Source organism: Flavobacterium ammoniigenes (assembly GCF_020886055.1).
GTDB lineage: Bacteria > Bacteroidota > Bacteroidia > Flavobacteriales > Flavobacteriaceae > Flavobacterium > Flavobacterium ammoniigenes.
Map to the genome: position 1 here is coordinate 1384113 of NZ_AP025184.1, position 57671 is coordinate 1441783.

Here is a 57671-nt window from a genome sequence, read left to right on the forward strand (position 1 = left end):
AACCAATAATCATCTGCCGGTAAAGGTTCTCCATTTATTGTTCCATTCCAACCTTGGCTAGACGGCAATACTTGTTTTAGTAGTTTTCCATAACGATCAAAAATGTAAATTATTGACTTTGAACTGAAAAGATTGTTTACTCCTTTTATATTCCAATAGTCATTGTAACCATCTCCATTTGGCGTGAAAAACTTGGGTACCCCAATAACGGCAATTGATTTGGTTGTTGTACCACATCCATTTTTATCAAATACATAAATGTCGTGTACCCCGGCGGCCACGTTATCGAACAAATTTGAAGTTTGGAAAGGTCCTAAAGGTGCATCCATACTAAATTCATAATCTCCTTGTCCGGATACATTTATAGTAACTGAATTTATTTCTGATAGATCCACTATATCAATACTGTTTATTTTTGCTATATCTGAAGCAGTTACGTTGATACTTCTAGTTCTGAAACATCCAGCTGCAGTAGAAACTTTTACTAAATAATCTCCCTCTTTATTTACATTTAATGTATAATTATTCTCGTTAGAAATTACACTTCCATCTTTACTCCAGGTATAAATATAGCTTGTAGTAGGACTAGAATCAATAATAGCTGCATTAAGTTCGACAAAAAAAGAGGGTAAATTAGAACAAACTAATTGATTATCATGACCGTCTTCGTTTGTGTCGATAGCTGGTTTTGGATTTACTTTTAATTTTACATGTGGCCCTAATCCAAAGCAAGAATTATCAGCAATACTTTCTACCCTTACCCAAATATCTTGTTCATTAGGATAACCAATATTACGGTAGTTAGTTGTGTTTGTTATGGCATTTGTTTCTGATAATGCATCTGCCTCATTTCGGTAATATTGTATTGAATATTGATTGAATGGAGGTAGTAAAATAGTTTGAAGTGCCAATGTAGTACTGCTAAAATCAAATTGGGCTACTCCATCAATATCGGTACTTAAAGAACTTATATCATCGTCACAGGTTTCAAATTCTTTTTTAAAGCTAGCAGGGATTTGGGTGGAAGAAACTATAAGATTCATTTCGGAAACACTGAAGCAATTATTTGCATTTTCAACTCTCACCCAAATCACTCTTGAATTGGTTGAGTAAGTTGTTGGATTAGGAATTAAGGTAGTAGTATCTTTTGTGGCTGCCCCAGAAGGAGAGGTATAATAAGTAAATGTTTCTGTAGCAGAGTTCGTTGAAATGAAACTATTTTTTTCGGTTAAGTTAAAATCGGAAAATCCATCTGAATCTTCATCACATTGTTTTAATTCGATGACAGGGGTCAAAGTAGGTAAGGCGTATACTATTAAAGTAGCATAATTAGAAGTTAATCCACAACTATTTCCGATTTTAGACAATACCACTCTGTACTGGTAACCATTCATTGCATTGCTAACCCGTGAGATTTGCAAATTAGGAGTTGTGACTGCGGAATAGGTGGTGTTATTGGTCAGATTTGCCCAGTTGGCTCCATCTATAGAGTATTGCCATTGATAGGTATTTCCTCCATTATCAATGATGCTGATTGAGGTGTTCTGTAATTCACAAACAGGGACTGCATTTGGTTGAGTTATAATTGTTATAAGTGCAGCTGTGGCATAATTTGAGTTGGGAGTAGAATATGGGGCTCCATTTACTAATCCGTTTTGATTTACCGTAATTGGAGCAATTCCAAATTTTCCATCAGAATCGGCATCGCTAAATCCTGCTTCAATAACATCATTGCAATTGTCATTTTCGCGATCAATATCACGGTAATTTCGAATACCGTCAATATCTTGATCAGCTTCCGTTTCAATAATATCTTTTATTCCATCATTATCAGAGTCTAAATCTATATAGTCTGAAATTGTATCGCTATCAGTATCTTGAGGAATTGTACCTGTTCCAAAAACATCATAGAGTCCATCTTTGTTAACATCAGCAGTAGAATTAGCAACTAGTGTGTTTGGTTGTGATTCAATTAAGTCTGAAATACCATCATTATCAGAATCTTGATCTAAAAAATCAGGAATTGAATCTGCATCTGAATCTCTTGGGATACATAGTGCTTTTATAGAAAAACTGGCTTTGTTGTTAGTAGCATCAGATAAATTCTTATGTACAAAAGTAAGTGAATTAGTTAGATGAGATTGAAAACTAAAGGTTCCTGTTCCAGTGGCAAGCGGAGTAGTGCTATTTAATCGAAAACGGATTTCAAAAGACGAATATTCCGTTACACCGCTTTCATAAATTCCGTCATAATTAGTGTCGATTACTAATTGATTGGTTGGATTTAAAACCGTTATTGTTTTATCGCTATCCGACTTTACTACAAATTCTCCATCAGAATTTAGTAAATCAGTTGGATTAGCAAAGCTTGCATATTGTAATGATAACGAAATCGGATTGGCAAAAGTAATTTTATATTCTATCGAATTCCCTACCCCAATTGGGACTTCACTTATAAAATCGCCATTATTTTTTGGGACAATTGTTGCTGAATTTGTTAAAGGATAATTAGTTATACTACTAGAAAAGGAATTAGTATAGGTATTTTTTAGTATACTTGTTCCAGTTAGGTCTAGATCTAAATTCCCAAAAGACTCCTCGCAATTAGTTATTCCGTCATTATCAAAATCCAAATCAACATTATCAGGAACGGTATCCATATCCACATCAAATGAACAATTACTAACCGGAATTTTATCGGATAAATTACTTGTATTACAACTAGGAATACTTCTTTTAACTTGATAGTAACCAGGTGTTAGAGGTGTATATGTATTTCCTGTTTCACCATTTATATCTACTCCATTATTAAGCCATTGATAGGTGTAATCTACATCGGGTTCTGTTTTGAGTGTGATATTAGGAATACAACTGCCAGAAACAGATGTTGCATTAGCGATAGAAAGTTCGGGTTTGATATCAAATCCTGAATAATAACTTCCATACGTTGCAGCTGAATTGGTTCCGTAGTAGGAAACATAGACCTGTTTCGTCGATTTCACAGCTATATTGCCAGTAAGTCCAGAAACAGAATAATAAACAAAATCGGGTTTTCCATTAATTGGAATTGGAGTTGCAGTTGTTGGTATGTCATTAATTAGTACAGTTGCACCAGTTTCAGTTACAATGTTAACTACACCAACATAATTTCGGCTCCCAATTAAGTTTATTTCTGGAATATTATCTACAATTTTTGGAGTTGAGCAGTTTAAAGGTGGTACAAAAAATAAATTTTGGTTAGCATTGGATGTGGTCCCACCAATACTTTGGTATGCAAATACATTTTTTGAAGTTTTAATATACAGGTTGTTGTTTGTAAATTGACTGCCATCTAAAACATATTTTTCGCCAGCTTGAATTGTTGCTATTGCAGTAGTATTACCATTGACATAAATTTCGGTATTGTCTATATCAGCAATTAAGAGCACCCTTTCCAATACATCAGTACCTTTCCCTTTTATAAAGATGTAATCCGAACCAATTTTATCTGAGCCTACAATTTGATCAAAACCAATATCTCTACCCGGACTACTGCCTCCTGGAGAAGCATCAGCAGGGTCGTTAGTTCCTCCAAATGAGCCACTATTAACTACAATACTTTTGTTTGCTTCAATTAATGCCCCAATAAGATTACCTCCTATATTCCCATTAATTGCTAGAATATAACTTTCATTTTTATTAAGTAGTATTGGAGGGTCCGAAGCGTTGAATATTGTTCCGTTTGCTAGTAATGTTCCATTAGGGATATTGGATATTTTGACCTCTGTATTGTTTTCTATTGCTAGAATTGAAAAAAAGTTTAATAGACCAACAATATTGGAACTATTCAACATGGCTCCTACCCTAAATCGTTTACCCAAGCCACTAATTCCTTTTGCCACTAAACCACCTGCTTGATTAAATCCCCCAGAGTTAGTTCTAATATTAGCATAAATCAACCCTTCACTTTCTATAATAAAGCCTTTATTAATCACTTTTCCGGTGTTGGAACTTGATTCAAATAATTGGGAATTATCACCATTACCAATTGAATATCTGTAAGGGGTCGCTTTATTTACCGTTGCAGAAATAGTCGTGCCCCCAATAGGTATTATTTTAAATTTCACATCTTGTATACTTGGTGTTGAAATATATATATAATGATCTTGAGGCGCTACAGTGGGGTTGCTAGTTAAAGGCGGTATGTAATGAGTTTTACTAAACTGCCCCAAACAGCTTAATGAAAATAAGAGTATGAATACTAATGGAATTTTTTTCATTTGCTAAAAATAATAAAAATACCTTATCTTTTTAAACTAAAATGACCATTAACTATTTGATTTTCATTTAGGATTAAACGAAACCAGTAATCATCGGCAGGTAGGAGATACCCATTCAAAGTACCATTCCAGCCATTTGATAGCGAATTCAATTGTTTGAGCAATTTACCATAGCGGTCGTAAATGTATATAACTGCAGTTGGATAATTATCTAAGTCAGTGATTTTCCAAACATCATTAACACCATCTCCATTGGGTGTAAAAAAACTTGGGTAATCTAAAATGGTAAAGGGGTAGGTGGCATACGCACAAGTAGCTGCATTTCGGATGTAAGCAATATAATTTCCTTTAGGAACTCTTGTAAATAGTGCGCTATTTTGGTAGTGAATCCCATCAATAGAATATTCATAGTTGGCCGAAGTTGTAGGTGTAATTAATTCTATGGAATTATCACTTCCAGTAAACTCTTTAATGATAGGGGTAGGTAAACTATTTAAGTTTTGTGTACTTGCTATTGTTTTTAAAGTGATTGAAGCAGTTTCTGAACAATTTATTTTCGGATTGTATCCTTTAACATAAACAATTTGATCTCCCGAATTTGTTTTTTCAAAGGCTTTAGGATTAGTAATTTCAATAGTTAGAACACTATCTTCATAATATTTTGAAATAGTAGTGTCTGGGTTATTATTGGCTATTATTGTATTCAAAGATGTCAAATCAAAAAATGCAGATCCTGAACCATTATCGTCACATTTGGCAAGTTGTACATCTTTAAGGTTCATACCAATTGAATATTCAATTTTGATTTGTCCAACAAAATTACAGCCATTTGAATCGGTTACCTCTACTTTGTATGTTCCTGCTTGGTTTACAATTAGGGAAGAATTTGTTTCTCCAGGTATTTGGTTGGTAGCGCCATCTTTATACCATTTAAATGTGTTTCCCGAATTTGATATTTTCGTTTGAATCTCAAAAGTTTCTCCATTACATATGGAGGATTTATCAGCGACTAATCGGTCTTTGCCTAAATCAATTGTCGAAGTAAAACTTCCTGCTTCTATAAAAAGAGCAGAGAATTGTGCCCGACTTCTATCTTCTGCTATTACAAATTTGATTTGGTATCGATGTCCTATTTCTAATTTACTTTGGGCATTCAGCACTTTAGTTTGGCCAGCATAATTGATGGGGCTGGAATTCGTTAAATCAGTATTATATTGCCCAAAATAATTTTCATTTTTCGCATCACATTTTGATAAGGTTGGATCTGATGACGAAATTGCAGGATGAATGTTTTTGGAAGAAACTGCTGTGCCATCAGCCAAAGTAGCAATATTCACGTAATTGCTATTGGCAGTAATATCTTTAATTAAAATAGCCAATCCATCGGAGTAATTGCATGGGTAATCACGAATGTATTCATTGGAAGCAAAAAGGTAATTAAAACTCAAAAAGTTTGTGAGTGATTCAAACTCAAAAGTTAGAGTTGTTGCATTTAAGGAATTGATTCCAAGAATTGTATCCATATTAGCATCACCATTCCAACTAGCTACACTACCACTGAAACTAGGATTGTAAGGGCCTTTTGAATTGTCACTTTCCCAGGTGCTTAATACGATTCCGGCAGTAAAAGGGAAAGTACTTCCGTTTTTGCTAAATGTTGCGAAGCTCTTATTTATTGTAGCGCCGGTAGCCGTTGCAGGAAATACTTTTAAACATGAATTGTTGTTGGTTAGTATTTGAACCAATTCATCGGCTGTTTTTGTAGCATCGATGCTAATTGATTGTGCTGTAATCGCAAAAGGGAAACAACAAATGAATAGCGCAAAAAGTATGTTTTTTATCCAACTCATAACTAAACAAATATACTATAAAACTCTTTTTGAAGTTAGTAACGGAAAAGGAAACCTAAAATTATTTTCCTCTATATTTTTAATTAAATTTGTTGGAAATACTATCCCAATGAGTGAAGAAACCTTAATGATTTTCAAAAAGCCGTCGTATCCAATAAATGCTGCCTTGTTGGATTACTTAGAACGATTTGATCGAATTTCTAAATTCCCAATTGCTTACGATGATTTACTGCGTTTTTCTGGGTCTATCAATGTCTACGACAAGGAAGATAAAGATACTTTATGGGTTCGAGTGTATTATAATGAATTCGAACGCGAAGAAATTGATTTGACCTTAAAAAAAATCTATTCATTACTGCATTCTGATGGTAATTTGGAGATTATTAAATTTTTGAATGTCGACTCGATTGACTACTGTACTTTTGGCAATTCAAAACCGTTCCGAATTAAAGTTAGAAACGTACTTAATGACAACTATACTCATTTTTATGTAAAGAAAGCCGACGCTTCTAGGGTGTATGGTCTAGAATTAGAGCATATTTTATCGCCTGATAAAATCAACTTTCTAGTGCATCAAGATACTTTGATTGAGGAGCATATTATGGGTATTGCAGGGGATGTTTTTATCAATAATCATCTTAAGAATTGTACTGAAACAGAAAAATCTCAGATCGCCAAAGAGTTTGTGAAGTTTAATGAACGTTCAATGATTCGGTTATTAGGTGATATGCGAGCATATAATTATGTGGTGATTCCAATTCACGATTTTGATCAAGTAGTGTATCGTATTCGCGCTATTGACTTTGATCAACAATGTTATGAAGGTAATTTTAAAGTATACCGACCTCAGTTTTTTAAAGAAAACTATCCGATGGTGAAATTGGTAAAAGACAAATTACAAGAAAGTTCAATTAATCAATATAAAAATGAAGAACGTTCTGTTTTGGCTAAACGAATTCACTCGGCAGAAAATAGAATTAAACGTTTACTAAAAATTATGGGTGAAGATACATTGTCAACACCGGATCATTTGGAACAGTTAAAATTAGAATTGTACCGGTATACCAACGATTTGAATTTCAAGAAAGCCAAAACAATGGGAAATATTATGAATGCTTCGTTTCAGTATATTACCCGAAATTTCAAAAATGTAAATCCATTTAAATCATAAAGCATAAAAAAATCCCCGATGAATATTCACCGGGGATTTTTTTAGTTTTTCTCTTCTTTATTGAAGTAGACTAAGTAATAATACATTTGCTTTTCTTCGTCCCAACCTTTTTCTACAAATTTCTCAGCACTTTCAGGGTTGATGAAATCCATTTTAATTTGGATATGTGTATCTAAATTGATTACATTTTTAATGGACTTTCTGGCGTCTGAAACGGCACCGTTGGCAATAGGAAAAGTGGTAATATCTTCAATGCTGTATTTGTCTCCCTTGTCTACTTTGTAGTTTTTAAATTCCGGAATCAAATCGGGATTATCCAATACTTCGTTCAAGAAATTAGTTTCCTCAAACTGGTCGTTTTTGGCAAAATAATTCACTGAACGATTCATGAACATGACTTCTTCTTTTTTGTCTTCGGCAGGAAAAACCACATCTTTGGCAAAGCCTTGACAAAATTTCAAATACTTTTTAGTAATGTAATTTTCATCTTCAAAAGCATCTACCGCTAAGAAATGTTCTAACCAATAACGCGCATCGTAACGGTTGCTATCTACAGTTAGGATTTTGTATCCTTCTTCTTTTTTATAATTGAAAATCAAACAACCTTTGTCCAATTTATTCAAACTTACTCCATGTTGCAATATCATTTCAAGATGAGTGTCTTTCTCTTCAAATTGCAAAAAATCAGCTTGAATTTCGCTTTTGAAAATTCCAATCGCATCTACTACATTATTGTCAATCGCCAGATTGGTTAAATAGGTAACATATACTTCGCCATTTTTGATATGCGGGTGATTGGATTGTTCATATAAATGTTTGGTGATTTGCTTTGAAACCTCGTGAACAGTTGACGGATTGTCAAATATCTGGGAAGCGAATTTGTACATTTCATTGTAATCCAAATCTACTTCGTGCGCAAACTGAAAATAGTTTTCTTCTTTTTCTCGGAAAGGTTTGAAGAAAAATTCTTTGATCAAAGGAACAATTTCATCGTTTAAATTGAAAGGTTGCTCAGATAAAAAGATAGCTTCGTTACGGCTTTTATTTCCCACACGGTGAATAGAAAGTGAATCTATGTGGGTATTGAATAAGTTGATCATTGTATTTTAATGTTTTAGAGTGTATCAGTGTAATAGTCTATAAGGTTGTGGGTTTTAAACGTATAAACCATTTGCCATTTCCCCCTTTTTTTAATTCCAATTTTCTTCGTAGCCAAAATCTTCAAAGCTGTCGTCACCTTCAAACATGTCTAGATCGTCTTCGTCTAAATCATCTTCAAATTCGCCATAAATATCATCATGCATATCGGCTTCAAAGTTTTTTTCAATCGCTTCGTCTGGCATTTCACCATGAGAGAAAAGAGTTTCAGGATACAAAGCGCCAGCTTGTGGTTCTTCAACCGCAGCCAATTCCACCAAGAAAGTCCACATATTGATAAAATCATATACGTATATAATTTTAGTGTTTTCTTTATCCAATAAATCAGACAATTTATAATCGCTCATGATGGTTTGTTCACCAGGAACATCGCCTGCGTCAAACATTGGAATTTCATCTTCCTGATTCCAAGTATCATCGCATGTATAAAATGAAGCTACTTCCATTCCGTCAAAACCAAATGAATTGAAGATAGCGTTGTGTAAATCTTCTAAAGTGTCCTCTGCAAGGATAGCAATATCTCTGAAAATATCTTCTTCTGCATCTAGAATTACTCTGAATTTATAAACCATAATCGTTATTTTTATAGAAAGTTCAAAGGTAAATTATTAATTAGGACACGAGCAAAATAAATCTAATTTATTTTGAGAATTGCCAAATTTCTATTGAGTAAGTTTGTTCTTTCTACAATTCATCCTGATTTTTTGACAATTCGGTTTTTCTTATTTTTATACTCGGATTCTTTAAAGCACTTTTGTCTTGTTAAAAAATTAAAGAAACCATATGATCCGAATAGTCATTTTTATAACCTTAAGTTTGATTGCTGTTTTTAAACAACTTATTACATTAATCTAAAAAGTATGATTGATAAATTAATTAAAGAATTTCCAAGGGCACTCGTAATTTCAACTTTTGTTTTTATCATCCTGCTTTTATTAAAAATAGTTACTGGTGTAGCAATTCAAATCAATAGTAGTTTGGTTGTGTTTTATTTGTATACTACTTTGTATAGCTTTAGTTTGTATTATGCCAATGCTTTCTTATTTATAATCTTAGATGAGCAATTTGTCCACAATCGTTTTTCTGCTCAACGTATTGGTTTTGGATTGCTGTTTTCGTTTCTAATGTCATCTGTAATCATATTTTTACTTCGAATCTTTGAAGATGTATTAATTGAAGGTGAAAGTTGGAGCAGTTTTATACGTCATGAAAATGGATTTGATTATTTGATTTCAATTGCGATGACGTTTTTTGTTACATTGGTCTTTCATGTATTTTATTTCTACAAATCATTTCAAGAGAATAAAGTCCAAGAGCAAAAAATAATTGCGACTACAGCCAATGCACAATTTGAAAGTTTAAAAAATCAAATTGATCCGCATTTCCTGTTTAATAGTTTAAACGTCTTAAGTTCTTTGATTGAAGAAAATCCTGAAAATGCACAAAAATTCACAACGTCATTATCCAAAATATACCGTTATGTTTTGGAACAAAAAGACAAAGAATTAATTGCAGTTTCTGAAGAATTGGCTTTTGCCAAAATCTACATGCAATTATTAGAAATGCGATTTGAGAATAGCATTTCGTATGAATTGCCCGAAAATTATAGCGAAGATGCAAAAGTGATTCCTTTGTCATTGCAACTGGTTTTGGAAAACTGCATTAAGCACAATATAGTCAGTAGTTCAAAACCTCTTCATATAACTATAAGTATCGAAGAAAATCAATTGGTGGTGGCCAATAATTGGCAAAAGAAAGAAGTTTTGTCAAATGGAAAGGGAGTTGGCTTGCAAAACATTGTGAATCGTTATGCTTTGTTAACCGAGCGAAAAGTCAAAATCACCAATGATGAAAATTCATTTAAAGTTTATTTACCTATATTAACCAAACAACTCACTAAGATGAAAACAACTAATTTTACTCAAGAAGATATGGCGTATGCACGCGCCAAAAAAAGAGTCGAACAATTAAAAGGATTTTACGGAAATCTTACTTCGTATTGTATCGTTATTCCAACTTTAGCAATAATAAATTATTTCACTTTTTGGGGATTTCAATGGTTTTGGTTCCCAATGTTGGGTTGGGGATTGGGCTTGTCTTTTCATGCCTTTGGTATTTTTGGTTATGGAAAATCCTGGGAAGAAAGAAAGATTCAAGAGATTTTAAACAAGGATAAAAACAATAATTGGGAATAATTTTTAAATAAGTCAACAACATGGAAAATTTAAATTCAGATCAAATCCGTTACGAGGAAGCGGTTAAAAAAGTAAAAAAATTAAAAGGGTTTTACACCCATGCGATTGTATATCTCGTGATCAATATTATGTTTGTTATTGTAAACGTTCAAAATTTGGAACCGGGAGAAAGTTATTTTCAATTCAAGAACTTTATAACTACCTTTTTCTGGGGAATAGGTTTGTTGGCTCATGCCATGGGTACATTCATTCCCTATTTTATCCTAGGAAAAGATTGGGAAGAACGCAAAATCAACCAATTAATGGAACAAGAACGCAAGGAAAATAAGTGGGAATAATCTAGTATTGAATTTTTTTAAAATGAAGATAATCATCATCGAAGACGAAAAACCGGCGGCTCGTTTGCTACAACGCAAAATCGAAAAGTTGGGTTATGGTATCACCACTTTATTGCATTCGGTGGAGGAATCGTTGGAATGGTTTCAAAACAACGATCATCCCGATTTGATTTTTTTGGATATCCAATTGTCGGATGGATTGTCGTTTGAAATATTCGAAAAAATCGATATCAAAAGTGCGGTAATTTTTACGACTGCCTATGATGAATATGCATTGCGTGCTTTTAAATTGAACAGTATTGATTATTTACTAAAGCCCATAGATGAAGAGGAATTGGCCACAGCAATTTCAAAATTTGCGAATCAATTCCAAGTGAATAGTGTTTCAAATTTAGATTTTGATGCCATTAAACGAATGTTGGTCAATCCCATTTCAAAAGAATACAGAAAACGATTTTCAGTTAAAATTGGCCAACAAATAAAAGTAATTGATGTAGCGGAAATTGAATGTTTGTACAGTGAAAACAAAGGCACTTATATTCATACCTTAGACAATCGCGATTATTTGATAGACAGTAGTCTGGAAGTAGTAGAAGCTGAAATGGATCCTAAAGATTTTTTCCGAATCAGTAGAAAATACATTGTCCCTTTGCAAGCTGTAAAAGAGATTCATGTACATTCTAATTCCAGATTAAAAATTAGTTTACCAACTTATAAAGCAGATGAGGTAATTGTTGCTAGAGAACGTGTTTCGGACTTTAAAGAATGGTTGGGTTAATTATTTGAAATAGGTTTTACGAATACCAATCAAAATCAAAATTAAAGCCGAATAGATTATAAAAAACGGAACAATCCACTCAATTTGTCCTAAAGGCAAAAGTACTGCAATTATTAATAACTGAAAACCTAAACCATACAAAGATACCAACGTCATGAACCAGTTGGGTAAGGTTTTTACTCGGTAGGCATCGCTGTCCATAGCGTGAATAATTTTGTCAAAACCTCCGTAAACCACCGTATAAATTTTAAATAAAATATCAACTGATTTTTGGGATTCTCCAGGTAATGCTCTTGGTGTTTTGTATTCGAAAACTTTGCTAGTAGTATCTCCTCCAACCGATTTATTTCTCAATATGACATAATAGTAATTGTATAAAGTACCTTGCAATTGAATACAAAAAAACGCTATTAAAGTAAGCCAGAAAGGGGTTTGAGAGATATAGCAGATCGTCATTAAGAACAGAAAATTCAAAATGATATCAAACACACTATCTAAATACCGTCCCGAATAAGAAGGCGTATTTTTTAAACGAGCCAACTCACCATCTGCAGCATCAATTCCTGATTTAAGTACAATAAAAAAACCAGCCCAATTGTAATGGTTATAGCCGATACAATACATAGCTAGTAATCCTGCAATTCCAAATAAAAGGGTGACATGAATAGGAGTAAAGCGCGTATTTTTTAAGCTACTGGCAAGTAATTTTCCAAAAGGTCTTCCATAATCGGATAAATCTAAAAATTTATCTTGAGCGGCTAGTTTGGACATGTATTAGGGTTAAAATGATAGTGTGACACTATAGTCGAGTAATTAATGGGTTATTTTTTTTGAGTTTTCCAATACTAAATAGAATTGCAATCCGAAAATCAGCGTCGCCATTACGATATGAATAGTTTGTGAACCTAAGGGAAAATTAAAATAGTACATTGCTATGCCCGACAGAATTTCTACACCAAGTAAAGCGACAACCCAATTTATTTTTGTGAATCCGAGATTCAATTTTCGGTTTCTCCAAAACAAAAAGATATTGGCACAAACCACTAAAATGGAAAAACTTCGATGGGTATAAAAACCTCCTTTGGGGTTTTGCAACCAAATTTCTTTAGGCAATCCTGCTTCTACAATGCTATCTACTGATTCTCGAACTTGAGTACCAAATAAGATTTGCACTAGGGTAAAACCTAATGCAGCAAACAAAATCCATTTGAATTCATTATCAAGTATCCTAGCTTTTTTCTTTTCCTGAACAGCATAAATCACATATAATTGTACCGCGACAATAAGTAAAGCGGCTAGCATATGAGTTGTGATTTTATATGGATTCAAAACCGAATCTACCACGGTTTTGCCTAACCACGCTTGGAATCCCATTAAGAAACAAATGAATAGATTCAAGAAAACGAATTGCTTCTTTTCTTTCCAAAAACTAAAAGAGAACACTAAGGCAATTAGACAGGCAATCCCGGCTAAGGCACCCACTAATCGATTGAGGTATTCTACCCAAGTGTGGAATGGATTGAAAATAGCGTAATCGTGTTTGGTGTATTTTTCCCAATGTGTCCTTTCAAAATTCGCGGGAGCTACAAAATGGTCTTTGGCTACTAAAAGCGTTTCGTCTTTAATAATTACTTGCCCTTTGGAATATTCTTTTCCAGTGGTGTATAACAATTCTTTTTCTTCTGTTGGCGGAATGTAGTAGCCAAAACATTTTGGCCAATCAGGACAACCCATGCCAGAGCCCGTCATTCTAACTAATGCACCAGCTACGATCACCAAATAAACTAAAATTAAGGCTGTTTTTGCGGAAGGAAGAAACCATTTTTTCATAATTAATGTACTTTTTGTAATCCTAATTTCTCAGCTCTTTTCAATACAAAGTCATAGGCGGCTTGGTATTCGTTAGGAATTTCTCCTTCTAAAATAGCTTCTTTAACAGCTTCTTTCAGCACTCCAATTTCACGAGACGGTTGTAAATTGAAAATCGCCATAATTTCTTCACCAGAAATGGGCGGTTGAAAATTACGAACATGATCACGCGCTTCAACTTCAATTATTTTTTTCCTAACAATGTCAAAGTTATTATGGTATTTTTTGAATTTTGTTGGGTTTTTAGTGGTAATATCAGCTTCGCAAAGCGTCATTAAATTATCGACATCTTCGCCTGCATCAAAAACTAATCTTCGCACTGCCGAATCAGTTACTATATCCTCAGCTAACACAATGGGTCTCGAACTCATCATGACCATCTTTTGAACAAATTTCATTTTTTGGTTCAATGGCATGTGCAAACGCTCAAAGATTTTCTTAACCATTTTTCCTCCTAAAAATTCATGACCATGGAAAGTCCATCCTTGTTTTTTATTGAAACGTTTGGTTGGTGCTTTCCCAATGTCATGCAATAATGCTGACCATCGTAACCATACATCATCGGTATTGGGACAAATATTATCGACTACCTCTAAGGTATGGTAAAAGTTGTTTTTGTGTGTATGACCTTCAATTTCTTCTACTTGATTCAAAGCGGTTAATTCAGGTAAAATAATATCCAAAAGTCCTGTTTTGTATAACAATAAAAAACCAATAGACGGTTTTTCGGTAGCAAGGATTTTGTTTAATTCATCTACAATTCGTTCGCCAGATATGATGGTGATACGCTCTGCATTTTTAGTAATTGAAGCTATAGAATTGGCTTCGATTTCAAAACCCAATTGAGTAGCAAAACGAATAGCACGCATCATTCGTAATGGATCATCTGAATAGGTGATATCTGGATCTAAAGGTGTTTTGATGGTTTTGGTTTCCAAATCCAAAACCCCATTAAATGGATCGACTAAATCGCCAAAATGGTTTGGATTTAGAGATAATGCCAAGGCATTTATCGTAAAATCACGGCGGTTTTGATCGTCTTCTAAAGTGCCGTTTTCAACTACTGGATTCCTACTTTCGAAATGATAGGATTCTTTTCGTGCCCCAACAAATTCAATTTCGGTATCTTCGAAACGAAGCATGGCTGTGCCGTAGTTTTTAAATACTTGTACTTTTGGTTTTTTTGGAAGTAATTCAGATACTTTCAAAGCCAATTCAATGCCGCTTCCAACGGCAACAATATCGATATCTTTTTTAGATTTTCTTCCCAAAAGTAAATCCCTAACAAATCCACCAATAACGTAGCTTTCTACATTAAGTTCAACTGAAGCTTTGGATATCACTTCAAAAATGGTATTCTGTAAGGCTGATTTGTAGTTCATGTATTAATTTGAAAATATTCAAATCGCACTAATTACTTTCTAATCACTTTTACTTGAGCGTCACTCGTAAGCTTTATGATTGTTGATGGCTTTCCTGCAATTTTTTCGTGATGCAAATTTACAACATAGTCTACACCTTTTATAATTTCGGGACTAATTTCTTTAAATGATTTGGGAGTGGGTTGCCCCGATAGATTGGCTGAAGTAGAAACCAAGGGTTTTTTCATGCGCTCCATTAATTTAAAACAAAAGGGTTCTTTTACTAATCGTATCCCTAAAGTTTTATCAGGTGCAATTAAATTAGGCGCCACATTTCTTGGGTTATCAAGCACTAAAGTGGTTGGGTTTTCAGATAAATCTAAAATTTGCCAAGCCACTTCAGGAATATCTTTGAACACATTGTACATCATTTTTTCGCCATTCATAAGGCAAATCATACTTTGTGTTTCGGCTCTTTTTTTGAGTTGGTAAATTTTTGCTACCGCTTCAGGATTAGTAGCATCACAACCAATTCCCCAAACGGTATCAGTTGGGTATAAGATAATCCCTCCATCTTTGATTATTTCAAAGGCTTTAATAACTTCTTGATTGATATCCATTTTTAGTTTATTTTAGTTGATAAGATATCATGATACCTCCTCTGTATGGGAGCCACTCGCCACTTTTATTATATTTTACAGCTCCTTCATAACGCTGGTTGGTGCCAATGATGTATCCTTTGTAAAAACCTTGATGTGAACCTCCACCTAAAAAGCAATCCAAGTGAATTTTGTCATTAATTTTTGCTTTGTACCCAATGGTTGCTCCCATTACATAACCCAATCCTTCCTCGTATTTGTTGGTATTTATATAATTCCATTTTTGAAAATTAAAAAGTGTAGCTCCAATATGTGCACCCACATAAAAGCCATTATTTTTTTCTTTAAAATGATAGCGGTATTCTGGAATGAACAAATAAAATTGTCTTGGATTACCTTTAATTGATTTCCAAAAAGAAGCCGTTACATCAAACTGGAATGTCGATTTTTTGCCGATACTGGTTTCAATACCCACATTTGGAATAGTCAATAGAGTCGTAAATGCATTTACCTTAATAAATGTTTGACTTTGAGACAAGGTGCAGAAAAATAAGAATAATAGAATCTGAATTTTTTTCATTAATTAGTGATTGAGTTGGTATTGGTGATTTTTTTTCTGCTTAACCTCTTGCGAAACCAAAATATGACGTTGTTATTACAATTCAGTACCTTTTGTATTAGCAAAGATTTCGATTTGATTTTGTTGTTTATAAAATGGACCGGAAGGTACTTTACCTTCAACTGATTATGTTCTACATAAACATTTAATAAACGTTCTGACATAAATCCTAAAACTCTTTCTTGGTATGGATTAGTTGAAATTTTTATTTGCTTTTCAACATTTTCTAAAATTGAAAATAACCAAGTACAATAGTCATCGGTTACCTCTTTACTAGCTACAAACATGTTGAAGGGAGAAAAGGAATTGCTTTCAAATAGTATTTTTTGAAATGAAGCTTCATATTCAGGATAAAGGGCTACTACGGTTTTTTCTAATACATCAAAATCTTCCGGTAAATGTGATAACGAATAGTGACTGTATAATGATCGTGTTTTGACTATTTTTTTTGGTAAAATGATATCAAAGCCATTTAAACTATTTTCTTGGTAACAATAATTTTGAAAATATTTAGAAAAGTACGCTTCATTTATATCACTTATTTCATTGGCAATTTTTGTCTCTGAAAAATCAAAAAATCTTCGGTAATGGCAAAGTCCCAGTGTAGTTACTTTATTTAGATTTTTCCATGCCCAATACAATGCCGTTAGTTCACAATAATTTTTGTTTTTAGAGCTGATGTTTGTTTCTGTATTGTCTGCTTGATAAGGTAAATCTAATGTGCTGATTTCTTTTCCAACATGTATTGGTAGAAAAGATTTTTCAGGAATATAATTGAATTCTTTGTGCGTGCAAATTAGAATTTTAGTACTCATAATTATTAAGAATTATAAAGAATCTTTACTTTTTTTCAAGGCAGATCCAATTATTTGATGCATGTCATAGTATTTGTATTCGGCTAATCTACCACCAAAAATGACATTGGTATCCTTTTCTGATAATTTTTTGTATTGACTATAAATAGCGTTATTTTTCTCATCATTGACAGGATAATAAGATTCTTTACCTAAACTCCATTCGTCAGGATATTCATAAGTAATTACTGTTTTCTTTTGGGTGCCAAATTCAAAATGTTTGTGTTCTATGATCCGTGTGTAAGGTATTTCACTTTCAGTATAGTTAATCACGGCGTTGCCTTGAAAATTAGATTGATCCAAAGTTTTTGTATCAAATTTCAAACTGCGATATTCCAAGCTTCCAAATTGGTTGTTGTAAAACTCATCAATTTTTCCTGTGAATACAATTTTATCAGCTAACTTTGAGAGTTCTTCGCGTTGCGCAAAAAAATCAACTTCTAGTTTGACTTCAATTCCAGTTAATAATCCATCAATTAACTTATTATAACCGCCAATAGGAATACCTTGGTATTTGTCATTGAAATAATTGTTGTCATAAGTAAATCGAACAGGTAATCGTTTGATGATAAAGGCAGGCAATTCTGTCGCTTTTCTACCCCATTGTTTTTCTGTATACCCTTTGATTAATTTTTCATAAATGTCGGTTCCAACTAAAGAAATGGCTTGTTCTTCTAAATTTATCGGGTCTTTTATCCCCGAAGCTTTTACCTGTTCTTCAATTTTATTTTTCGCTTCTTCTGGAGTTTTTACCCCCCATAGTTGGTAAAACGTATTCATGTTGAACGGCAGGTTGTACGCTTCATTTTTATAGAAAGCTACAGGTGAATTGGTATACCGATTAAATTCAACAAATTGGTTGACATAATCCCAAATTTCTTTATCGTTGGTATGAAAAATATGAGCGCCGTATTTGTGTACATTGATGTCTTCGATTTGTTCACAATACACATTTCCACCTGGATGGTTTCTTTTGTCAATGACCAAGCATTTCTTTCCTTTTTTCTTCGCTTCGTGGGCAAAAACTGCCCCAAAGAGTCCAGAACCTACTATTAGATAATCATATTGAGACATAGTTGATGTGTTTAAGGAATTTGTAATTTATTTTGTGAGATAATCCGTTGCTCTTGGACTTGTCCAAGTTATTTTTCGTGCTGCATTGCCATAATACAAAAGTATGTTCTTGAAAATAAACACATTTACTTTTAATTTGGGTACAAAAAAGAAAATCAACCCAATACCAGCGAGCAGTGTTTTTTCAATTAAATTGGTTGCTACCAATAGAAATTGAATACCCCAATTTTGCATTCCTACGGTATGCTCATTAAAATAAACATGTTGAGAAATTAACACTTCTGTTTTAGTTAATGCTTTTGTTTTTACATTGATTCTCGAGGCTCCGCCGTGTTTGTGTAAGATGGATACATTTCTTGTAAGCGCTATTTTTCCACCCAATTGGTTTACCTTTTTGCAAAGATCAACATCTTCAAAGTACAACCAATATTTTTCGGTCCAACCCTTTACTTTTTCATACCAAGTTCGACTCATAAATATGACCGCACCAGTGGCCCAATCTGGTAAAATAATTGATTGTTTTGAATCATAATGCTTTTGTATGCGTTGTTTATGAATCAATTTAGAGAAGGCTCTAAAGGGGCCAAACAAGTAAGAAAGACTTGGAAAAAACCGAATTTCATTGTATTTTTTGTTCGATTCATTGATTTGAGTACAACATACAATTCCGAAGTCAGGATGTGTAGTAGCAGTCTGCCAAAGTTCAAATATGGCGGCTTCAGTGATAATCGTATCTGGATTCAAAAAGAAGAAATAATTTCCTTTAGCAATCGATGCTCCCAAATTACATCCGTTTGCAAAGCCATTATTTCCTGAATTTTCTATAAAAGTAATGGAAGGAAAGAGTGTTTTAAATTCCTCAATCCTTCCATCATTGGATTGATTGTCTACCACAATTGTTTCCATTGTAAATCGGTTACTATTTATAGAAACGATAGACTGAAGACATTCTTTAAGGTCGTTCCAGCTTTTGTAGTTTACAATGACAATTGAAATATCAACCATTAATTTATTTTGTATTATACTGCTACGTCGTATTCTCTCAACGCATTATTCAATGACGTTTTTAAGTCGGTAGACGGTTTACGAGTTCCAATAATTAAAGCGCAAGGTACTTGGTATTCTCCTGCCGCGAATTTTTTTGTGTAACTTCCAGGAATTACTACCGAACGAGCAGGAACAAATCCTTTCATCTCAATAGGTTCCGCTCCAGTCACATCAATAATTTTTGTTGAAGCAGTTAAACATACATTGGCACCCAGCACCGCTTCTTTACCAACATGCACTCCTTCCACCACAATACAACGTGAACCAATAAAAGCACCGTCTTCAATGATAACTGGCGCCGCTTGTAATGGTTCTAAAACACCACCAATTCCAACACCACCACTCAAGTGAACGTCTTTTCCAATTTGAGCACAACTACCAACAGTTGCCCAAGTATCTACCATAGTTCCTTCATCGACATAGGCCCCAATATTCACATAACTTGGCATCATGATCACACCACTTGAAATATAAGAACCATAACGAGCTGAAGCTCCTGGTACAACACGTACCCCTTTTTCAGCATAGTTTCTTTTCAATTCCATTTTGTCATGGTATTCAAAAATACCAGCTTCCCAAGTTTCCATTTTTTGAATAGGGAAGTACATTACAACGGCTTTTTTTACCCATTCGTTAACTTGCCATCCATCTCCTTTTGGTTCTGCAACTCGTAATTTTCCAGCGTCTAATAATTCGATAACTTCTCTGATAGCAGTGGTTGTAGCAGTTTCTTGTAAAAGAGCTCTATTTTCCCAAGCTTGTTCTATTGTTGTTTGTAATGAATTCATTATGTAGTTTGTGTTAATTTTTGACAAAGATAGTTTTTTTGTGCGATTGACAAAAGTCTAATCCAATGATAAACCCACGATAATGAGCCAATTTATTCCGAATTCAATTGGGGATTTATTATGAAATTTAAGTAGATTTACCCTTTTAAAAATAAGGAATAAAGTAATGGCCAGAATACTCGCTATAGATTACGGACAAAAACGCACAGGAATTGCTGTGACTGATGAATTACAAATTATCGCCTCAGGTTTAACTACTATTCCATCAGCAACGGCTATTGATTTTTTGAAAGCGTATTTCCAAAAAGAAAAAGTAGAAGCTGTTCTTATTGGCGAACCCAAGCAAATGAATGGCCTACCTTCTGAAAGTGCTTCTATAATCAAAGGATTTGTAACTCATTTTACCAATCATTTTCCAGAAATGAAGGTCATTAGAGTAGACGAGAGGTTCACTTCAAAAATGGCATTTCAGTCAATGATTGACAGTGGATTGAGCAAAAAGAAACGTCAAGATAAAAGTTTGATTGACGAAATTTCGGCTACCATCATGTTACAAGATTATTTGATTAGAAAAATGTTCTAATATACTTTTTACCAAGCGGTGTATTAGCCGTTTGTTTTCTTACTTTTCCATTTGATTTTGTTATAAAATTGTATTGATTTTTGCATTTTTAAGGAGTATATTTGCACCTTAAAAATTTGACCCATGTCTGACAATGCCATTCGAACCAATCCTGATGTAATTCTTATTGGTGCTGGAATTATGAGCGCTACTCTTGGAGTGATTTTAAAAGAATTACAACCCAACATTAAAATTGAAATTTACGAAAGACTAGATACCGCTGCTTGCGAAAGTTCTGATGCTTGGAACAACGCAGGAACAGGTCATTCTGCTTTTTGTGAATTGAACTATACCCCAGAAGCTGCTGATGGATCTATTAGTCCCAAAAAGGCCATTAGTATTGCCGAGTCTTTTGAAGTTTCGAGACAATTTTGGGCGTATTTAGTGCAACAAAACAAAATAGTTTCTCCAGAAAAATTCATCAAAAGTGTACCGCATTTAAGTTTTGTTTGGGGAGAAAAAAATGTAGCATTTCTTCAAAAGAGATTCGAAGCATTGCAAGCGAATCCTTTATTTAAAGAAATGGATTTTAGTACTGAAATTGCTGCTTTACAAGAATGGATGCCCTTAGTGATGGATGGCAGAGATCTTTCTGCACCCATGGCAGCAACCAAAATGGATATTGGAACCGATGTTAATTTTGGCGAACTAACACGAAGCATGTTCCATTATTTACAATCTCTTGAAGGAGTGAGTATGCACTTTAACAATGAAGTTAGAAAATTGAAACAACGTAATGATGGTTCATGGCGAATTAAGGTGCGTGATTTAACAACAAACCAAAAACGAAGAGTTTATCCGAAGTTTATTTTTATTGGAGCCGGTGGTGGTTCTTTGCCATTATTAGAAAACGCGAATATTCCCGAAGGAAAAGGATACGGTGGTTTTCCAGTTAGCGGTCAATGGCTTAGATGTACTAACCCGGAAGTTATTGCTAAACACGAAGCTAAAGTATACGGTAAAGCTAGTGTGGGTGCTCCGCCAATGTCGGTACCGCATATTGATTCCCGAATGATTAATGGCGAAAAACAATTGCTTTTTGGACCTTTTGCAGGATTCTCTACCCGTTTTCTTAAAAATGGTTCGTATTCGGATTTGCCGTTATCTATCAAGCCAGATAATATCATTCCCATGGTTATTGCCGGAATTAAAAATATTCCGTTGACAAAATATTTGATTGAACAAGTACGTCAGAAACCAAAAGACAGAATGAATGCGTTAAGAGAATACGTGCCTAACGCAAGATCGAAAGATTGGAAGCTGGAACGTGCGGGTCAACGTGTGCAAGTAATTAAGAAAGATGAAAAAGAAGGTGGTGTTTTGGAATTTGGAACCGAAGTAATCACCACAAATGATGGTACATTATCAGTATTGTTAGGAGCTTCTCCAGGAGCGTCAACAGCCGTTTCGGTAATGTTAGATGTAGTACAAAAATGTTTCAAAGACCAAATAAATTCGAAAGAATGGCAATCTAAATTAAAGGTGATGATCCCTTCATTTGGTCAGGAATTGAATGCCAATCCGGATTTATTAGATCAAGTTAGAAAAAGCACAAGCGAAACTTTAAAGCTGAGCTAAATTAAAATATATAAATAGTAAAAGCATCGAAATTCTCGATGCTTTTTTGTTTTTAACGGGTAGTTTTTAATGGTATTTTATATTTCATTTTTAATGAAATGTACATAAACCAAATTAATTCTCTAATACTATCTATTTTTACTATTTTTGCACACGAATTTGAGAATTAAAAGAGCTTTATTCTCATGAAATAAATGTAATACAATACTAATGATTTTACCAATTATAGGTTATGGAGATCCTGTATTAAGGAAGGTAGGAGCTGAAATTACGCCTGATTATCCAAACTTAAAGGAGATTATTGCCAATATGTACGATACCATGTACAATGCTTATGGAGTTGGTTTGGCTGCTCCTCAAGTGGGGATGCCAATACGTTTATTTGTAATTGACACCACCCCTTTTAGTGATGATGAAGATCTATCTGAAGCCGATCAAAAGAAAATGAATGGATTCAAACGCACTTTTATCAATGCTACAATTTTGAAAGAAGAAGGCGAGGAGTGGAGCTTTAACGAAGGTTGTTTGAGTATTCCAGATGTTCGTGAAGATGTGTATCGTAATCCGGTGGTTACCATCGAATATTGTGAAGAAGATTTTGTTATGAAAACCGAAGTTTTTGACGGTTTGATTGCAAGGGTAATTCAGCACGAATACGATCATATTGAAGGGATTTTATTTACCGATAAAATTTCATCTTTGAAAAAACGATTGATTCAGAAAAAATTAAAAAATATTACCGAAGGAAAAACTTTTCAAGAATACAGAATGAAGTTCTTTGGTAAAAAAGGAAGATAATTATATAAAAATATACCTAATGAATATCGAAAAAATACTAGCTATCTCTGGTAAACCAGGTTTGTACGAATTGAAAATCCAAACCCGTACTGGTTTTGTCGCCGAATCTTTATTAGATGGCAAAAAAATCACCGTGAATTTAAAAGCGAACGTGAGTTTGTTATCAGAAATTTCAATTTATACCTATGAGGCTGAAAAACCTTTGGCTGAAATTTTAAATACTATTGCAAAAAAAGAAAAAAACGGTCCTGCCATTTCTCATAAAGAAGATGCAGCTACTTTAGCAGCTTATTTCAAAGAAATCTTACCAGATTATGATGAAGAAAGAGTCTATGGTTCAGATATCAAAAAAGTATTGAATTGGTACAATTTGTTGCAATCTAAAGGAATGGTTAAGGATGAAGCACCTAAAGCTTCAAGTAAAGAAGAATCAGTTACTGAAGAAAAGCCTAAAAAAGCAAAAGCTAAAAAAGCCTAATTGTTTTTTAACTATTTATAATCCTGCCAAGATCATTTTCTTAGCAGGATTTTTTTATTTTTACCAAAACCAATTTTTACAATGAATTCAAGAGCAACACAACTTCAGGCCTTCGATAGACTATTAACCATCATGGACGAATTGCGTGCCCAATGCCCTTGGGACAAAAAGCAAACCTTACAAAGTTTGCGCCACCTAACGATTGAGGAAACCTATGAATTGGGCGATGCTATTTTAAATAATGATTTGGAAGAAGTCAAGAAAGAATTAGGTGACCTGCTATTGCATCTTGTTTTTTACGCTAAAATTGGAAGCGAAACTCAAGATTTCGATATCGCTGATGTGTGTAATGCCATTTGCGACAAGCTAATTCATCGTCATCCTCATATATATAGTGATGTCCAAGTAAAAGATGAAGAAGAAGTAAAGCAAAACTGGGAAAAACTCAAATTGAAAGAAGGGAAAAAATCAGTTTTAGAAGGGGTACCAAAAGGACTGCCGGCCTTGGTCAAAGCAAGCCGTATTCAAGACAAAGTGAAAGGTGTTGGTTTTGATTGGGAAGAATCGCATCAAGTTTGGGATAAAGTACAAGAGGAATTACACGAATTACAAGTGGAGGTTGCCGCTGGAAACCAAGATAAAATGGAAGCTGAATTTGGCGATGTATTATTCTCTATGATTAACTATGCTCGCTTTTTAGATATTAATCCCGAGGATGCTTTGGAACGAACCAATAAAAAATTCATTACTAGATTTCAATATTTAGAAAGTAAAGCAGTCGAAATGGGAAATCCATTGATGGATATGACTTTGGCTGAAATGGATGTGTTTTGGAACGAGGCGAAGCAATTATAATTTAAAATTATGATTTACTTATTACTGTCAGTTGTATTATACGCGTTGAATAATTTACTTTGGAAAAAGGTTTTACAACAAACAAATAGTTGGTTGGTAATGACTTTAAGGGCTTTTTTGACAGCTAGTATTGGAATCATCATCATCCTTTTTTTTGCTCCAAACATGTTAAATCAAATCAGCTGGAACTCTTTTTGGAGAATTACAATTGCATCTGTATTGGGTACATTTGGATTGATTTGTATGTTATCAGCCCTCCAGAAAGGGACGTTAAGGCAACTAGGTATATTTAATTTATTGACCATTGCCTTTACTGTGACTTATCTATTGCTTTTTGAAAAATTCAATGTATTCGATTTTGTTTCTGGAACAATTTTAATCATGGTAGGATTTGGTATTTATGTTTTTCAGATTCAAAAATTACCTACAAATGAATCCAATAGTAAAACAGTCATTTATTATATTTTGATGTCGCTATTTTTTGCATCTTCAGGATTGGTACATTGGTATAATTTCAAACAATCTATTTCGCCACTTTTTTCAGTTGTAAATCAAGAAGTTATTGTTTTTTTAGTCGGTGGTATTGGATTAATAGCACAACCTAAATCAGTAAAAGAACATTGGTTTCAATCAATGATAAAATCAGCTAATTTAGTATTCGTCATGGCAGTATTGATTTTTGCTGCTGTTTGGACTGGTTTTTTAGGATTGAAGATTACCAATCCATTATTAGCGTCCCTATTACCATTGGCAACACCTGTTTTAACAATTCTTTTCGGAGCTTTATTTTTTAAGGAAAAATGGAATAAAAAATTGGGTTTGGCACTATTTATTATAGCTATTGGTGCATATATGTTGCATCTTAATCTAAATTATCAATAGTTAAAAATTGGGTTAAAAATTCAACTGAAAATCTCTTGAATCCAGTTTGAATAGCTATTGATTCATATTCGTTTTGAATTTTAAATAATTCCTCTTCATTTGATGATAATGCGATGGCAAGATGATACTTTGTAATCAAATAAAAAAGTTTAATATAATCCGAATAAGACAAACTAAATTTTGATAGATCTATTAAATCAAACCCGATTTTAGCTTCTTTAATTTTAGCTTCTTTAATTAAATGAAAGGTTTGGGTAAGTAATATCATCGCTTGTGATGAGTAGCCACTCCAGTTTTCTATTGTTAATAGTTCCTCGTAATAATTTTGAATTAGATAATTCGTTTTTTCAAAATCGTTTATTAATACTAAAGCAGGGAATATTTCTATTGTTAACAAATTGATTTGATCCGATTTATTGAGTAGTATTAAAAATTTATTCCATATTTTTTCATACTCCATTTTGTTTTTTTGCTCGTTGAAATAGAGTAAGTTATATGCAAAACACCTCCCTTTTAATACAATAAAAAAATCAGGTTGTAATCGATTCAAATCTACAGGTTTTAAATTGGAATTATTGGATAAAAAGCTATTGTAATTTAAAATTAAATCATAAAATAAAGCTTCATGGCTATCCGATAATGCATGTTTTTTTGCTTCTTTTATAAAAGCTCCATAGTATCCATTAAAATGAGAATAGTCTATAAACCAGTGCAATATGTTTTCTCTGAATAATTGATTGGGAGAGATTTTTTGTATTATTTGTGTAATATCCTCCTTGTTTAAACTTCTAAAAAGTAAACAAATGTTTGCTGCTAATTTTAATTGATTAGCTTCTTCAAACTTAAAAATTCTGGTATCAAAAAATTGATTTAGTACCGAATATTTTTTCTTATAAATAAACGTTTTAATGATTGAGGCAACTTTTAAGTGGTAATCAGTTGTGTTTTGTTGCGATTCCAACCATTGAACATCAATTTCATTAATCGTTTCACTTAATTCTATTTTAATGGTTTGCGTCCATACAAACCAGTCATTGTCTTTTAAGTATTTCTTCTGATACGCACTAAAATTTTCATAGCCGATGTATTGACTTAATGTATTTAAAGTATTTAAATTGGGTGTTGTCCCTTTTAAAAAACCAAAAAAACGCCGTAAAGTATTATATCCAATTTTTTTCTTGGTTTTCCATTCAATTGCTTCATGAACCATTTTTAATTCCGTACTATTTTCGATTCGGAAACCAATTTGTTTCTGAATATCGATCCGCAATTGACTATAAGTTTCTGGATTCATCGGCTAAAATATTTATGGGCTAATTATGGGCTAAATATACATTTTTTACGATTTATATTTGTACTATATTTTAATTTATTGTTTTGAAAATCAGGAATCATAAAATTCCCTTTAATTGGAAAAGATATGTTGTTTAATAATAGTATAGATCGAATCCAGGTAGTTGATACAGAATTGTTGATTAATGTAAATTTGATTAATCAAAAAAAAATCCCTTTGGAAGAGATTAAAAAAGTATTTGTTTCAGTAAAGAAAATTCCTGTAATCTATGAAATTGTATATATACTTATGGGCGGAATTTTCATTGGATTGAATTTTAGTTTTTATCCAATTGGATTCTATTTTTGGTTAGTTTCTGGAATCTATTTGTTGGGAGAATTTATCGTTCATAATTATAAAAGTTGTACTTTAAACCTAGAACTTCAAAACGAAAAAGTACAGATTCGTTATATTCCATATGAACTTAAATACCAATTAGTTCACAAGATTAATGAAATTAAATTTAAAATTAGGTAATGGGATTTGAATAGTGATTTCTATTCAGCCATTTTCTTTAGTTTGCCAATTTCTTTTAGCGTAATCTTTTTACCAGCCAATTCGATTAATCCCAATTTGTTAAAATCAGAAAGTAAACGAATACAACTTTCGGTTGCTGTACCAATCATGCTGGCTAATTCTTCTCTTGATAATTGCACTTTTAAGCTGTTGTCTTCATTTTTTCCAAAGGTGTCTGCCAAATACAATAGGGTTTCGGCCAAACGTTCTTTTACCGTTTTTTGCGCCATATTTACCGAATGAAGATCGGCTTCTTTTAAGTCACCGCAAATTGTTTTCATGACATTCATAGAAAACTGATTGTTTTTGTCAAAAAATCCCATGATTTCAGATTTAGGAATAAAACACACTTCCATATCTTCTAAAGCAACTGCACTTAGATTAACTGGCTCGTCACTAATGATGGAACGTTGCCCTAACAATTCGCCTTTGCTGATCAATTTTACAATATGATCTTTACCATTTGCACTCAGTTTTGACATTTTACAAACACCATCTTTAATACAATAAATACCATTGATGGTATCTCCTTCTTCAAAAATTACTTCGCCTTTTTTGATGGTGTACGATTTTTTGCAGTCTGAAAGATGTAGGAGCTCTTCTTTGTTTAACGCTTTCAAGGAACTGAATTCTCTAACGATACATTGTTCACATTTACTCATAATACAAATAGGGACTTTATTGAAAAACAAATTTAATGATTATTATGACAAATGTCATATTTTAAGTTGGAACTATTGGTAACCTTTGTCACAGGTAAATTGAGCAAAGAGTATGGATACAAAAAACTGTTTCCATTGTGGTTTGGATATTGTAGCAAAGGAAGAAATTGTTTTTGATGATAAATCATTTTGTTGCACGGGTTGTAAAACTGTGTATGAAATATTTAGTCTCAATGATATGACTTGTTACTACGATTTTGAAAAATCACCTGGAGCAACTCCGCAAGATATTAATGGTAAATATGACTTCTTAGACAATGAAAGTATTGTTTCAAAACTATTGGAATTCGAAGAGAATACAACCGCTATTGTTTCACTTAGCATTCCTCATATACATTGTAGTTCGTGTATTTGGATTCTGGAAAATTTACAACGTCTTAAAAAGGGAATAAGTACTTCTCAGGTTAATTTTCCTGAGAAAAAAGTACGAATCAACTACCAAACTGATCTTGTTTCGCTTAAAGAAATCGTCAATCTATTAAGCAGTATTGGTTACGAACCCTATATAAGTTTAGAAAACTACGAAGCCGGCTCGAATCATGTCGATCGGACTTTGACTTATAAATTGGGAGTCGCTTTCTTTTGTTTTGGGAATATCATGTTACTCTCTTTTCCAGAATATTTCGAAGTAAAAGAATATTGGCTCGACCAATACCGCGGCTTTTTTCGTTGGTTAATTTTTGCCTTGTCATTACCGAGTTTTTGCTATTCGGCAAGTGGTTATTATGTTTCGGCCTACAAAAGCATCAAATCGAAAATGCTCAACATTGATATCCCAATTGCTTTGGGAATTATTGTCATGTTTGTGCGAAGCACCGTTGATATTATAATGGACTATGGATCTGGTTTTTTTGACAGTTTAACCGGATTGGTTTTCTTCATGCTTTTAGGAAAAATGTTCCAAATCAAAACCTATAGTTTTTTAAGTTTTGAACGTGATTTCAAATCCTATTTTCCAATTGCAATTACCCGCATTCAAGGAAATCTGGAAGAAAGTGTTCCCATTTATGATATTGAAAAAGGAGATCGATTGTTGATTCGAAATCAAGAATTAATTCCAGTAGATGGTATTTTAATTACGGAGACTGCAGAGATTGATTATAGTTTTGTAACCGGTGAAGCCATTCCAATTACTAAAAAATCAGGCGATAAAGTATTCGCAGGAGGAAAGCAAATTGGGAAAATAATTGAAATGGAAGTTTTGTATTCGGTTTCACAAAGTTATTTGACGCAACTATGGAGCAATGATGTCTTTCAAAAAAATGTGGAGCAAAAGCACAAAACCATCACCGATCAGATTTCGCGATATTTCACACCCATTTTGCTTTTAATTGCATTTGCTAGCTTTAGTTATTGGATTTTGAAAGATACCAATACGGCATTTAATGTGTTTACTGCCGTATTAATTGTCGCCTGCCCGTGTGCTTTGGCATTGACAGCGCCTTTTACTTTTGGTAATATTTTACGAATACTGGGTAAGAAAAAGTTTTATCTTAAAAATGCTTTAGTTATTGAGCAATTAGCCAAAGTAGATACGATTGTTTTTGACAAAACAGGAACCATTACCACTAATAAAAAATCCAATATTGCATTTCAAGGTAATTCAATCTCAGAAGAAGACCTCGTTTTAATTAAAAATGTGCTTCGTGCTTCCAATCATCCATTGAGCCGAATGTTATATGATTTTTTACCAGAAACTCAAAAACTAAAATTGGATCATTTTGAAGAAATAACTGGCAAAGGGATACAAGCAAGTATCAACGGAACGACGATTCAATTGGGATCGTCTTCGTTTGTGGGTGCCAATGAAGAAAATGCAATCCAACAAACTTCAGTTCACATATCTATCAATCAAAATTATATTGGTAAGTACATTTTTAACAATCAATATAGAGAAGGTTTGTCCAGTCTTTTTGCATATTTAAGTCAAGGGTACCAATTGAAAATTTTATCAGGTGATAATGAAGGAGAACGAAATGCATTGGAACAATTATTACCACCGGGCACCGAATTGATTTTCAATCAGAAACCGGAACAGAAATTAGAGTTTATTAAAAGTCTCCAAAACCAAGGCCAAAATGTTATGATGGTGGGCGATGGGCTGAATGACGCTGGTGCCTTGGCGCAAAGCAATGTTGGGATTTCTATTTCTGAAAATGTGAATGTTTTTTCCCCAGCTTGTGATGCTATTTTGGATGCGAGTGTTTTTCAGCAACTGGATTCCTTTATGCTACTTTCTAAAAAAGCAATCACGACAATTAAAATGAGTTTTACGGTTTCTTTATTGTACAATGTAGTCGGACTATCCTTTGCAATTACGGGTAATTTATTGCCTTTAGTGGCAGCGATAATCATGCCTTTGAGTACGATTACAATTGTCAGTTTTGTGACAGTAATGAGTAATTATTATTCCAATAAATGCAGTCAATAATAGGTATTTGTCAAGTATTTACTACGGCATGACAAATGTCATATTTTTTGAGAATCACGAGTTATAATTTTGTTAACATAAAAGTAAGGTATGAGTGTCATTTATTTATTAATCTCCATTAGTATTCTAGTCGCTATCGGTTTTTTTATTGCCTTTATACGTGCGGTAAAAACGGGCCAATACGATGACGATTATACCCCATCGGTTCGAATGCTTTTTGACGATGAGCTTAAAATAACCCCAAATAAATCAGTACAAATAACAGAAGAAAAACAAATTTAATTATGGAAATGCAACAATTTTATTACGACAACAAAATTGTAAAGAAATTCATTTACGCTACCATCGTATTTGGTGTAGTGGGAATGTTAGTTGGACTTATTCTGGCTTTTATGTTTCTTTTTCCCAATATCACCGACGGAATTTCGTGGTTGAGTTTTGGTAGATTGAGACCTTTACATACCAATGCAGTTATTTTTGCTTTTGTGGGTAACGCCATGTTTGCAGGAGTTTATTATTCGCTGCAACGTTTGTTAAAGGCAAGAATGTTTAGTGATTTCTTGAGTAACTTAAACTTTTGGGGTTGGCAATTAATTATTGTTGCGGCAGCCATTTCTTTACCCTTAGGATATAGTACTTCAAAAGAATATGCCGAATTAGAATGGCCTATTGATATTGCCATTGCTTTAATTTGGGTTGTATTTGGTATCAACATGATTGGAACCATTATTAAAAGAAGAGAGCGTCATTTGTATGTGGCTATTTGGTTTTATTTGGCCACATTTGTTACGGTAGCGGTCTTACACATTTTTAATAGTTTAGAGTTGCCTATTTCGGCTTTAAAAAGTTACTCTGTTTACGCAGGGGTACAAGATGCCTTAGTGCAATGGTGGTACGGCCATAATGCAGTGGCTTTCTTTTTGACTACACCTTTCCTGGGTTTGATGTATTATTTTGTACCTAAAGCAGCTAATCGTCCAGTGTATTCATACCGATTATCGATCGTTCACTTTTGGTCTTTAATTTTCATCTATATCTGGGCAGGACCGCATCACTTATTGTATTCGGCTTTACCTACCTGGGCACAAAACTTAGGAGTTGTATTCTCTGTAATGTTGATTGCGCCATCTTGGGGAGGGATGATCAACGGATTGTTAACCTTAAGAGGAGTTTGGGACAAAGTTCGTGTAGAACCCGTTTTGAAATTTTTCGTAGTAGCCATTACAGGATATGGAATGGCCACTTTTGAGGGTCCGATGCTTTCACTAAAAAATGTAAATGCTATCGCGCATTATACGGATTGGATTATTGCTCACGTACACGTTGGTGCTTTGGCTTGGAATGGTTTCATGGCTTTTGGTATGATTTATTGGTTGATTCCAAGAATGACCAAAACACCTTTGTATTCTTTAAAATTAGCTAATTTCCACTTTTGGATTGGAACTTTAGGAATTATATTATATGCTCTTCCTATGTATGTTGCCGGTTTCTTACAAGCCTCTATGTGGAAACAGTTTAATCCAGACGGGACTTTAACCTATGGAAACTTCTTAGAAACAGTGACTCAAATTATGCCAATGTATTGGATGAGAGCTGTTGGAGGAACCATGTATCTTACCGGAATGCTAGTGTTAGTCTATAACATTATTCAAACAGTAAGAGCGGGTCAATCTATCGAAGATGAATTGGCTGAAGCTCCAGAATTACAACCTATTAGCAGCGGAAGATTGAAAGGCGAAAAATTCCACCCTTGGTTAGAAAGAAAACCGATTCAATTGACCATTTTGGCTACCGTGGCGATTTTAATTGGAGGGATAATTCAAATCGTTCCTACGATAATGGTAAAATCAAATATTCCAACTATTACAAGTGTAAAACCTTATTCTCCATTGGAGCTAGAAGGTCGTGATTTATACATTCGTGAAGGATGTGTGGGTTGTCACTCCCAATCTGTTAGACCTTTCCGTAGTGAGGTAGAACGTTATGGACCGCAATCTAAAGCAGGAGAGTTTGTATACGATCATCCCTTCCTTTGGGGGTCAAAACGAACAGGTCCAGATTTGTTACGTGTAGGTGGGAAGTACAATGATAATTGGCATTTCAATCACTTTTGGAGTCCGCAAAGTATTTCGGCAGGGTCTATAATGCCAGCATACAAATGGTTGTTTGATAATGAGGCAATGGATGTATCCAAAACTCAAAAGAAAATGGAAGCCATGGTAACTTTAGGAGTTCCTTATTCTGCAGCACAAGTGGCTAATGCTCAAAAAGATTTAAGAGCACAAGCAATTTCAATTGAAGAAAGCTTGAAGAACGATCCTGACTTTGTGAAAAGTTATGAGGAAAGCAAGAAAAAAGCAGCAGCCAAAGGCGAAAAATTCGTTCCGATGAACGAAAGAGAAATCATTGCTTTGATTGCTTATATGCAACGATTGGGAACAGATATTAAAGTTAAAAAATAATTAGAAATTATGTTTGAACAAATAAAACACAATATGGAAACTATCGCGGGAGTTGCGATTTATCCCATTCTTTCGTTATTGATTTTCTTTTTATTCTTTGTTGGATTGGCATTATGGGTGTTCTCTTATAAAAAAGAGAAAATCGACGAGTTAAGTCAAATTCCTCTGAATGATAATCCTACAGTATAATTTTTAAACCTCTAAAAATGAAAAAAATAATCCCCGTATATGTAAGAGTACCCATTATTTTCTTTGCTGTTTTTGGCGCAATGGAATTTTTTATTGACTCTGGAGACCGACCTGCTTTTCTCAAGTTTCCAATGGTCTCTGTATTCCTATTTGTTTTTCTATTTCTATTAATTGCAATTGAAATTACTGTAAGTGCTATTGATAAAATTACCTATCAATTATTGACTGAAGAACAAAAAGCGAAGTTGGAAGAAGTCGCACAAATAAGTTTTAAAGAAAGTCAATGGTATACTAAACTGGTAAAAGCATTGACGAAGTCTGAACCAATTGAAAATGAAGGGCAGCTTTTATTGGATCACGATTATGACGGAATCAAAGAACTAGACAATAATTTACCACCTTGGTGGATTTATTTATTCTATGCTTGTATTGGTTTTGCCGCGATTTATTTAGTTCGTTTTGAAATTCTTGGTGCCGATGATCAAGAAATGGAATTGAAAAAAGAAATGGCGCAGGCCAAAATTGAAGTGGCCGAGTACATGAAAACCGCTCCCGATTTAATGGATGAAAAAACGGTGACTTTATTAACGGATGCTCCTTCATTAGCAGAAGGTAAAACTATATTTACAACTAATTGTGCGGCTTGTCACAGGGCCGATGCTGGTGGTCAAATTGGACCTAACTTAACTGATGATCAATGGATTTTAGGTGGAGGAATTAAGAACTTATTTCACACCGTAACAAATGGTGGTCGTGATGGAAAAGGGATGATTGCTTGGAAAGGAACTTTGAAACCTAAAGAAATTCAGAAAGTAACGAGTTATATTATTTCTTTAAAAGGAAGTAATCCTAAAGATCCAAAAGCTCCTGAAGGAGAGGTTTGGGTTGAGGAAGCTACAGCAACACCTGCAAAATAAGCCAACTAACTAAAAGACCAATTTCCAATTCGAAATTGGTTTTTTAAAATTACAATACCATGTCAAATAGACAAGACGAATCATTTAGAGATAGCATTGGTACCATTGATGAAACCGGACACAGAAAATTTATTTTTCCTAAAAAACCTTCCGGGAAATTGTATGAATACCGTAAAATAGTTAGTTATTTCTTATTGGCTATTTTGATTGCCAATCCATTTCTGAAAATTAACGGGAATCAATTCATGATGTTCAATGTATTGGAGCGTCGTTTTAATATTTTTGGATTTCCATTTTGGCCTCAAGATTTTTACTTGTTTGTTTTGTTTATGATTTTGGGAGTGGTATTCGTCATTCTCTTTACGGTTATTTTTGGGCGAATATTTTGTGGATGGATTTGTCCGCAAACTATTTTTCTAGAAATGGTTTTCCGCCGAATTGAATATTGGATAGAAGGAGACAGAGGGGCTCAAATTCGATTAGCCAAACAAGAATGGAATGCTGAAAAAATTAGAAAAAAAGGATTGAAATGGTTCGTGTTTTTAATTATTTCTTTTTTCATTGCCAATGTATTTTTAGCCTATTTAATTAGCAGTGATGAACTATTTAAAATGATCGAAGAGGGGCCTGAAAGTCATCAAAGTACTTTGATCGCTTTGTTGATTTTTACCGGAGTTTTCTATTTTGTATTCGTTTGGTTTAGAGAACAAGTGTGTATCATTGCTTGTCCGTATGGTAGGTTGCAAGGGGTGCTTTTGGATAACAAATCGATTAATGTAGCCTACGATTTTGTTCGTGGTGAAAAAGAAGTAGGTAGAGCTAAATTAAATAAAAATGAAGATCGTGCCACTTCGGGAAAAGGAGATTGTATTGATTGTCATCAATGTGTACAGGTATGCCCCACCGGAATTGATATTCGCAACGGAACGCAATTAGAATGCGTCAACTGTACCGCTTGTATCGATGAATGCGATACGATTATGGAAAGTGTTGGTTTACCAAAAGGATTGATTCGCTATGCTTCAGAAGACGAAATAGAAAAGAAATCGAAATTTCAGTTTACAGCCAGAATGAAAGGTTATACTGCGGTTTTGGTTATTTTGATCGGAGTTTTAACAGGGCTTTTGTTTTTAAGAACCGATGTAGAGGCTTCTATTTTACGTTTGCCTGGACAATTGTACCAACACAAAGGCGATAATATCAGTAATGTGTATACTTTTAAAATTATTAATAAAACGAATGACGAATTTAAAGACATTCACTTCAAATTGGTTGGAATTAAAGGAACATTAAATGTAGTAGGACATCAAGACTTTAAAGTGCCAAAACAAGGGATGAATAGCGGTACTTTATTTATTGAAATCAATCAGTTTTTATTGGAAACCGATAAAACGAAGTTGGAGATCGATGTCTATAACGGAAATGAAAAAATTGAAACAGCAACGACTAATTTCCTTAGTCCAAGAAGTTTCGATTAATTAAATAAATAAAACATGAAAATTAAATTCAATTGGGGAACAGGTATCGTAATCGCTTTTGCTTTGTTCATGACATTCATTCTGTATTTTGTTGTTGAGGTGCAATCGAATTCCAAATATGATAATGATTTAGTGGTTGAAGAATATTACAAACACGATGCGCATTTTGGAGAAGAAATGCAACGCTCACAAAACGCACAGAATTTGGTAGATAAACCAAAGTTTACGGAGAGTCCAGATGGAATTGTAATTAGTTTTCCCGCCACATTTGTGCCTAATAAAATCAAAGGAATAGTATCCCTCTATAGGCCATCTAACAAGAAATTGGATTTCGAAACTCCGATTTCGATTTCTGAATCAACTTTGCTCATACCTAATAAAAGTTTGATAGGTGGCCGTTGGGATATTATTATGGAATGGCAATACAATGGAATAGCCTATTTGAGCAAAGAAACTATTTATATTCATTAGAAAACAATGTTGTATTCGGCTTTCATTTTTGGGTTAATTAGTAGTCTGCACTGTATTGGTATGTGCGGACCAATTGCTTTGATGATTCCAGTTGATAGAACTAATCCTGCCAAAAAAGGAACTCAAATCTTTACCTATCATTTAGGTCGTTTAACTGCCTATGCTTTAATCGGACTTGTTTTTGGCTTGGTTGGAAAGGGCTTTTTTCTTGCAGGAATTCAACAACGATTATCGGTATTTATTGGAGTCGCCATGATTATTACGATTCTAACTCCCGAAAGAGTGTTGGCCAATTATAATTTTTCGAAACCAGTTTATCGTTTGATTTCAAAAATCAAATCGTCTTTAGGAAAACAATTTAAAAACAAAAGTTATCAATCCTTATTTACTATTGGACTTCTCAATGGATTTTTGCCTTGTGGAATGGTCTATGTAGCATTATTTGGTGCTATTGCCATGCAAAATGTTCCTTTTGGAATTCTATATATGCTGCTTTTTGGTATTGGAACCATCCCAATGATGAGTAGTGTTACCTATTTGAATTCGATTATGACAGTTTCATTTCGAAACAAAATTCAAAAAGCGATTCCCTATGTAGGAGTTATTATTGGTATTTTGTTTATTCTTCGCGGATTAGGATTGGGAATTCCATATGTTTCTCCAGCGAATATGAGTTTATTTATTCAAGAAACGCCTAACTGTCATTAACAATTAAACGGTCATTGAAAACAAAGCTGTGTCAGGTGCTTTTCGTTTTAATAGCAAGTCAAAAGCCATACAAATATTGCGAACAAATGGTTTGCCTTCTTCGGTAACTTGAATTCCGTTGGGAATAAAATGAATCAAGCCATCTTTTTCCATTTCCTTTAATTGTTCAATAACTTCCGGAATTTCTTTGAAGTAGTATTTTGGTTCAGCCCATGAAGTTTCAAATTGGCACATTAAATTCAAAATATGGCTGCGAATGATTAAATCTTCCTCTGTCAAAAGATGACCTCTAAAAACAGGAATAGTATTTGCATCTAAATGGTGGTAATACTCTTCAATCGATTTTACATTTTGAGCAAAACTGTACCAACTGTCACTAATAGAAGATACTCCTAATCCAATCATCAATTGTGTTTTTGAAGAACTATACCCCATAAAATTACGATGCAATTTGCCTATTTCAAAGGATTCAAATAAACTATCGGTTGTTAAGGCAAAGTGATCCATCCCAATTTCGTGATAGTCATTTTTGTATAATAATTGTTTTCCTGTTTCGTATAATTCTCGTTTGGCATTATCCTTAGGAATATCCTCGTCATTAAATCCTCGCTGTCCATTCCCTTTAATCCAAGGCACGTGGGCGTAACTATAAAAAGCCAATCGATCGGGTTGTAATGATTTGGTTTTTTCAATAGTATCAATCACATCTTCTTTTTCTTGGAATGGCAAACCAAAAATAATATCGTGACCGATAGAGGTATATCCTATCTCTCTAGCCCATAAAGTGACTTTGGCCACATTGATAAACGGTTGAATGCGATGAATGGCCTTTTGAACTTTTTCTGAATAATCTTGAACGCCAAAACTCACGCGTCTAAATCCCAAATCATATAATTTTTGCAATTGTTCGCGAGTAGTATTGTTAGGGTGTCCTTCAAAACTAAATTCATGTACTGGGGCTTTATCGGCTTTGGCAAAAATTCCACTGATTAGTGCTTCTAAATTTTCAGAAGAGAAGAATGTAGGAGTTCCACCACCCAAATGAATTTCTTTAATTTTAGGTTTTTCGCCCAATATAGTGCAGTACAAATCCCATTCTTTGAGTACTGCTTGAATGTAAGGATGTTCTACTTCATGATTTTTAGTAATTCGTTTATTGCAACCACAAAAAGTACACATGCTTTCGCAAAAGGGCAAATGGATGTACAAACTGATTCCTTCAGAAGTATTGCTTTCTACAAAAGACTTTTTAAGAGTTGCTAACCAAATTTCATAGGAAAAATCAAGTTCATTCCAGTAGGGTACCGTTGGATAACTGGTATATCTTGGCCCTGGAACATTGTATTTTTGGATTAGCGAATGAGTCATAGCAAAATCATTTGAATGATCAAAAGTAAGTCTGCTTTCCACCAATTAAAATGATATTTATCATCCCTTCAATTTAGTGCATAAAAAAACCTCAATCTTTTGGATTGAGGTTTTGTAGGGAGTGATGTACACTATTCTTGTTTCAAATTGCGCAATTGCTTCAATTTTTCTTTCCAAACTTCTAAACTTTCTTTGTGAATGGCGATGTTTTTTCGAACTTCTAACACAATTGAATTTTCTTTTTTGGCATTTTTAGTATTGGTAAAAAACTGAATGTTATTTTCTAATTGGAAAATTTCGTTTTGAACTTCTTCTATTTTACGAATTAAAAAGATTTTTTCGCTCTCTAATTTTCTCGAATCATTGCTTTCAGACAATTGATCCATACGATTAGTAAAACGCATCATATCAGAATCTTTTTTGCTTAAGCTTAATTTTTCGAAAAGGGCATCTAATATTTTATTGAACTTACCTTCAATATGGCGTCTAGCAAACGGAACTTTACCAAACGCTTTCCAGTTTTGGATATGTAATTTAATACCGTCTAAATCGGTTTTATGGTCTCCTGTTAATTGGAACGATCGTAAAGTTTCTAAATAGGCTTTCTTGTTTTCGAAAGCAGCAACTTCTTCACTGTTCTCCTCGTTTTTTTGCTCTTTTAATTGGTCAAAATAATGATTGCAAGCCTCTCTGAATTCTTTCCAAATACTATCGGAATATTTTCTAGGCACATGACCAATTTTCTTCCATTCTTCCTGAATTTGTTTCATGATTGGAGTAGAAGTAGCAAAATCAGTACTCGCTTGTAATTCTTTGGCTTTAGCCACCAAAGCTTGTTTTTTACTCAAGTTATCGTTCTGATCTTTCTTGATGTCTTTGTAAAACGAATTCTTAAACGAATTGAAGTTACGAACAGCTGTTTTAAAGGCAGCCCAAGTTGCTTCATTGACTTCAGCGGGAACTTTTCCTGCAGCAAAAAATGCGGCTCTTAAAGTTTCTACTTTTTCTATTTGTACCAACCATTGCGTATGAGCGTTTACTTTTTCAGTCGCTAATACTTCAATTTGAGCAATAATTTCTTGTTTTTTAGCCAAGTTATCTACTTCGGCACCTTTTAGTTTTTCAAATAACAATTCACGTTTATCGTGCATTTGTTTGGTTAAATCGCTAAATCGATTCCAGATTTCTTCGCGGTGTTCTCTAGAAACAGGTCCGATCTCTTCTTTCCAAATACGGTGTAAATCTTGTAATTCACGGAACGCTTTGTTAATGTCTTCTTCTTGAACTAATGCTTCAACACGAGCAATAATTTTTTGTTTTTGCTCTAGATTGTGTTTGAAATCGATATCTCTAGCTTCACGGTCTAAGTGCAAATAATCGTAAAAATTTTCAACATGAAAATGGTAATTATTCCAAACGTGGTTGTATTTGTCTTTTGGTATTGGACCTGCATTTTTCCAACGTTCTCTTAACTCATTAAAATGTTTTAAGATATCTTTAATGTTAGCTTGCGGATTGATTAATTCTTTTAACTCTTCTACAATAGCCAATCGATTTTCTAAATTGTTTTTCAGACTCGTTTGTAAGCTTTTGAAGTGTTCGTTTTTCTGGTTTCTATAAACAGAATAAATGCTGTCAAATTTTGATTTTAAAGGGGAATGGTATTGGAATTCTTCATTTGGATCTTGATTTTCCGCAAGAAATTCTTCTTTTTTCTCCTCAATCAGGTGATTGTATTTGGCTAAAAAGGCTTTTTTGATCTCTTCTACATGTTCTTTTATCGATGCTACTTTTTCGTTGGATACCAAAGTATTTAATTCTTCTACTAGAGATTCCATCGATAAAGTATCATAGTCTTGCATCGGAATATCGTGACGCTCTTTTACACTTTCGTCCTCGCTTTCTTCTGCATTGCTGTCGGCGATGGCTTCGATAATGGTTTGATTATCATCGGTTTCGGTAGTTATTTCTACAGACTCTGCTGCAGTTGCTTCAACTTCATTCGGTGAAGTTGTTGGTGTTGATTCCACTGAATCTGTTGTGTTTCCGTCTGCATGTTGCAGGTTATCATTCTTTTCTTCTAACATTTTTTCAATGTTTAAGGTTGCTAATTATTCAAGCGAAAGATAGTAAACCCCAATTGAATAGCAAAATAAATCCCTTATTTATCATCGTTTTACGTTAAAAAAGAGGCGATTTAGTTTATTATTTTGGATGGTAAAAATCTAAAAGTAAAAGAATTGAGATCTAATGGAATTTAGAAAAGGCTTCAATTGTTTTTCCTAATGGATTGGAAATTATTTATTCCAAATTGCCCACGCTTTTTCGGCTTGAAAAATGAGCATGTCCAAACCGTTTTTAATTTTAGCACCTTGGTTGTGCGCTTTTTTTAAAAATTGGGTTTCGGCAGGATTGTAAATCAGGTCGTATGCGATGTGTTTTTTGGTAAAAAACTCGTACGGAATTTCAGGATATGCTTCTGTATTAGGGCTTGTTCCAACAGGAGTAGAGTTGATTATAATTTGGTATTCGTCAAAAATTAGATCGGTGATTTGGTTGTAACCTAAGGTAGTTTCACTGGCTTGTCTTGATACGAAAGTATAGTTGATTCCCAATTCTTCTAAGGCAAAAGCTACGCCTTTCGAGGCGCCACCAGTACCTAAAATCAAGGCTTTCTTATGATGTGATTCTAATAAGGGTTCTAACGATTTTTGGAAGCCATAATAATCGGTATTGTACCCTTTCAATTTGCCTTTTTTGGTAAATTTGATCGTGTTCACTGCGCCAATTTTTTGCGCTTTTTTTGATAATTTATCTAAAAAAGGCAACACCTCTTCTTTGTAAGGTATGGTGACATTCATCCCGCTGAGGTGGTCATTGTTTTTTAGTAGGTCTAAAAAAGAGGCAATACTGGGAATGTCAAAATTCTCGTAGGTATATCCTTCAAGCTTTTCTTTTTCAAATTTCTCTGTAAAATAGCCTCTTGAAAACGAATAATTGATATTGCGTCCCAGTAAACCGAAGCGCTTTTTAATAGTTGTCATGCTTATTTTTTGTGTTTCGCAATGTAGTTTTGAACCGTATTTTCTTCCCAAATCATAGGAAATAGATCTTCAATTAAAATGTAATTGTCAAAGTTCAAACGCAAGCCATTGCTCAAATGGAATTTTGCTTTGGTTTTATCTTGAATCATAAAATACAATCCTGCTAAACGGTATTCGATTTCGTTTTCTTCAGGAAAATATTCTGTGGCTTGTAACAAGGTTTGAATGGCACTATCAAATTCTCCTAAAAATTGTAAAATATCGACCCAAAATAACCAAGTGTCCAATTGGTAGTCGCCAAATTCAACCGCTTTACGGTACCCAAATTCAGCTTCTTCAAAGAAATTCATTTGTTTGTTGATTGTCGCATAACGCTTCCAATACAATTGATTTTGGTTGTCTATTGCTAGCGCTTTATTGACATAAAACAGTGCTTTTTGGTAGTTGTTTTCACGAACGTAAAAGTCGGTAATCGCGATCCAACCTTTATCTAATAACGGATCTTCGTGTACAGTTTGATTATAGTATTTAATCGCTAAGGCGGTATTACCTAGACGTTCGTGGCATTTGCCAATACGCAGTAAAGCATAGGAAGTTGCATCGTCTAATTCTATAGTTCTTTCGTAACTTTCAATAGCTTCGGCATACTGTTTTAAACGTTCCAAGGCTTTGGCTTTTTCCATAAAAGCCCCCATGAATTCGTCATCAATTAAAGTGGCATAATTGAAAGCACGAATGGCATCTTCGTATTCTTTTAAACCGTAATGTAAGCGACCTATTTGGTGCCAAGCGATTTCGCTGTACGGGTTTTTCTCGATGTATTGATTTAAATAATTAATCGCTTCTTTGTTTTGGTCCAAAAACTCAAAACAGTAAACAACATTGTATAAGGCAGATTGATCCTCTAGATCTTCTTCCAAACATTTTATGAAGCTGTCTTTTGCCATTTCTAAATTGTCCATAAAAAGATATTCCATCCCAATTAAGTTATAGACATCAGCATAATCATCGGTATATTTTAGGGCAATTTTAAGAAGTTCAACCGCTTTTTCATGTTGGTCTCTTTTGGAGCAAATATTGGCCTTCTGAATGTAAATTTCTTCATTGTTTGGCTCAATGGCATACAACTCGTTTAGCATTTTGTCAGCCAAATCCAATTGGTCTTCATAGACAAGCATTTCGACTTGTACTAGTTTTAAACCCGTTGATTTAGGGTGTTGTTCTAAGGCTAATTTTAATGCTTTTTTGGCCAAAGAAGTTTTTCCAGAATCGATATAGTGAAGGATGATTTCTTCGAATTCCTCGGAGTCAAAAAACAAGACTTTATTGGTCTTTAACATCGACTCAAATTTGGAAAGAGATAAGTTGTACTCTTCTTCTTCGTTGCTTAATTGCATGCTGTTTTGTTTATGATTTTGGCCTAAATAAAATTAGGGAAATAGATCCCTGATCGAAGAAAAAGTAATAATTGTTGTGAACAATTTAATTAACAAAAAGCAAGATGAAAATTCGCTATTTCTTTTGAATTATTTCGTCCATTACTTGTAGAATAATGGCGCATCCTTCACTAATTTCTTCTTCAGAAATAGTGAGTGGTGGTGTAATTCGAATGGCACATCCTTCAAAAAGTAACCAAAACAAAATCAAGCCTTTATCTTGACATTTTAAAATCACTTCATTGGTAATTTCTGGGGTTTTGGTCATCGCAGCCAACATTAATCCTTTTCCTCGTACTTCTTCAATTAAAGGATGTACTAAGAGAGATCTAAATAGTTTTTCTTTGGCTAAAGCCTCCGCCATCAATGTAGTTTCAGTAATTTCTTTTAAGGTAGCCAAACAGGCTGCCGCTATGACTGGATGTCCTCCAAAAGTAGTAATATGTCCTAATTTTGGATTATGACTTAACAAATCCATCATAGCTGAAGATGCAGTAAAAGCGCCTACAGGCATTCCGCCTCCCATGCCTTTTCCCATTACGACTACGTCCGGAACAACATCGTAATTTTGGAAGCCAAAAAGAGTTCCGGTACGTCCAAAACCCGGTTGGATTTCGTCCAATATCATGATGGCACCTACTTCGTCGCAACGTTGTCGTACTTTTTTCAAAAAATTATTTTCAGGTTGGATAAATCCTGCCCCACCTTGAATGGTTTCTAGTAATATTCCGGCTGTTTTTGTTGTAATTTTTGCTAAATCAGCTTCGTTGTTGAACGTTATGAATTCAACATCTGGAATTAAAGGGCGAAAAACTTGTTTGCGTTCTTCAAAACCCATCACACTCAACGATCCCATTGTGTTGCCATGATAGGCATTGTGACAAGAAATCAATTGGCTACGACCCGTAACACGACGCGCTAATTTTAAAGCCCCCTCAATCGCTTCGGTACCCGAATTGACCAAATAGGTTTTGTCTAAAGGAGCGGGCAGGAGCGAAGCCATTAATTTGCAGTATTCTACGGCAGGACTTTGCGAATACTCACCATATACCATCACATGCGAATACAAATCCAATTGATCTTTAATGGCTTGATTTACTCTGGGATGTTGATGTCCTAAGGAACAAGCCGAAACACCGGCTACAAAATCCAAATAGCGATTATTATTAGTATCGTAAATATAAGATCCTATTGCATGAGAAACTTCCATTCCCAAAGGGTATGGAGAGGTCTGCGCTTGGTATTGTATAAAATCAGTATTCACTTTATTTTGTTTTGAAATTGAATTTTTCTATTTCTTCTTCTTATCGTAATCCAAAGTTTCCTTTCGTACTTTCATCGGGACATTTTTCTTGTCTTTTTGCGCTTTGGCTTGTTTGGCAATTTTTTCATTATCCTCATTTTCTTCGGGTGGGAAGATGTCGTTTTTAGACAGAATTCGTTCGTCTGCACGCCAAATAAAACCTTTTAATTTTCTGTCATTTTCGGGTAAATCTTTTTCTGGAAATAAATCGCCATCCACTTGCTTAAAAAAGGTAATTTCATCTACCTCGTTTTTATTAAACAAAATATTGATTTTGCTGCTTTTGTTTTTGTTAATGCCAATAAGTTCTTGAGCATCATTTCGCATATAATAAATCACTTCCGTATTTTTAATAATGTCAACATCGTGCAATTTTCCCTCTTCAAATTTGCCCAATAGATTTTGTCCTTTGATTTGATTATACCCTGTACCTAGTGTGTCTTTGGAGACAAGAAAGGTGTTGTTGAGTACTTTAAGTGAATCTAATTTTTGAGTGGTGTTGTTACCAATAAGATGCATGATGTCGCCTGTTATTTGACTTTGACCGTTCCAAAGAATGGGTTTTCCAATTAGTTTGGTCAAGGCAATTTTAGAACTGGAATGTATGGAGTCGCATTTGCCACTCATGTCTTTTTTGAAGAAACGCACATTATTGAACGCACGGATAATTCTGTTACCCTCTTTTCCGGTGACCATTAATTTTTTCCCATGAATGTATACCGAATCATTTTCGACAAAATTAATTGCAACAGCTCTTTTGGTTACAAAAAGGGAGTCCTTTTTCTTATACATTTCGGCATAATGTCCTTTAATAATGCCTCGATTAATGGAATCGGTAATTTTTACATTTCGGGATGCCGAAGCGAATTCTTTAGTACGATCGTAATACAAACTATCGCCTCTAATTACCCGATCGTTGTATTTAATGTACGATTTATTTAGAAAATGAGCTTTGTTTCTTTTGGTATCGTAAAAGCCTTTTTCGGTATAAATATAATTGGCTTTGCTGGTGATTGTAGAGGGACCCAACAAATAAGAATGTCCAGAATTACTGTAGTAGTCCAAATGATTGGACTTAATTACATAAGTAGGATTGGTGATGGTAACTTCAGTCAGGAATTGGAATTTTTTTTGTGGTACAAAGTATTTCCCTGATTTACTAACTAAGGTATTTTGCAGGTTGGTTATCGTTCCTTTTGTTTTGTAAAAAACCTCTTGAGTGTTACGGTCAAAATTAATAGTATCAGTTACTAAAGTAGCCTCTGGAGAGCTCATTACAGCATCGCCTGTAGCAAATGCTTTTTTTACATTACCACTGTACTCTGCATATTTACTATTCAAAAATAAAGTATCTCCTTGAACTAATTGGACATTACCAAAGGCTTTGATGTAGTTTTCTTTTTGAAAATAATAGGCTTTGTTACAAGTTAAAACCACGCCGTCATGATTAACGCGTACATTGCCCGTAAGTAAAAAAGCATCTGGGATTTCCACCTGATTGACATCGGCAAAATCAGAATGTTCTACGATGATTTTTTTAGGAGCCTGTCCCAATACTTTTGGCACAACCATTAAAAATAAAGCAAAAAAGAATACAATTTGAATTTTTTTCAAGTCTAAATATTTTGGGTATAAAATTAATCAAATTGTATGAAGCGCAAGTAGATTTAATAAATAATTATGAAGCATTTAGTGGGTATGTGCCCTAATTGAAAGTCATAACTTGCCAATACTTTAAAATAATTTATATTTGATCTTCCCTTATATGAAGAACAATATGAAATCACTTTTATTATCTGCAACTTTTTTAACTACATTTTTTGCTGTAGCTCAGTCGAATACAATTAGTAATCAACCTATTAACGCTAAACATAAAACAGTTGTTTATCAAGTTTTTACACGATTATTTGGAAATACTAACACCACTAACAAATCTTGGGGAACCATTGAAGAAAATGGAGTTGGAAAATTTAATGATTTTACAGATAAAGCCTTGAAGGAAATTAAAGATTTAGGGGTAACTCATATTTGGTATACAGGAGTTCCACATCATGCGGTTATTCGAGATTACTCGCAAATCGGTATTTCAAATGACGATCCCGAAGTGGTAAAAGGAAGAGCAGGATCGCCTTATGCCGTAAAAGATTATTATAATGTCAATCCCGATTTGGCAGTAAATCCAGCCAATCGATTACAAGAATTTGAAGAATTAATTGCCCGTACACACAAAGCAGGATTGAAATTGATTATTGATATTGTCCCTAATCATGTGGCACGCAAATACGAAGGAAAAAATAATCCAATAGGAGTCAGAGACTTTGGTGCGGATGATGATGTCAGCTTAGAGTATCATAGAGATAATAATTTCTATTACATTCCCAATACTCGTTTTGAAATTCCTGAGGGAATTACTCCTTTGAATGGAGAATTGAATCCATTGATTGATGGTAAATTCGATGAACTTCCAGCTAAATGGACCGGTAATGGTTCTCGTTTAGTTAAACCAGACAAAAACGATTGGTACGAAACGGTCAAAGTAAATTATGGCATTCGTCCTGACGGGACAAAAGATTTCGCTTTACTTCCTTCAGGTTTTGAAACCAAAAGTTGTCAAGAACATTTTGATTTTTGGAAAGATAAAGATGTACCAAGTTCTTGGAAAAAATTCCGCGCTATAGCCGAATATTGGTTGGCCAAAGGAGTTGATGGTTTTCGATACGATATGGCCGAAATGGTGCCTTATGAGTTTTGGAGTTATATGAATTCAGCAATTAAAGTACAAAGACCAGACGCATTTTTATTGGCTGAAGTATACAATCCAAAAGAATATAGAAATTATATTCATTTGGGAAAAATGGATTATTTGTATGATAAAGTAGAATTGTACGACAAGTTGAAACAAATCGTGCAAGGTAAAAGTCTAACCGATCCAATTACGGATATCCAAAAAGGATTGTCTGACATTGAGCATCATATGTTGCATTTCTTGGATAATCATGACGAACAACGATTAGCTAGTCCCGAATTTGCTGGTTCAGCCGAAAATGGCAAACCATTGATGGTGGTTTCAGCTACTATAAGCACCTCGCCAACGATGATTTATTTTGGACAAGAAGTAGGAGAAGCTGGTAATGAAAACGGTGGTTTTGGATCTCATTCTAGAACATCCATCTTTGATTATGTGGGTGTGCCCAATCACCAACGTTGGATGAATGGTGGAAAATTTGACGGGGGTAAATTAACTCCTTCAGAGAAATCGTTGCGTGACTTCTACAAAAGAGTGTTGAATTTTACTTTGAAGAGTTCAGCACTAGTAGGCGATTTTAAAGAAATACATTCTGCAAACACTACAATTACTGACGGATACTTACCAGAAATCTATTCATTTGTTCGTTGGTCGGATTCGGAGAAATTGATTGTAGTTGTTAATTTTTCTTCATCAAAAAAGAGCCAATTTGAATTAATTATTCCAAACGAAATCATTCAAAAATGGAATTTAAAAGAGGGCAATTACTTGATTATTGATCAATTGTACCAAAAGAGTCAATTAATTTTAAAGGTGAAAAATGGTCAAGGAAAAGTAAAAATTGACATGAAACCTTCGGAATCATTTATCTATCGTTTAAAGTAATTGTAATCGCTATTCAGCAATAGCTTCTTCGTAATTTTCTTCTACTTTTCTCCAGTTGATCACTTTAAAAAAGGCATCAATGTAGTTTTTTCGTTTGTATTGGTAATCCAAATAATAGGCGTGTTCCCAAACGTCTAACGCTAAGATGGGTTTTCCTTGTACTTTAGCATTTCGCATAAGTGGATTATCCTGATTGGCAGTACTAGTAATTTGTAATTTTCCAGAACGATCTACAATTAACCACACCCAACCTGAACCAAACAATTTGGTTGCTTCGCCTTTAAATTGCGTTGTAAAATTATCAAATGAGTCGAAATCTTTTTCGATTGCTGATGCCAATGAATCTTTTGGTTGCCCAGCAGATTTTACGCCAATACATTCAAAATATAAGGAATGATTGTAGTATCCGCCAGCATTGTTTTTTTGTTCTTCATTATTGGTATCCAATTGGGACAATACTTCTTCTATAGTAAGGTTCTCTAAATTAGTTCCAGCAATGGCTTCGTTCAGTTTGTTGGTATACGATAAATAGTGTTTAGAATAGTGATTTTCTAAAGTAATTGCCGATAGATTGGGAGCCAAAGCATCGTAGCCAATTGCTAATTTTTCCAATTGGAACGAACCATCGTTTGCCTTAACGTCATCAGGAATTCCCATGGTAATTTTCTCTTCTGCACTTGGCAAAGGAACTTCAACTACTTCGGTTAATTTTTTCTTGTTACAAGCAAATACAATAAAAAAGAATGCTACACAAATAACTTTTAAAAAGTGCTTTTTCATGACTTGTTTATTTTTTCAATAAAGAATTAATGATTTCAATATAGTTTTCCTTGGCTTCTTCTATAGACAGATGACTAATTTGCATCCAAGCATTAGTTTTGAAAGCATTTCTTAAATCAAAATTTTCAGATTGATTGTATTCGGCTGAACCAAAGGTAGCCTGTTTGTAAAAAGCATACAAACGCAATTGCACATCTTGAGGTAATGAGTCTTGCGTCATTTTAGAAGCTGCCGCAACAGCTTCATCGAATCTATTATCTAAATCATTTTCAATCATTACGCTTTGGTTGCAATAACTGTTTTTCCGCCAATGGCTTTTTGATTTAATACTACATTAATTGGTGTGCCTAAAGGTAAAAATAAATCTACACGAGATCCAAATTTGATAAAACCAGCATCAGTTCCTTGGATTACTTGCATGCCTTCTTCGGCATAGTTTACAATTCGCTTAGCTAAAGCACCCGCAATTTGTCGGTATAAAACTTCTCCAAAAGATTTATTTTCAACTACAATAGTCGTTCTTTCATTTTCTTCACTAGCCTTAGGATGCCAAGCAACTAAAAATTTACCTGGATGGTATTTGCTAAACTTTACAATGCCTCCCAAGGGATAGCGCGTTACATGAACGTTTATCGGCGACATAAAAATAGAAACCTGTATGCGTTTGTCTTTAAAATATTCGGCTTCAAACACTTCTTCAATTACCACTACTTTCCCATCTACAGGAGATAAAATGTGATCTTCGTTTAAAATAAAGTTACGTTTTGGATTTCTAAAAAATTGTAGGATAATAATTAAAAACAGAATGGCAATCATTTGTATAGCCATCTTGATCCAATTGATGTCAATTAAAGTATCGCTTGCTAATACAGCAATAGCAGTAATACATGTACCTAATAATATTGACGGGGTTCCCTCTTTATGAAACATATGATAAAATTTGATAAAATAAATATACAATTGGTGCTACAAATATAACACTATCTAAACGATCTAAGACCCCTCCATGCCCAGGCATTATTTTACCGCTGTCTTTTACTTCAGCAATTCGCTTGAATTTGGATTCGATTAAGTCTCCTATAGTTCCAAAAACACCTACAATTAAAGCAATCATAGTCCATATTAAAATGGAAGTGTCACTAAAATTTGGATTAGGCTTGATGTATAACTTTGAAATTAAATAACCAGCAAAAACTGCAAATACGACCCCTCCCAAAAATCCTTCGATGGTTTTTTTTGGTGAAATACGTTCGTACAATTTATGTTTTCCCATTGATTTTCCTACCAAATAGGCAAAGGTGTCATTGGTCCAAATCAAGATAAAAAGACCAATAATAATTTTTGGATTGTAATCATTTATTCCAAAAGATATTTTGACGATAAATATGAAAGGTAATAGTATGTACCCCACTAAATACAAGTATTTCCAAAGTTTGCTGATAGTTTGTTCTTTATTATTGAATAAAAATAATATGCATTTAATAAGTACAACAAGAGTGATTATTAAAAGGACAAGGTTTAACTGTTCTAGGTCAACACCTAATTGGGTAGGTTTTTCGCGAAGAAAGGATAAGTAATTATCAGTTTCTTTGGAGTAATAGCTAATTAAACTGATGATACTATAGGAAAGTGTAACAACTGATACAGGTAAAATCGTATTAATTTTAACTAAATTGGCGTATTCAAATGTAGCGATTACTAAAAAAATTCCAAATAATAGGATAAAACTTTCAGTAGAGTAAAGAATACAGGATAATAAAAGTGTAATGTAAACTACACCAGAAATTAATCTTTTAAGCGTTTCATTCATTTTAAAGATCTTCTAAAAGCAATAAATATAAATTTTTAGCAGAACTTCCATATTGAGTGAAATCTTCCTCTTTTGCTTTTTCGAAATATTTAATGGTAGTAATATTGGTAGGATAGTCTCTTTCGTATTTCTTTTTTATAGCACTAAGGCCATCACTTTTAGCTCTAAGAATTTGGCTGGTAGTTGCAACGACAATAATGTTTACAGGTAATTCAAATGGTTTTAATTGTTTAATTTGTTTCGAAGAAAATAATATTGAACCTTCCTCGGCAATTAAATTTTCACAACTTGCTAATAAAAAAGTGGGATTGGTTGGTTTTTCGTAGGGAAGTTTGTTTTCTTCTAACAGCTCAAAAAGAGTAGGGTCAAAACATAAAACTTCATTTTCAAACCAATCGTTTTCTTCTAGAATATTTTCAAATTGTTCGCCAATTTCTTTTTTGTTTTCACAATAAATAAATTTTCCGCCATTCTTTTTAAAATGATAAATAAATTCTTCATCTACAGCCATGCTTACCTCGGGTAAGAATTGACTTTGTTCACTATCTTTATCATCGTCAGATGCCGGTTTATAGGAACTAAAAAATTTTTTAAAAAGACTCATATCCGTTTTGAACTACTTAAAATATTGTTTGAAAACGTTCAAAGATAAAAAAATCTTAATTCAAAAGTGTTTTTTGAATTAAGATTTTATAATTTGTTGATAATTTCAAATTAGGAAACTACTTCTTCTAAATTTTCGTCAAAACTTCTTTTGCCAAATATTGCTTCCAAATCATCTTTAAATATTACTTCTTTCTCAATCAGAATATCAGCTAATTGATTTAATTTTTCTTTGTTTTCTTCCAATATTTGAATGGCTCTTTGGTATTGACCTTCAATTAAACTAGAAATTTCTTCATCAATCACTTTAGCAGTTTCATCTGAATAAGGTTTTGAAAAGCTGTATTCACTTTGACCAGAAGAATCATAATAGGTTACATTTCCAATTTTTTCATTCAATCCATAAACGGTTACCATTGCTCTAGCTTGGCGAGTTACTTTTTCTAAGTCACTCAAAGCACCAGTTGAAATTCTGTTAAAAATTACTTTTTCAGCAGCTCTTCCTCCCATGGTTGCACACATTTCGTCTAACATTTGGTCAGGACGAACGATCAAACGCTCTTCAGGTAAATACCAAGCAGCACCTAAACTTTGTCCTCTTGGAACAATTGTTACTTTAATTAATGGTGCGGCATGCTCCAACATCCAACTTACTGTGGCGTGACCAGCCTCGTGAATAGCAATTGCTTTTTTCTCCTCAGGAGTTACAATTTTATTTTTCTTTTCTAATCCGCCAATAATTCGATCTACAGCGTCTAAGAAATCTTGTTTGTCTACAGCAGTTTTATTATTTCTAGCAGCAATTAAAGCCGCTTCGTTACACACGTTAGCAATGTCAGCTCCTGAAAAACCGGGTGTTTGTTTGGCTAAAAAGTCAACGTCCAAACCTTCCACTTTTTTCAAAGGCGCTAAATGTACTTTAAAGATTTCACCGCGTTCGCGAATGTCTGGTAAGTCTACAAAAATTTGTCTGTCAAAACGACCAGCACGCATTAATGCTTTATCTAAAACGTCTGCACGGTTAGTAGCGGCTAGTACGATAACATTTGAATTGGTTCCAAAACCATCCATCTCTGTTAACAACTGATTCAATGTATTTTCACGTTCGTCGTTACCACCTGACATATTGTTTTTTCCTCTAGCTCTACCCACAGCATCAATTTCATCAATGAAGATAATGGCAGGTGCCTTTTCTTTGGCTTGTTTGAATAAATCACGCACTCTAGACGCACCAACACCTACAAACATTTCCACAAAATCAGAACCTGACAATGAGAAAAAAGGTACTTGTGCTTCGCCAGCAACTGCTTTGGCTAACAAGGTTTTACCAGTCCCAGGAGGCCCAACAAGCAATGCTCCTTTCGGAATTTTACCTCCTAAATTGGTGTATTTTTCAGGATTTTTTAAGAATTCTACGATTTCTTGAATTTCTTCTTTAGCACCTTCTAAACCGGCTACATCTTTGAAAGTAGTTTTAATATCTGTTTTTTCATCAAACAATTTGGCTTTTGATTTTCCGATATTGAAAATTTGCCCGCCACCACCAGCTCCACCACCAGACATTCTTCTCATGATGAAGATCCATACGGCAATGATTACAATTATTGGTAATAGGCTAACAAAAATATCGGTCCAATTGCTTTTTTGTAAGAAGTTGAAATCTTTTAATTTTCCTTCTCCTACCGCTTTTTCTAATTTGGTTTGGAAAATTTGGTCGTTACCAATTTCTAAAGTGTAGTGAGGACCAGCATTTGGACGATCGAAAACATCTTTCGCTACTTTCGAGTTAGATTTGTCCTTTAAAGCTGCAGCTGTTAGGTATACTTCTGCTTCACTTTTGTTGTATACAATTACTTTTTCAATTTGTCCTTTTTCAAGTAAATTATTGAATTTAGACGAGGTTAATTGGGCTGGTTCCTCAAAATTACTTCCGCCAGTCGCAAAACTGATGAAAAGAAAAATAAGAAGAATTCCTACGTAAACTAACCAAGGACTTACTTTAAATTTATTCGGATTCGGATTATTATTCGCCATTACTCTTTTTTTTCTTTAGTATTTGTTTTCGATTGAAGTAATTTTTGCATCTCCCCAAAGGCTTTCGATATTGTAGTATTCACGAATGTGTTTTTGAAATACGTGAACCACAACATTAACATAGTCCATTAAAACCCATTCGGCATTATCAGTACCTTCAACATGCCAAGGCTTGTCTTTCAATTCTTTGGATACGGTTTTTTGTATGGAGCTTACAATGGCGTTAACCTGAGTGTTAGAGGTTCCGTTGCAGATGATGAAATAATCGCAAACTGCGGTATCTATTTCTCTTAAATCTAAGATATCAACATCATTTCCTTTTACTTCTTCGATTCCCTTAATGATGTTTGCAATAAGTGCATCATTATTTATAGTCTTTTTCGCCATGAATTATTTTTAATATAAGTTGGTAAAGTTACCATTTTTTGTGTTTATTTTTGAACCATTAACAGAATATTAAGTTCTGACTTTCAAAAAATAGTTCCATGAAACTAATCAAACTCGATGCCATAGATTCGACCAACGAATTTCTTAAAGGATTATCGGCCCAACAAGATCTTGAAAACTTCACAGTCGTTACTGCTGAGAACCAAACTAAAGGAAAGGGACAAAGGGGTGCAGTTTGGAATTCAGAGGTTGGTAAAAACCTAATTATGAGTGTTTTGGTCCGTGATTTTTTAACGGATATCAATGCTATTTTTAATTTAAATATAGCTTTTTCTTTAGCAGTTATCGCAGCCTTAAAAAAGAAAAATATTCCGGATTTGAGTATTAAATGGCCCAACGACATTCTGTCAGCCAACAAAAAAATTGGAGGTATTTTGATTGAAAATAGTATTAAAAGTGATGCAGCTATACTTTCAATAGTTGGTTTGGGTTTAAATGTGAATCAAACAAATTTTGAAGGATTGCCTAAGGCCTCTTCTTTATCAATAATAATCGGACAGAACTTGGACAAAGAAGAATTGCTTTCAGAAATTATGGCCAACTTGGAAAAGAACGTTGCTGAGAGTCTACAAAACCCAACGAATTTGCGTCAACAGTATGTAGACTTAATTTATAAAAAAGATATCCCGATGCCTTTTATGAATCAAAATAATAAAAAATTCATGGGAATAATTCAAGGCATTTCTCCTATTGGAAGATTACTAGTTTTGCTGGTGGACGATTCAGTTGTTGAATTTGATATCAAAGAAGTTCAAATGTTATACTAAAAAAAAAGGCTGTAATTCAATTACAGCCGTTTTTTTAATTCAGTCGATCTTATATTTTGTGCATATTTTCTGATAAGGTTTCTATGAATTTTTGAATTGGCCCTTTAATCATCATGGCCATCATTGGATTAAAATCACCTTCAAAATCTAATTTTACATCAGCGCTATTTTCTGTAACTGTGTCAATTGAAGCGGTTAAAGTAAAAGGTAGTTTGTCGCTAGCAGCACCTAAAACTAATTTACTAGGAGCTACTTTTTCTTTGATTACTAATTTGATTTCAGGCATTCCTTTCAAACCAAAAATAAAAGCATCAGCACCAATCACTTCAAATTTTGCAATATTTTCAGGCATTAATTGTTCAAAGTTTTTCACTTCAGACAATAGATCAAACAATTCTTGAGCTGATTTTTGAACACTTACTTTAGGACTTTCTAAATTCATCTGTTTTAATTTCTAGTTACACATTCCAAGTTGAAGGATTTACATTCCATTCGCTCAAGGTTTGTTGTTCTTCTTCGGTGATATAGGTTTTGGCTACAGCTAAATTCAATAAGTTTTTGTAATTGCTTAAAGTGTATAATTCCACATTAGCTTTTTTGAAATTTTCCTCGGCTACATCAAATCCATAGGTAAATATAGCGGCCATACCTTTGATGTTAGCGCCTGCTTCTTTCAAAGCTTCTACAGCAAGTAAACTACTATTTCCGGTGCTAATTAAGTCTTCTACTACCACTACATTTTGTCCTTTTTGTAAAAAGCCCTCTACTTGATTTTGTCTTCCGTGTTTTTTAGGTTCTGGGCGTACATATACAAAAGGCAATCCCATGCTTTCAGCAACAAGAATACCAATTCCAATAGCTCCAGTTGCAACACCGGCAATGACGTCTGGTTTCCCAAATTGTTTTTCAATATTTTTGGCAAACTCATCACGAACATAATTTCGGATAGCTGGAAATGAAAGGATTAGGCGGTTGTCGCAATAGATTGGCGATTTCCATCCAGAAGCCCATGTAAAAGGATTTCTTGGATTCAATTTAATTGCATTTATTTGCAAAAGCAATTCGGCTGTTTTTTCGGCTGTTTCTTTATTAAAAATCATAGCGCAAATGTATAAAGTTTTTGTGAACGACAAACCACTTTTTTTAACAAATCATATCTCTAAGGAGACCGATTTTCAATTGTTTTTGTTAGAAAGTATTGACATCGAACAGCTTATTGTAAAAATTTTTCAAAATAAAATTCAAAAAGCCTATCTCTATCATCCTGATGAAAAGGAAATTTTGAAGACTTTAAAAGAAAAAATCCCTGTAAATAAAGCGGGAGGAGGTTTAGTATACAACAAAAAAGGGGAGGTGCTCTTTATTTTTAGAAATGGAAAATGGGATTTACCCAAAGGCGGAACCAACAAAGGCGAAGAAATTGAAGATACCGCTATGCGTGAAGTAGAAGAAGAAACCGGAGTTGGTCAATTAAAAGTAACCAAAAAGCTCCAAAAAACCTATCACGTATTTAAGCGCAATGGAAAATATCGACTCAAAATTACGCATTGGTTTGAAATGACTTCTGATTATGAAGGTACACTTGTAGGGCAAGCCGAAGAAGGAATTGAAAAAGTAGCTTGGCTAAGTCCGATACAAATTAAAGAAGCCTTGAAAAACTCCTATGAAAATATCAAATTATTATTTGAAGAAGAATCACTCGGATAAAAATAATGCCTCAATAAAATTATTTAAATTCTTTTAAGGCATTATATAGTAAGATAAATTGCTTTTATTAGATAGTTTTTCTTTCTAACAGTGCCATATAAAATCCATCAAAACCTGAGTCCGAGGCCAATATTTTTCGGTCTTCAACAAAATGAAATTGTTTTCCAATTTCAGTATTCAAGAAACGTTGTACTTGTTCTTGGTTTTCTGAAGGTAAAATAGAACAAGTTGCATAGACTAATTTACCACCAGGCTTTACAATTTTTGAATAATTCTCCAATACTTCAGCTTGAACTTTTCGAATATTATCGATGAATTCTGGTTGTAATTTCCATTTAGCATCAGGATTTCTTTTTAAAACTCCCAAACCGCTACATGGTGCGTCAATCAACACACGATCAGCTTTTTCATGTAGTTTTTTGATCACTTTTGTAGAATCAATAATTCGGTATTCTATATTGAAAGCGCTGTTTCTTTTAGCTCTTAATTTTAATTGCTTCAATTTACTTTCGTACAAATCCATAGCAATCAATTGGCCTTTATTTTCCATTAAAGATGCAATATGCAAGGTTTTACCACCAGCACCAGCACAAGTATCTACAACACGCATTCCAGGCTTTACATCAAGAAAAGCAGCTACTAATTGTGAATTGGCATCTTGTACTTCAAAGAAACCTTGTTTGAAAGCATCTGTTAAGAATACATTGGCTCTTTCTTTTAAAACTAAAGCATCCGGTTGGTCTTTCAAATAATCAGTATCGATATTCAAATCCATGAGGATGGCTTTCAGTTTTTCTTTAGTAGTTTTTAATGTATTGACACGAAGAATCACTTTTGCAGGTTGGTTTTGAGCCGTAATTTCTTTTGACCAAACTTTCTCACCTAACTCTTTTACACCTAATTCATCCATCCAATCGGGAATAGATTCTTTGAAGGTTCTTATTTTAGATAATTCATCAAAACGTCCTTTAATTTTTCGTTCAGGGGTTCCATCTAATTGACGCCAATCAGGAATAGGGTAGCCTCTAAGTACAGCCCAAACTGCAAAAATTCGCCATAAATTATCTCTATCAAAAGGTTCTTTAACTTCGGCAATTTCTGAATATAATCGTTTCCATCGTACTATTTCATATATTGTTTCAGCAACAAATTTTCTGTCAGAACTTCCCCAACGTTTGTCTTTTTTTAAAGAACGTGCCACTACTTTGTCAGCATATTCTCCTTCGTTGAAAATGGCATTTAAAGCGTCAATGGTTGTGTAAACTAAATTTCTATGTAATCTCATTGTAAAAAATTGAAATGCAAAGGTACTATTTATTGATTGGAAAGCTAAAATTTAATAGTTTAAATAAAAAAGACACTGTAGCGATACAGTGTCTTGTCTATATGAAATAAATAGAATTAATTAACTCTTGTTAATCCAATGTTTTCTGGAGCGTGAAGAACCATTGGAAATTTTTCGATCTTTACAGAACTACTGTCAAGTCCGAATGCTCTCTCTTCAGATAAACTAAGTTTTTTGATGAAGAAATACGAATTCATTACTAATTTTTCATGCCATAATAAATCACTATCATTAGATAAGAATTTTTCAGACAGAACAAATTTAAAGTCACCTAGAATATTGTTTTTATTCAATGATTCATAACGGCTAGTAATGTCTACCTCCCCATTTTTTACCATATCTTTTAATACTTCTCGAAACATTAAATTGATTTTTGTAGGTTCTCTAAAACCTAAATTGAAATCAATACGGTAAATGTCATCTTTTAAAATTTCAGTTACTTTATATTCAGTTTTGTAAGGCTCAGATAAAATATTAACATGAACAAACCAGTAGATATCGGCTCTTTTAGGTCTTTTTTGAAGAATAGAATACATAACTTTTTCTTCAATTTCGTCAACTCTACCAGCATTCGTCATGTATACCAAATGAGTTGCATATTTTGGAATGGTTAAATCAGCACTTAATTCACCCAATACTTTTTTGTAATGTTCAATCTTCACAATTTTGGTGTACGCTTTATTAATTTTCTTGGCTAAATACCAAATGGTCATAATTGAAATTAAAGTAAGTGCGATGCACAATGTTACATAACCCCCTTCTGTAAATTTGGTAATATTAGCAGCTAAGAAGCTAAATTCAATTATTAAATAAATACTAATTAAAGGAACATACAAGAACCATTTTACTCGTTTCATTATCAAATAAAAATTCAATAAAATGGTTGTCATAATCATACAAAGAATAATTGCTAAGCCATAGGCATGCTCCATATTACTGGATTCTTCAAAGTGCAAAACGATTCCAACACAACCAAAAAATAGCAACCAGTTGATA

The 57671-nt window shown here is 33.8% G+C and carries 54 protein-coding genes (2 of these 54 cut by a window edge); 22 read left to right on the forward strand and 32 right to left on the reverse strand.

Going from position 1 to position 57671, the window contains the following annotated elements:
- A protein-coding gene (locus LPC21_RS06385; RefSeq protein WP_229316330.1) for a T9SS type B sorting domain-containing protein crosses the window boundary here: on the reverse strand, positions 1-4259 show its 5' portion. Its footprint begins 58 nt before the window's first position; only the first 4259 of its 4317 coding nucleotides appear in the window; its start codon is at positions 4257-4259; its stop codon lies off the left edge, out of view.
- 23 nt (positions 4260-4282) lie between these two features.
- On the reverse strand, positions 4283-6109 hold the full coding sequence (locus tag LPC21_RS06390) for a T9SS type B sorting domain-containing protein (RefSeq protein WP_229316331.1): 1827 nt from the start codon (positions 6107-6109) through the stop codon (positions 4283-4285).
- 109 nt (positions 6110-6218) lie between these two features.
- On the opposite strand from LPC21_RS06390, the gene LPC21_RS06395 reads away from it, so the two are divergent.
- Positions 6219-7280 (forward strand): hypothetical protein, encoded by a 1062-nt coding sequence (locus LPC21_RS06395; RefSeq protein WP_229316332.1) that lies wholly within the window; start codon positions 6219-6221, stop codon positions 7278-7280.
- 41 nt (positions 7281-7321) lie between these two features.
- On the opposite strand, the gene LPC21_RS06400 is transcribed toward LPC21_RS06395, so the two are convergent.
- Both LPC21_RS06400 and LPC21_RS06405 read right to left on the reverse strand, forming a co-directional pair.
- Complete coding sequence (locus LPC21_RS06400; protein WP_229316333.1) at positions 7322-8380, reverse strand: nucleoid-associated protein; 1059 nt, start codon at positions 8378-8380, stop codon at positions 7322-7324.
- 90 nt (positions 8381-8470) lie between these two features.
- A complete protein-coding gene (locus LPC21_RS06405; protein WP_229316334.1) occupies positions 8471-9010 on the reverse strand; it encodes a plasmid pRiA4b ORF-3 family protein in 540 nt (179 codons plus the stop codon).
- Between the two features lie 288 nt (positions 9011-9298).
- On the opposite strand from LPC21_RS06405, the gene LPC21_RS06410 reads away from it, so the two are divergent.
- The 3 genes from LPC21_RS06410 to LPC21_RS06420 are packed head-to-tail and all read left to right on the forward strand — an operon-like array spanning position 9299 to position 11749.
- Positions 9299-10633 (forward strand): 2TM domain-containing protein, encoded by a 1335-nt coding sequence (locus LPC21_RS06410; RefSeq protein ID WP_229316335.1) that lies wholly within the window; start codon positions 9299-9301, stop codon positions 10631-10633.
- Positions 10634-10653: 20 nt separating this feature from the next.
- Positions 10654-10971 carry a 2TM domain-containing protein gene (locus LPC21_RS06415; protein WP_229316336.1) on the forward strand — a complete coding sequence of 106 codons (318 nt, stop codon included), beginning with the start codon at positions 10654-10656 and terminating at the stop codon, positions 10969-10971.
- A gap of 22 nt (positions 10972-10993) precedes the next feature.
- Positions 10994-11749: a LytR/AlgR family response regulator transcription factor gene (locus LPC21_RS06420; RefSeq protein ID WP_229316337.1), complete on the forward strand. Its 756-nt coding sequence runs from the start codon at positions 10994-10996 to the stop codon at positions 11747-11749.
- On the opposite strand, the gene LPC21_RS06425 is transcribed toward LPC21_RS06420, so the two are convergent.
- Genes LPC21_RS06425 through LPC21_RS06465 form a run of 9 tightly spaced genes read right to left on the reverse strand, consistent with a single transcriptional unit; the run spans position 11750 to position 19960 of the window.
- Positions 11750-12520, reverse strand: coding sequence for a CDP-alcohol phosphatidyltransferase family protein (locus tag LPC21_RS06425; protein ID WP_229316338.1), 771 nt, complete (start codon positions 12518-12520; stop codon positions 11750-11752).
- A 42-nt stretch (positions 12521-12562) separates the two neighbouring features.
- Positions 12563-13579: a COX15/CtaA family protein gene (locus LPC21_RS06430; RefSeq protein ID WP_229316339.1), complete on the reverse strand. Its 1017-nt coding sequence runs from the start codon at positions 13577-13579 to the stop codon at positions 12563-12565.
- Positions 13580-13581: 2 nt separating this feature from the next.
- Positions 13582-15000 (reverse strand): CCA tRNA nucleotidyltransferase, encoded by a 1419-nt coding sequence (locus tag LPC21_RS06435; RefSeq protein WP_229316340.1) that lies wholly within the window; start codon positions 14998-15000, stop codon positions 13582-13584.
- A gap of 32 nt (positions 15001-15032) precedes the next feature.
- Positions 15033-15599 (reverse strand): L-threonylcarbamoyladenylate synthase, encoded by a 567-nt coding sequence (locus LPC21_RS06440; protein WP_229316341.1) that lies wholly within the window; start codon positions 15597-15599, stop codon positions 15033-15035.
- 7 nt (positions 15600-15606) lie between these two features.
- Positions 15607-16158, reverse strand: coding sequence for a DUF3575 domain-containing protein (locus tag LPC21_RS06445; protein ID WP_229316342.1), 552 nt, complete (start codon positions 16156-16158; stop codon positions 15607-15609).
- Positions 16158-17012, reverse strand: a complete 855-nt coding sequence (locus LPC21_RS06450; protein ID WP_229316343.1) for a DUF4422 domain-containing protein — start codon at positions 17010-17012, stop codon at positions 16158-16160. Before LPC21_RS06450 ends, LPC21_RS06445 begins: the two co-directional genes overlap by 1 nt.
- Positions 17013-17024: 12 nt before the next feature.
- Positions 17025-18125, reverse strand: coding sequence for a UDP-galactopyranose mutase (gene glf / locus LPC21_RS06455; protein WP_229316344.1), 1101 nt, complete (start codon positions 18123-18125; stop codon positions 17025-17027).
- A gap of 27 nt (positions 18126-18152) precedes the next feature.
- A complete protein-coding gene (locus tag LPC21_RS06460) occupies positions 18153-19130 on the reverse strand; it encodes a glycosyltransferase family 2 protein (RefSeq protein WP_229316345.1) in 978 nt (325 codons plus the stop codon).
- A 14-nt stretch (positions 19131-19144) separates the two neighbouring features.
- A complete protein-coding gene (locus LPC21_RS06465; protein WP_229316346.1) occupies positions 19145-19960 on the reverse strand; it encodes a 2,3,4,5-tetrahydropyridine-2,6-dicarboxylate N-succinyltransferase in 816 nt (271 codons plus the stop codon).
- Positions 19961-20126: 166 nt separating this feature from the next.
- Between LPC21_RS06465 and ruvX the strand changes: the two genes are divergently transcribed.
- The 6 genes from ruvX to LPC21_RS06495 all read left to right on the forward strand — a co-directional run bounded on the left by ruvX (position 20127) and on the right by LPC21_RS06495 (position 25173).
- Positions 20127-20543 carry a Holliday junction resolvase RuvX gene (ruvX, locus tag LPC21_RS06470; protein ID WP_229316347.1) on the forward strand — a complete coding sequence of 139 codons (417 nt, stop codon included), beginning with the start codon at positions 20127-20129 and terminating at the stop codon, positions 20541-20543.
- A 123-nt stretch (positions 20544-20666) separates the two neighbouring features.
- Complete coding sequence (locus LPC21_RS06475) at positions 20667-22160, forward strand: malate:quinone oxidoreductase (protein WP_229316348.1); 1494 nt, start codon at positions 20667-20669, stop codon at positions 22158-22160.
- Positions 22161-22370: 210 nt separating this feature from the next.
- Positions 22371-22958 (forward strand): peptide deformylase, encoded by a 588-nt coding sequence (gene def / locus LPC21_RS06480; RefSeq protein ID WP_229316349.1) that lies wholly within the window; start codon positions 22371-22373, stop codon positions 22956-22958.
- Between the two features lie 19 nt (positions 22959-22977).
- Positions 22978-23436: a DUF5606 family protein gene (locus LPC21_RS06485; RefSeq protein WP_229316350.1), complete on the forward strand. Its 459-nt coding sequence runs from the start codon at positions 22978-22980 to the stop codon at positions 23434-23436.
- An 81-nt stretch (positions 23437-23517) separates the two neighbouring features.
- Positions 23518-24291 (forward strand): nucleoside triphosphate pyrophosphohydrolase, encoded by a 774-nt coding sequence (gene mazG / locus LPC21_RS06490; protein ID WP_229316351.1) that lies wholly within the window; start codon positions 23518-23520, stop codon positions 24289-24291.
- Between the two features lie 9 nt (positions 24292-24300).
- Positions 24301-25173: a DMT family transporter gene (locus LPC21_RS06495; protein ID WP_229316352.1), complete on the forward strand. Its 873-nt coding sequence runs from the start codon at positions 24301-24303 to the stop codon at positions 25171-25173.
- On the opposite strand, the gene LPC21_RS06500 is transcribed toward LPC21_RS06495, so the two are convergent.
- The gene (locus LPC21_RS06500) at positions 25154-26467 is read right to left on the reverse strand and encodes a hypothetical protein (RefSeq protein ID WP_229316353.1); all 1314 of its coding nucleotides are present in this window, start codon (positions 26465-26467) and stop codon (positions 25154-25156) included. The two genes, LPC21_RS06495 and LPC21_RS06500, sit on opposite strands and share 20 nt — an antisense overlap.
- Positions 26468-26593: 126 nt before the next feature.
- On the opposite strand from LPC21_RS06500, the gene LPC21_RS06505 reads away from it, so the two are divergent.
- Entirely contained in the window at positions 26594-26983 is a 390-nt protein-coding gene (locus LPC21_RS06505; RefSeq protein WP_229316354.1) for a hypothetical protein, read from the forward strand.
- Between the two features lie 20 nt (positions 26984-27003).
- Here LPC21_RS06505 and LPC21_RS06510 read toward each other — a convergent pair whose 3' ends face one another.
- On the reverse strand, positions 27004-27684 hold the full coding sequence (locus LPC21_RS06510) for a Crp/Fnr family transcriptional regulator (RefSeq protein WP_229316355.1): 681 nt from the start codon (positions 27682-27684) through the stop codon (positions 27004-27006).
- A gap of 112 nt (positions 27685-27796) precedes the next feature.
- Here LPC21_RS06510 and LPC21_RS06515 point away from each other — a divergent pair, with 112 nt between their 5' ends.
- The 8 genes from LPC21_RS06515 (at position 27797) to LPC21_RS06550 (ending at position 36400) form a co-directional block, all read left to right on the forward strand.
- A complete protein-coding gene (locus LPC21_RS06515; protein WP_229316356.1) occupies positions 27797-30175 on the forward strand; it encodes a heavy metal translocating P-type ATPase in 2379 nt (792 codons plus the stop codon).
- A gap of 90 nt (positions 30176-30265) precedes the next feature.
- Entirely contained in the window at positions 30266-30457 is a 192-nt protein-coding gene (gene ccoS, locus LPC21_RS06520; protein ID WP_229316357.1) for a cbb3-type cytochrome oxidase assembly protein CcoS, read from the forward strand.
- Positions 30458-30459: 2 nt separating this feature from the next.
- Positions 30460-32637, forward strand: coding sequence for a cytochrome-c oxidase, cbb3-type subunit I (gene ccoN, locus LPC21_RS06525; protein WP_229316358.1), 2178 nt, complete (start codon positions 30460-30462; stop codon positions 32635-32637).
- Positions 32638-32646: 9 nt separating this feature from the next.
- On the forward strand, positions 32647-32826 hold the full coding sequence (locus LPC21_RS06530; protein ID WP_229316359.1) for a CcoQ/FixQ family Cbb3-type cytochrome c oxidase assembly chaperone: 180 nt from the start codon (positions 32647-32649) through the stop codon (positions 32824-32826).
- Positions 32827-32843: 17 nt separating this feature from the next.
- Positions 32844-33743 (forward strand): cbb3-type cytochrome c oxidase N-terminal domain-containing protein, encoded by a 900-nt coding sequence (locus LPC21_RS06535; protein ID WP_229316360.1) that lies wholly within the window; start codon positions 32844-32846, stop codon positions 33741-33743.
- 59 nt (positions 33744-33802) lie between these two features.
- Complete coding sequence (gene ccoG, locus LPC21_RS06540; RefSeq protein WP_229316361.1) at positions 33803-35221, forward strand: cytochrome c oxidase accessory protein CcoG; 1419 nt, start codon at positions 33803-33805, stop codon at positions 35219-35221.
- A 21-nt stretch (positions 35222-35242) separates the two neighbouring features.
- Positions 35243-35692: a FixH family protein gene (locus LPC21_RS06545; RefSeq protein WP_229318564.1), complete on the forward strand. Its 450-nt coding sequence runs from the start codon at positions 35243-35245 to the stop codon at positions 35690-35692.
- Between the two features lie 6 nt (positions 35693-35698).
- The gene (locus tag LPC21_RS06550; RefSeq protein ID WP_229316362.1) at positions 35699-36400 is read left to right on the forward strand and encodes a sulfite exporter TauE/SafE family protein; all 702 of its coding nucleotides are present in this window, start codon (positions 35699-35701) and stop codon (positions 36398-36400) included.
- A 3-nt stretch (positions 36401-36403) separates the two neighbouring features.
- On the opposite strand, the gene hemN is transcribed toward LPC21_RS06550, so the two are convergent.
- The 6 genes from hemN to LPC21_RS06580 form a co-directional block, all read right to left on the reverse strand.
- Positions 36404-37768: an oxygen-independent coproporphyrinogen III oxidase gene (hemN, locus tag LPC21_RS06555; protein ID WP_229316363.1), complete on the reverse strand. Its 1365-nt coding sequence runs from the start codon at positions 37766-37768 to the stop codon at positions 36404-36406.
- Between the two features lie 131 nt (positions 37769-37899).
- The gene (locus LPC21_RS06560; RefSeq protein WP_229316364.1) at positions 37900-39855 is read right to left on the reverse strand and encodes a DUF349 domain-containing protein; all 1956 of its coding nucleotides are present in this window, start codon (positions 39853-39855) and stop codon (positions 37900-37902) included.
- A 210-nt stretch (positions 39856-40065) separates the two neighbouring features.
- Positions 40066-40812, reverse strand: a complete 747-nt coding sequence (locus LPC21_RS06565; protein ID WP_229316365.1) for a shikimate dehydrogenase family protein — start codon at positions 40810-40812, stop codon at positions 40066-40068.
- A gap of 2 nt (positions 40813-40814) precedes the next feature.
- A complete protein-coding gene (locus LPC21_RS06570) occupies positions 40815-42209 on the reverse strand; it encodes a tetratricopeptide repeat protein (protein ID WP_229316366.1) in 1395 nt (464 codons plus the stop codon).
- A 115-nt stretch (positions 42210-42324) separates the two neighbouring features.
- Positions 42325-43512: an aspartate aminotransferase family protein gene (locus LPC21_RS06575; RefSeq protein ID WP_229316367.1), complete on the reverse strand. Its 1188-nt coding sequence runs from the start codon at positions 43510-43512 to the stop codon at positions 42325-42327.
- 27 nt (positions 43513-43539) lie between these two features.
- Entirely contained in the window at positions 43540-45123 is a 1584-nt protein-coding gene (locus LPC21_RS06580) for an OstA-like protein (protein ID WP_229318566.1), read from the reverse strand.
- Between the two features lie 193 nt (positions 45124-45316).
- On the opposite strand from LPC21_RS06580, the gene LPC21_RS06585 reads away from it, so the two are divergent.
- On the forward strand, positions 45317-47182 hold the full coding sequence (locus LPC21_RS06585; RefSeq protein ID WP_229316368.1) for an alpha-amylase family protein: 1866 nt from the start codon (positions 45317-45319) through the stop codon (positions 47180-47182).
- Positions 47183-47191: 9 nt separating this feature from the next.
- On the opposite strand, the gene LPC21_RS06590 is transcribed toward LPC21_RS06585, so the two are convergent.
- The 7 genes from LPC21_RS06590 to rsfS form a co-directional block, all read right to left on the reverse strand.
- Complete coding sequence (locus tag LPC21_RS06590; RefSeq protein ID WP_229316369.1) at positions 47192-47962, reverse strand: superoxide dismutase; 771 nt, start codon at positions 47960-47962, stop codon at positions 47192-47194.
- Positions 47963-47969: 7 nt separating this feature from the next.
- Positions 47970-48239 carry an acyl-CoA-binding protein gene (locus tag LPC21_RS06595; protein WP_229316370.1) on the reverse strand — a complete coding sequence of 90 codons (270 nt, stop codon included), beginning with the start codon at positions 48237-48239 and terminating at the stop codon, positions 47970-47972.
- Complete coding sequence (locus LPC21_RS06600; RefSeq protein WP_229316371.1) at positions 48239-48892, reverse strand: phosphatidylserine decarboxylase family protein; 654 nt, start codon at positions 48890-48892, stop codon at positions 48239-48241. The genes LPC21_RS06595 and LPC21_RS06600 overlap by 1 nt, the downstream gene beginning before the upstream one ends.
- Positions 48882-49772, reverse strand: a complete 891-nt coding sequence (locus tag LPC21_RS06605) for a phosphatidate cytidylyltransferase (protein WP_229316372.1) — start codon at positions 49770-49772, stop codon at positions 48882-48884. Before LPC21_RS06605 ends, LPC21_RS06600 begins: the two co-directional genes overlap by 11 nt.
- 1 nt (position 49773) lies before the next feature.
- Entirely contained in the window at positions 49774-50376 is a 603-nt protein-coding gene (locus tag LPC21_RS06610) for a lactate utilization protein B/C (RefSeq protein WP_229316373.1), read from the reverse strand.
- 110 nt (positions 50377-50486) lie between these two features.
- Positions 50487-52409, reverse strand: coding sequence for an ATP-dependent zinc metalloprotease FtsH (gene ftsH / locus LPC21_RS06615; RefSeq protein ID WP_229316374.1), 1923 nt, complete (start codon positions 52407-52409; stop codon positions 50487-50489).
- Positions 52410-52424: 15 nt separating this feature from the next.
- Positions 52425-52796: a ribosome silencing factor gene (rsfS, locus tag LPC21_RS06620; RefSeq protein WP_229316375.1), complete on the reverse strand. Its 372-nt coding sequence runs from the start codon at positions 52794-52796 to the stop codon at positions 52425-52427.
- Between the two features lie 98 nt (positions 52797-52894).
- On the opposite strand from rsfS, the gene LPC21_RS06625 reads away from it, so the two are divergent.
- Entirely contained in the window at positions 52895-53623 is a 729-nt protein-coding gene (locus tag LPC21_RS06625; protein ID WP_229316376.1) for a biotin--[acetyl-CoA-carboxylase] ligase, read from the forward strand.
- 49 nt (positions 53624-53672) lie between these two features.
- On the opposite strand, the gene LPC21_RS06630 is transcribed toward LPC21_RS06625, so the two are convergent.
- Complete coding sequence (locus LPC21_RS06630) at positions 53673-54065, reverse strand: SRPBCC family protein (protein WP_229316377.1); 393 nt, start codon at positions 54063-54065, stop codon at positions 53673-53675.
- Positions 54066-54081: 16 nt separating this feature from the next.
- Entirely contained in the window at positions 54082-54723 is a 642-nt protein-coding gene (gene pyrE, locus LPC21_RS06635; protein WP_229316378.1) for an orotate phosphoribosyltransferase, read from the reverse strand.
- Between the two features lie 7 nt (positions 54724-54730).
- On the opposite strand from pyrE, the gene LPC21_RS06640 reads away from it, so the two are divergent.
- On the forward strand, positions 54731-55330 hold the full coding sequence (locus LPC21_RS06640) for an NUDIX hydrolase (protein WP_229316379.1): 600 nt from the start codon (positions 54731-54733) through the stop codon (positions 55328-55330).
- Between the two features lie 67 nt (positions 55331-55397).
- Here the strand turns inward: LPC21_RS06640 and LPC21_RS06645 are convergent, their stop codons facing one another.
- Together LPC21_RS06645 and LPC21_RS06650 are read right to left on the reverse strand one after the other, a co-directional pair.
- Positions 55398-56615, reverse strand: a complete 1218-nt coding sequence (locus LPC21_RS06645) for an RsmB/NOP family class I SAM-dependent RNA methyltransferase (protein WP_229316380.1) — start codon at positions 56613-56615, stop codon at positions 55398-55400.
- Between the two features lie 116 nt (positions 56616-56731).
- Positions 56732-57671, reverse strand: partial view of a KUP/HAK/KT family potassium transporter gene (locus LPC21_RS06650; RefSeq protein ID WP_229316381.1) — the end only. It continues 1022 nt past the right edge of the window; only the last 940 of its 1962 coding nucleotides appear in the window; its start codon lies beyond the right edge, outside the window; it ends in the stop codon at positions 56732-56734.

Coding starts and splice junctions, on each gene's coding strand:
- hemN (WP_229316363.1), bottom strand. CDS start 37,768: ATGACTCATTCGCTAATCCAAAAATACAATGTTCCAGGGCCAAGATAT.
- LPC21_RS06580 (WP_229318566.1), bottom strand. CDS start 45,123: ATGGTTGTGCCAAAAGTATTGGGACAGGCTCCTAAAAAAATCATCGTA.
- LPC21_RS06415 (WP_229316336.1), top strand. CDS start 10,654: ATGGAAAATTTAAATTCAGATCAAATCCGTTACGAGGAAGCGGTTAAA.
- LPC21_RS06530 (WP_229316359.1), top strand. CDS start 32,647: ATGTTTGAACAAATAAAACACAATATGGAAACTATCGCGGGAGTTGCG.
- LPC21_RS06610 (WP_229316373.1), bottom strand. CDS start 50,376: ATGAGTCTTTTTAAAAAATTTTTTAGTTCCTATAAACCGGCATCTGAC.
- LPC21_RS06505 (WP_229316354.1), top strand. CDS start 26,594: ATGTTGTTTAATAATAGTATAGATCGAATCCAGGTAGTTGATACAGAA.
- LPC21_RS06440 (WP_229316341.1), bottom strand. CDS start 15,599: ATGGATATCAATCAAGAAGTTATTAAAGCCTTTGAAATAATCAAAGAT.
- LPC21_RS06570 (WP_229316366.1), bottom strand. CDS start 42,209: ATGCAATTAAGCAACGAAGAAGAAGAGTACAACTTATCTCTTTCCAAA.
- LPC21_RS06625 (WP_229316376.1), top strand. CDS start 52,895: ATGAAACTAATCAAACTCGATGCCATAGATTCGACCAACGAATTTCTT.
- LPC21_RS06485 (WP_229316350.1), top strand. CDS start 22,978: ATGAATATCGAAAAAATACTAGCTATCTCTGGTAAACCAGGTTTGTAC.
- LPC21_RS06430 (WP_229316339.1), bottom strand. CDS start 13,579: ATGAAAAAATGGTTTCTTCCTTCCGCAAAAACAGCCTTAATTTTAGTT.
- LPC21_RS06390 (WP_229316331.1), bottom strand. CDS start 6,109: ATGAGTTGGATAAAAAACATACTTTTTGCGCTATTCATTTGTTGTTTC.
- LPC21_RS06460 (WP_229316345.1), bottom strand. CDS start 19,130: ATGGTTGATATTTCAATTGTCATTGTAAACTACAAAAGCTGGAACGAC.
- LPC21_RS06420 (WP_229316337.1), top strand. CDS start 10,994: ATGAAGATAATCATCATCGAAGACGAAAAACCGGCGGCTCGTTTGCTA.
- LPC21_RS06465 (WP_229316346.1), bottom strand. CDS start 19,960: ATGAATTCATTACAAACAACAATAGAACAAGCTTGGGAAAATAGAGCT.
- glf (WP_229316344.1), bottom strand. CDS start 18,125: ATGTCTCAATATGATTATCTAATAGTAGGTTCTGGACTCTTTGGGGCA.
- ccoS (WP_229316357.1), top strand. CDS start 30,266: ATGAGTGTCATTTATTTATTAATCTCCATTAGTATTCTAGTCGCTATC.
- mazG (WP_229316351.1), top strand. CDS start 23,518: ATGAATTCAAGAGCAACACAACTTCAGGCCTTCGATAGACTATTAACC.
- ccoG (WP_229316361.1), top strand. CDS start 33,803: ATGTCAAATAGACAAGACGAATCATTTAGAGATAGCATTGGTACCATT.
- pyrE (WP_229316378.1), bottom strand. CDS start 54,723: ATGATTTTTAATAAAGAAACAGCCGAAAAAACAGCCGAATTGCTTTTG.
- LPC21_RS06550 (WP_229316362.1), top strand. CDS start 35,699: ATGTTGTATTCGGCTTTCATTTTTGGGTTAATTAGTAGTCTGCACTGT.
- LPC21_RS06425 (WP_229316338.1), bottom strand. CDS start 12,520: ATGTCCAAACTAGCCGCTCAAGATAAATTTTTAGATTTATCCGATTAT.
- LPC21_RS06595 (WP_229316370.1), bottom strand. CDS start 48,239: ATGATTGAAAATGATTTAGATAATAGATTCGATGAAGCTGTTGCGGCA.
- ftsH (WP_229316374.1), bottom strand. CDS start 52,409: ATGGCGAATAATAATCCGAATCCGAATAAATTTAAAGTAAGTCCTTGG.
- LPC21_RS06445 (WP_229316342.1), bottom strand. CDS start 16,158: ATGAAAAAAATTCAGATTCTATTATTCTTATTTTTCTGCACCTTGTCT.
- LPC21_RS06475 (WP_229316348.1), top strand. CDS start 20,667: ATGTCTGACAATGCCATTCGAACCAATCCTGATGTAATTCTTATTGGT.
- LPC21_RS06410 (WP_229316335.1), top strand. CDS start 9,299: ATGATTGATAAATTAATTAAAGAATTTCCAAGGGCACTCGTAATTTCA.
- LPC21_RS06645 (WP_229316380.1), bottom strand. CDS start 56,615: ATGAGATTACATAGAAATTTAGTTTACACAACCATTGACGCTTTAAAT.
- LPC21_RS06450 (WP_229316343.1), bottom strand. CDS start 17,012: ATGAGTACTAAAATTCTAATTTGCACGCACAAAGAATTCAATTATATT.
- LPC21_RS06500 (WP_229316353.1), bottom strand. CDS start 26,467: ATGAATCCAGAAACTTATAGTCAATTGCGGATCGATATTCAGAAACAA.
- LPC21_RS06640 (WP_229316379.1), top strand. CDS start 54,731: ATGTATAAAGTTTTTGTGAACGACAAACCACTTTTTTTAACAAATCAT.
- LPC21_RS06585 (WP_229316368.1), top strand. CDS start 45,317: ATGAAGAACAATATGAAATCACTTTTATTATCTGCAACTTTTTTAACT.
- LPC21_RS06600 (WP_229316371.1), bottom strand. CDS start 48,892: ATGTTTCATAAAGAGGGAACCCCGTCAATATTATTAGGTACATGTATT.
- LPC21_RS06515 (WP_229316356.1), top strand. CDS start 27,797: ATGGATACAAAAAACTGTTTCCATTGTGGTTTGGATATTGTAGCAAAG.
- LPC21_RS06405 (WP_229316334.1), bottom strand. CDS start 9,010: ATGGTTTATAAATTCAGAGTAATTCTAGATGCAGAAGAAGATATTTTC.
- LPC21_RS06510 (WP_229316355.1), bottom strand. CDS start 27,684: ATGAGTAAATGTGAACAATGTATCGTTAGAGAATTCAGTTCCTTGAAA.
- LPC21_RS06495 (WP_229316352.1), top strand. CDS start 24,301: ATGATTTACTTATTACTGTCAGTTGTATTATACGCGTTGAATAATTTA.
- ccoN (WP_229316358.1), top strand. CDS start 30,460: ATGGAAATGCAACAATTTTATTACGACAACAAAATTGTAAAGAAATTC.
- LPC21_RS06435 (WP_229316340.1), bottom strand. CDS start 15,000: ATGAACTACAAATCAGCCTTACAGAATACCATTTTTGAAGTGATATCC.
- LPC21_RS06535 (WP_229316360.1), top strand. CDS start 32,844: ATGAAAAAAATAATCCCCGTATATGTAAGAGTACCCATTATTTTCTTT.
- LPC21_RS06630 (WP_229316377.1), bottom strand. CDS start 54,065: ATGAATTTAGAAAGTCCTAAAGTAAGTGTTCAAAAATCAGCTCAAGAA.
- LPC21_RS06560 (WP_229316364.1), bottom strand. CDS start 39,855: ATGTTAGAAGAAAAGAATGATAACCTGCAACATGCAGACGGAAACACA.
- LPC21_RS06400 (WP_229316333.1), bottom strand. CDS start 8,380: ATGATCAACTTATTCAATACCCACATAGATTCACTTTCTATTCACCGT.
- LPC21_RS06395 (WP_229316332.1), top strand. CDS start 6,219: ATGAGTGAAGAAACCTTAATGATTTTCAAAAAGCCGTCGTATCCAATA.
- LPC21_RS06565 (WP_229316365.1), bottom strand. CDS start 40,812: ATGACAACTATTAAAAAGCGCTTCGGTTTACTGGGACGCAATATCAAT.
- ruvX (WP_229316347.1), top strand. CDS start 20,127: ATGGCCAGAATACTCGCTATAGATTACGGACAAAAACGCACAGGAATT.
- LPC21_RS06590 (WP_229316369.1), bottom strand. CDS start 47,962: ATGAAAAAGCACTTTTTAAAAGTTATTTGTGTAGCATTCTTTTTTATT.
- def (WP_229316349.1), top strand. CDS start 22,371: ATGATTTTACCAATTATAGGTTATGGAGATCCTGTATTAAGGAAGGTA.
- rsfS (WP_229316375.1), bottom strand. CDS start 52,796: ATGGCGAAAAAGACTATAAATAATGATGCACTTATTGCAAACATCATT.
- LPC21_RS06605 (WP_229316372.1), bottom strand. CDS start 49,772: ATGAATGAAACGCTTAAAAGATTAATTTCTGGTGTAGTTTACATTACA.